This is a genomic window from Streptomyces sp. HUAS TT7 (assembly GCF_051550175.1).
GTDB lineage: Bacteria > Actinomycetota > Actinomycetes > Streptomycetales > Streptomycetaceae > Streptomyces.
Map to the genome: position 1 here is coordinate 344,834 of NZ_CP196176.1, position 56,945 is coordinate 401,778.

Annotated in this window: 51 protein-coding genes and 2 pseudogenes (1 of these 53 cut by a window edge); 32 read left to right on the plus strand and 21 right to left on the minus strand. The window is 69.8% G+C overall.

Features of this window, described 5'->3' with window-relative positions; all coding sequences use genetic code 11:
* The first annotated feature begins 1,353 nt into the window (after positions 1-1,353).
* The 11 genes from ACSHXC_RS41915 to ACSHXC_RS41965 all read left to right on the plus strand — a co-directional run bounded on the left by ACSHXC_RS41915 (position 1,354) and on the right by ACSHXC_RS41965 (position 11,792).
* Positions 1,354-1,851: a phage tail protein gene (locus ACSHXC_RS41915; RefSeq protein ID WP_438297505.1), complete on the plus strand. Its 498-nt coding sequence runs from the start codon at positions 1,354-1,356 to the stop codon at positions 1,849-1,851.
* 38 nt (positions 1,852-1,889) lie between these two features.
* The gene (locus ACSHXC_RS41920; RefSeq protein ID WP_438297506.1) at positions 1,890-2,372 is read left to right on the plus strand and encodes a CIS tube protein; all 483 of its coding nucleotides are present in this window, start codon (positions 1,890-1,892) and stop codon (positions 2,370-2,372) included.
* Positions 2,369-2,581, plus strand: a complete 213-nt coding sequence (locus ACSHXC_RS41925) for a LysM peptidoglycan-binding domain-containing protein (RefSeq protein ID WP_438297507.1) — start codon at positions 2,369-2,371, stop codon at positions 2,579-2,581. Before ACSHXC_RS41920 ends, ACSHXC_RS41925 begins: the two co-directional genes overlap by 4 nt.
* A 43-nt stretch (positions 2,582-2,624) precedes the next feature.
* Positions 2,625-4,427 (plus strand): VgrG-related protein, encoded by a 1,803-nt coding sequence (locus tag ACSHXC_RS41930; protein ID WP_438297509.1) that lies wholly within the window; start codon positions 2,625-2,627, stop codon positions 4,425-4,427.
* A 38-nt stretch (positions 4,428-4,465) separates the two neighbouring features.
* Positions 4,466-4,759 carry a PAAR domain-containing protein gene (locus tag ACSHXC_RS41935; RefSeq protein WP_438297510.1) on the plus strand — a complete coding sequence of 98 codons (294 nt, stop codon included), beginning with the start codon at positions 4,466-4,468 and terminating at the stop codon, positions 4,757-4,759.
* A 123-nt stretch (positions 4,760-4,882) separates the two neighbouring features.
* Positions 4,883-5,329: a GPW/gp25 family protein gene (locus tag ACSHXC_RS41940; RefSeq protein WP_438297512.1), complete on the plus strand. Its 447-nt coding sequence runs from the start codon at positions 4,883-4,885 to the stop codon at positions 5,327-5,329.
* Complete coding sequence (locus ACSHXC_RS41945; protein ID WP_438297513.1) at positions 5,316-7,274, plus strand: putative baseplate assembly protein; 1,959 nt, start codon at positions 5,316-5,318, stop codon at positions 7,272-7,274. The genes ACSHXC_RS41940 and ACSHXC_RS41945 overlap by 14 nt, the downstream gene beginning before the upstream one ends.
* A 53-nt stretch (positions 7,275-7,327) precedes the next feature.
* A complete protein-coding gene (locus tag ACSHXC_RS41950) occupies positions 7,328-7,948 on the plus strand; it encodes a hypothetical protein (RefSeq protein WP_438297514.1) in 621 nt (206 codons plus the stop codon).
* The gene (locus ACSHXC_RS41955; protein ID WP_438297515.1) at positions 7,948-9,795 is read left to right on the plus strand and encodes an NADase-type glycan-binding domain-containing protein; all 1,848 of its coding nucleotides are present in this window, start codon (positions 7,948-7,950) and stop codon (positions 9,793-9,795) included. The genes ACSHXC_RS41950 and ACSHXC_RS41955 overlap by 1 nt, the downstream gene beginning before the upstream one ends.
* Positions 9,792-11,138 carry a COG1470 family protein gene (locus tag ACSHXC_RS41960; RefSeq protein ID WP_438297516.1) on the plus strand — a complete coding sequence of 449 codons (1,347 nt, stop codon included), beginning with the start codon at positions 9,792-9,794 and terminating at the stop codon, positions 11,136-11,138. The genes ACSHXC_RS41955 and ACSHXC_RS41960 overlap by 4 nt, the downstream gene beginning before the upstream one ends.
* A gap of 3 nt (positions 11,139-11,141) precedes the next feature.
* Complete coding sequence (locus tag ACSHXC_RS41965; RefSeq protein ID WP_438297517.1) at positions 11,142-11,792, plus strand: DUF4255 domain-containing protein; 651 nt, start codon at positions 11,142-11,144, stop codon at positions 11,790-11,792.
* Between the two features lie 343 nt (positions 11,793-12,135).
* On the opposite strand, the gene ACSHXC_RS41970 is transcribed toward ACSHXC_RS41965, so the two are convergent.
* Together ACSHXC_RS41970 and ACSHXC_RS41975 are read right to left on the minus strand one after the other, a co-directional pair.
* On the minus strand, positions 12,136-14,031 hold the full coding sequence (locus tag ACSHXC_RS41970) for an ATP-binding protein (RefSeq protein ID WP_438297518.1): 1,896 nt from the start codon (positions 14,029-14,031) through the stop codon (positions 12,136-12,138).
* 192 nt (positions 14,032-14,223) lie between these two features.
* Positions 14,224-15,507: a choice-of-anchor A family protein gene (locus ACSHXC_RS41975; RefSeq protein ID WP_438297519.1), complete on the minus strand. Its 1,284-nt coding sequence runs from the start codon at positions 15,505-15,507 to the stop codon at positions 14,224-14,226.
* 436 nt (positions 15,508-15,943) lie between these two features.
* Between ACSHXC_RS41975 and ACSHXC_RS41980 the strand changes: the two genes are divergently transcribed.
* Entirely contained in the window at positions 15,944-16,654 is a 711-nt protein-coding gene (locus ACSHXC_RS41980; RefSeq protein ID WP_438297520.1) for a response regulator, read from the plus strand.
* A gap of 11 nt (positions 16,655-16,665) precedes the next feature.
* Here ACSHXC_RS41980 and ACSHXC_RS41985 read toward each other — a convergent pair whose 3' ends face one another.
* Positions 16,666-17,424 (minus strand): carbohydrate-binding protein, encoded by a 759-nt coding sequence (locus ACSHXC_RS41985; protein WP_438297521.1) that lies wholly within the window; start codon positions 17,422-17,424, stop codon positions 16,666-16,668.
* Positions 17,425-17,469: 45 nt separating this feature from the next.
* Entirely contained in the window at positions 17,470-18,186 is a 717-nt protein-coding gene (locus tag ACSHXC_RS41990) for a response regulator (protein ID WP_438297522.1), read from the minus strand.
* A gap of 197 nt (positions 18,187-18,383) precedes the next feature.
* Between ACSHXC_RS41990 and ACSHXC_RS41995 the strand changes: the two genes are divergently transcribed.
* From ACSHXC_RS41995 to ACSHXC_RS42005, 3 genes are all read left to right on the plus strand, one after another.
* On the plus strand, positions 18,384-18,578 hold the full coding sequence (locus ACSHXC_RS41995) for a hypothetical protein (RefSeq protein WP_438297523.1): 195 nt from the start codon (positions 18,384-18,386) through the stop codon (positions 18,576-18,578).
* A 105-nt stretch (positions 18,579-18,683) separates the two neighbouring features.
* Positions 18,684-19,838, plus strand: coding sequence for a sensor histidine kinase (locus tag ACSHXC_RS42000; RefSeq protein ID WP_438297524.1), 1,155 nt, complete (start codon positions 18,684-18,686; stop codon positions 19,836-19,838).
* Between the two features lie 82 nt (positions 19,839-19,920).
* On the plus strand, positions 19,921-20,481 hold the full coding sequence (locus ACSHXC_RS42005; protein ID WP_438297525.1) for a sigma-70 family RNA polymerase sigma factor: 561 nt from the start codon (positions 19,921-19,923) through the stop codon (positions 20,479-20,481).
* Here ACSHXC_RS42005 and ACSHXC_RS42010 read toward each other — a convergent pair.
* Positions 20,439-21,086, minus strand: a complete 648-nt coding sequence (locus ACSHXC_RS42010; protein ID WP_438297526.1) for a response regulator — start codon at positions 21,084-21,086, stop codon at positions 20,439-20,441. The two genes, ACSHXC_RS42005 and ACSHXC_RS42010, sit on opposite strands and share 43 nt — an antisense overlap.
* A gap of 109 nt (positions 21,087-21,195) precedes the next feature.
* Here ACSHXC_RS42010 and ACSHXC_RS42015 point away from each other — a divergent pair, with 109 nt between their 5' ends.
* The 9 genes from ACSHXC_RS42015 (at position 21,196) to ACSHXC_RS42055 (ending at position 30,019) form a co-directional block, all read left to right on the plus strand.
* Positions 21,196-21,846, plus strand: a complete 651-nt coding sequence (locus ACSHXC_RS42015) for a LuxR C-terminal-related transcriptional regulator (RefSeq protein WP_438297527.1) — start codon at positions 21,196-21,198, stop codon at positions 21,844-21,846.
* 213 nt (positions 21,847-22,059) lie between these two features.
* On the plus strand, positions 22,060-24,381 hold the full coding sequence (locus ACSHXC_RS42020) for an ATP-binding protein (protein ID WP_438297528.1): 2,322 nt from the start codon (positions 22,060-22,062) through the stop codon (positions 24,379-24,381).
* Positions 24,368-24,832 (plus strand): roadblock/LC7 domain-containing protein, encoded by a 465-nt coding sequence (locus tag ACSHXC_RS42025; RefSeq protein ID WP_438297529.1) that lies wholly within the window; start codon positions 24,368-24,370, stop codon positions 24,830-24,832. Before ACSHXC_RS42020 ends, ACSHXC_RS42025 begins: the two co-directional genes overlap by 14 nt.
* Positions 24,813-25,175 (plus strand): DUF742 domain-containing protein, encoded by a 363-nt coding sequence (locus ACSHXC_RS42030; protein ID WP_438297530.1) that lies wholly within the window; start codon positions 24,813-24,815, stop codon positions 25,173-25,175. Before ACSHXC_RS42025 ends, ACSHXC_RS42030 begins: the two co-directional genes overlap by 20 nt.
* Entirely contained in the window at positions 25,156-25,776 is a 621-nt protein-coding gene (locus ACSHXC_RS42035) for a GTP-binding protein (RefSeq protein WP_438297531.1), read from the plus strand. Before ACSHXC_RS42030 ends, ACSHXC_RS42035 begins: the two co-directional genes overlap by 20 nt.
* 14 nt (positions 25,777-25,790) lie before the next feature.
* Positions 25,791-26,219 (plus strand): roadblock/LC7 domain-containing protein, encoded by a 429-nt coding sequence (locus tag ACSHXC_RS42040; protein WP_438297532.1) that lies wholly within the window; start codon positions 25,791-25,793, stop codon positions 26,217-26,219.
* Between the two features lie 36 nt (positions 26,220-26,255).
* Positions 26,256-28,121 (plus strand): sensor histidine kinase, encoded by a 1,866-nt coding sequence (locus tag ACSHXC_RS42045; RefSeq protein ID WP_438297533.1) that lies wholly within the window; start codon positions 26,256-26,258, stop codon positions 28,119-28,121.
* Between the two features lie 3 nt (positions 28,122-28,124).
* The gene (locus ACSHXC_RS42050) at positions 28,125-29,330 is read left to right on the plus strand and encodes a sensor histidine kinase (RefSeq protein ID WP_438297535.1); all 1,206 of its coding nucleotides are present in this window, start codon (positions 28,125-28,127) and stop codon (positions 29,328-29,330) included.
* Positions 29,327-30,019 (plus strand): response regulator, encoded by a 693-nt coding sequence (locus ACSHXC_RS42055; protein ID WP_438297536.1) that lies wholly within the window; start codon positions 29,327-29,329, stop codon positions 30,017-30,019. Before ACSHXC_RS42050 ends, ACSHXC_RS42055 begins: the two co-directional genes overlap by 4 nt.
* On the opposite strand, the gene ACSHXC_RS42060 is transcribed toward ACSHXC_RS42055, so the two are convergent.
* Positions 30,016-31,467 carry a sensor histidine kinase gene (locus ACSHXC_RS42060; RefSeq protein WP_438297537.1) on the minus strand — a complete coding sequence of 484 codons (1,452 nt, stop codon included), beginning with the start codon at positions 31,465-31,467 and terminating at the stop codon, positions 30,016-30,018. The two genes, ACSHXC_RS42055 and ACSHXC_RS42060, sit on opposite strands and share 4 nt — an antisense overlap.
* Positions 31,464-32,195, minus strand: coding sequence for a response regulator transcription factor (locus tag ACSHXC_RS42065; protein ID WP_438297539.1), 732 nt, complete (start codon positions 32,193-32,195; stop codon positions 31,464-31,466). Before ACSHXC_RS42065 ends, ACSHXC_RS42060 begins: the two co-directional genes overlap by 4 nt.
* Before the next feature lie 142 nt (positions 32,196-32,337).
* Here ACSHXC_RS42065 and ACSHXC_RS42070 point away from each other — a divergent pair, with 142 nt between their 5' ends.
* Positions 32,338-32,907 (plus strand): hypothetical protein, encoded by a 570-nt coding sequence (locus ACSHXC_RS42070; RefSeq protein ID WP_438297540.1) that lies wholly within the window; start codon positions 32,338-32,340, stop codon positions 32,905-32,907.
* An 86-nt stretch (positions 32,908-32,993) separates the two neighbouring features.
* Here ACSHXC_RS42070 and ACSHXC_RS42075 read toward each other — a convergent pair whose 3' ends face one another.
* The 5 genes from ACSHXC_RS42075 to ACSHXC_RS42095 form a co-directional block, all read right to left on the minus strand.
* Positions 32,994-33,575: a DciA family protein gene (locus tag ACSHXC_RS42075; protein ID WP_438297541.1), complete on the minus strand. Its 582-nt coding sequence runs from the start codon at positions 33,573-33,575 to the stop codon at positions 32,994-32,996.
* Positions 33,572-34,930: a hypothetical protein gene (locus ACSHXC_RS42080; protein WP_438297542.1), complete on the minus strand. Its 1,359-nt coding sequence runs from the start codon at positions 34,928-34,930 to the stop codon at positions 33,572-33,574. The genes ACSHXC_RS42075 and ACSHXC_RS42080 overlap by 4 nt, the downstream gene beginning before the upstream one ends.
* 381 nt (positions 34,931-35,311) lie before the next feature.
* Positions 35,312-35,776: a hypothetical protein gene (locus ACSHXC_RS42085; RefSeq protein ID WP_438297543.1), complete on the minus strand. Its 465-nt coding sequence runs from the start codon at positions 35,774-35,776 to the stop codon at positions 35,312-35,314.
* Between the two features lie 302 nt (positions 35,777-36,078).
* Positions 36,079-36,828, minus strand: coding sequence for a hypothetical protein (locus tag ACSHXC_RS42090; RefSeq protein ID WP_438297544.1), 750 nt, complete (start codon positions 36,826-36,828; stop codon positions 36,079-36,081).
* Positions 36,821-37,711, minus strand: coding sequence for a ParA family protein (locus tag ACSHXC_RS42095; RefSeq protein WP_438297546.1), 891 nt, complete (start codon positions 37,709-37,711; stop codon positions 36,821-36,823). Before ACSHXC_RS42095 ends, ACSHXC_RS42090 begins: the two co-directional genes overlap by 8 nt.
* 492 nt (positions 37,712-38,203) lie before the next feature.
* Here ACSHXC_RS42095 and ACSHXC_RS42100 point away from each other — a divergent pair, with 492 nt between their 5' ends.
* Positions 38,204-38,479 carry a hypothetical protein gene (locus tag ACSHXC_RS42100; RefSeq protein ID WP_438297547.1) on the plus strand — a complete coding sequence of 92 codons (276 nt, stop codon included), beginning with the start codon at positions 38,204-38,206 and terminating at the stop codon, positions 38,477-38,479.
* 511 nt (positions 38,480-38,990) lie between these two features.
* Here ACSHXC_RS42100 and ACSHXC_RS42105 read toward each other — a convergent pair.
* On the minus strand, positions 38,991-39,221 hold the full coding sequence (locus tag ACSHXC_RS42105; RefSeq protein WP_438297548.1) for a hypothetical protein: 231 nt from the start codon (positions 39,219-39,221) through the stop codon (positions 38,991-38,993).
* A 623-nt stretch (positions 39,222-39,844) separates the two neighbouring features.
* On the opposite strand from ACSHXC_RS42105, the gene ACSHXC_RS42110 reads away from it, so the two are divergent.
* Both ACSHXC_RS42110 and ACSHXC_RS42115 read left to right on the plus strand, forming a co-directional pair.
* Positions 39,845-40,546: a hypothetical protein gene (locus ACSHXC_RS42110; protein WP_438297549.1), complete on the plus strand. Its 702-nt coding sequence runs from the start codon at positions 39,845-39,847 to the stop codon at positions 40,544-40,546.
* A gap of 1,045 nt (positions 40,547-41,591) precedes the next feature.
* Positions 41,592-42,887 (plus strand): GNAT family N-acetyltransferase, encoded by a 1,296-nt coding sequence (locus ACSHXC_RS42115; RefSeq protein WP_438297551.1) that lies wholly within the window; start codon positions 41,592-41,594, stop codon positions 42,885-42,887.
* A 686-nt stretch (positions 42,888-43,573) separates the two neighbouring features.
* Here the strand turns inward: ACSHXC_RS42115 and ACSHXC_RS42120 are convergent.
* The 5 genes from ACSHXC_RS42120 to ACSHXC_RS42140 form a co-directional block, all read right to left on the minus strand.
* Positions 43,574-45,313 carry a hypothetical protein gene (locus ACSHXC_RS42120; protein ID WP_438297553.1) on the minus strand — a complete coding sequence of 580 codons (1,740 nt, stop codon included), beginning with the start codon at positions 45,311-45,313 and terminating at the stop codon, positions 43,574-43,576.
* Between the two features lie 462 nt (positions 45,314-45,775).
* On the minus strand, positions 45,776-46,153 hold the full coding sequence (locus ACSHXC_RS42125; protein WP_438297555.1) for a hypothetical protein: 378 nt from the start codon (positions 46,151-46,153) through the stop codon (positions 45,776-45,778).
* Between the two features lie 448 nt (positions 46,154-46,601).
* Positions 46,602-47,606 (minus strand): hypothetical protein, encoded by a 1,005-nt coding sequence (locus ACSHXC_RS42130; protein ID WP_438297557.1) that lies wholly within the window; start codon positions 47,604-47,606, stop codon positions 46,602-46,604.
* Positions 47,603-48,451, minus strand: a complete 849-nt coding sequence (locus ACSHXC_RS42135) for a ParA family protein (protein ID WP_438297559.1) — start codon at positions 48,449-48,451, stop codon at positions 47,603-47,605. Before ACSHXC_RS42135 ends, ACSHXC_RS42130 begins: the two co-directional genes overlap by 4 nt.
* Positions 48,452-50,519: 2,068 nt before the next feature.
* Positions 50,520-50,729, minus strand: coding sequence for a hypothetical protein (locus ACSHXC_RS42140; protein WP_438297561.1), 210 nt, complete (start codon positions 50,727-50,729; stop codon positions 50,520-50,522).
* 318 nt (positions 50,730-51,047) lie between these two features.
* On the opposite strand from ACSHXC_RS42140, the gene ACSHXC_RS42145 reads away from it, so the two are divergent.
* Entirely contained in the window at positions 51,048-51,491 is a 444-nt protein-coding gene (locus ACSHXC_RS42145) for a nuclear transport factor 2 family protein (protein WP_438297562.1), read from the plus strand.
* A gap of 31 nt (positions 51,492-51,522) precedes the next feature.
* Here the strand turns inward: ACSHXC_RS42145 and ACSHXC_RS42150 are convergent.
* Positions 51,523-51,798, minus strand: a pseudogene (locus tag ACSHXC_RS42150) (transposase); the annotation flags it as partial.
* A 455-nt stretch (positions 51,799-52,253) separates the two neighbouring features.
* Between ACSHXC_RS42150 and ACSHXC_RS42155 the strand changes: the two are divergent.
* Positions 52,254-53,519, plus strand: a complete 1,266-nt coding sequence (locus ACSHXC_RS42155; protein WP_438297563.1) for an IS110 family transposase — start codon at positions 52,254-52,256, stop codon at positions 53,517-53,519.
* Here the strand turns inward: ACSHXC_RS42155 and ACSHXC_RS42160 are convergent.
* Both ACSHXC_RS42160 and ACSHXC_RS42165 read right to left on the minus strand, forming a co-directional pair.
* Positions 53,519-54,138, minus strand: a pseudogene (locus tag ACSHXC_RS42160) (IS5 family transposase); the annotation flags it as partial. The gene ACSHXC_RS42155 and the pseudogene ACSHXC_RS42160 overlap by 1 nt on opposite strands.
* Positions 54,139-54,623: 485 nt before the next feature.
* Positions 54,624-54,998 carry a hypothetical protein gene (locus tag ACSHXC_RS42165; RefSeq protein ID WP_438297565.1) on the minus strand — a complete coding sequence of 125 codons (375 nt, stop codon included), beginning with the start codon at positions 54,996-54,998 and terminating at the stop codon, positions 54,624-54,626.
* A 443-nt stretch (positions 54,999-55,441) separates the two neighbouring features.
* On the opposite strand from ACSHXC_RS42165, the gene ACSHXC_RS42170 reads away from it, so the two are divergent.
* Together ACSHXC_RS42170 and ACSHXC_RS42175 are read left to right on the plus strand one after the other, a co-directional pair.
* Positions 55,442-56,173, plus strand: a complete 732-nt coding sequence (locus ACSHXC_RS42170) for a ParA family protein (RefSeq protein ID WP_438297567.1) — start codon at positions 55,442-55,444, stop codon at positions 56,171-56,173.
* A gap of 110 nt (positions 56,174-56,283) precedes the next feature.
* A protein-coding gene (locus ACSHXC_RS42175; protein ID WP_438297569.1) for a ParB/RepB/Spo0J family partition protein crosses the window boundary here: on the plus strand, positions 56,284-56,945 show its 5' portion. Its footprint extends 283 nt past the window's final position; 662 of the gene's 945 nt are visible here — the first part of the coding sequence; the start codon lies at positions 56,284-56,286; the stop codon falls past the right edge of the window.

Consider the following 56,945-nt stretch of genomic DNA (forward strand, 5'->3'; position numbering starts at 1 on the left):
ATCGCCGGATCACGAGGCAGACCGTGCCAACCAGCACCGCATCGCTTCCACCGCCGAGGGCGCGGTGGACACCGTCGTTCCAGTTCCAGTTCCAGTTCCAGTTCCTGGGCAGCAGGCACGGCATGACGTGCCGAGCCCCGTGCACGGCCAGGACACCTCCCGCAAGAGCCGTTCCTCCTCCCCCGCCTTCCCGCTCCAACTCGGCGAGCCCACACCGCCGGTCATGCGGCCCACACGTCTGGTACGCCGCAGCCCTGAGCAGCAGCGAGACCGGAGCCAGAGCCACCACTCCGACACCGATGACCTCACTGCACCAGTCGGCGAGACCTGGGCGCCCGAGCCCGCCCTGCCCGGCGGGTCCAAGGTTCCGCCAACTCGCCCTGTTCGGCGGACTGTTGGAGAAAGTCGATCTGATGGTGCCGAGCCCCGTCCGGACCTTCTTCCGTTCGTCCCCGGAGCTCCGTCTGACGAACAGGTCCCTGTTCCGCGCACCGTGCGGAGCGACGTACGGAGTGCCGAGACCCGCCGGGTCGCCCCTCTGCATCTCGGTGCCGGCTTCGACAGCGGACCGGTCGGGGACTTCGTGGAGTTCTCCGCGAGCAGCCTCCCTCTGCGTCGCCAGGGCGTCACTCAACGCGCCGCAGCGCAAGCGAACGGTGCCGCTCAGCACCGGGAGGGCACCGGCCGCTCCGAGCGCCGGAACGCCGACGATGCTCAGCGGGATGCCGAGGAGGCACAGACGCATGCAGCCGTTGAGCACCCGGTTGCAGCCGGTTCTGCGCCGGGGCCCCGGCCCGGCCCGGAAGAGCCTCATCTGTGGACGGCCGCAGCGCCGAACGGTCGCCCCCACATCCGTTCGGTCCATGCCGAACCTGACCGCCACCCCGTCCCCTTCGCGCACCCTGGCATCTCTCCTACAGGCGTTTCCGGCGCAGGGCCCGCACGAAGCAAGACGCCGGCCGACGGTACCCAGCACCGTGTCGAGGCCGTCACCCCAGGCCGGGAGCCCTCCGCCACCGCGAACACAACCGTCATGAGGACAGCGAATCCGACGCCTGGCCCGGTGACGGTCACCACGTCCCCGCCCTCCTGGGGCACCGGCGTGCCGAGCGGTTTCGAGTCAACGCCGGTCACGAGGCCGGAGGCTCCCTCCTCCACTCGATCCCTCGCGTCGCTCGCTCCGGCTGTCCGGGCCGAAGGTGTCACGGCTTCGGTCACCGATGCGTTCGGCAACGGACATCCGGTCTTCCACCGGATCGTCGGACAAGCAGCGCAGGATCGCGCCGTCGACTCCCACGTCGCAAAGCACGACGTAGCACGACGATCGACAGATGAAGCCACCCCCACCCCCGAGTGGGGCATACCCATGGGATTTCTCTCGCCCGAAGCGGAGGCACAACGTTGAGCACAGAATCCCTGCCCCTACCCACCCATCGGTTCCAGTTGTCCTTTCACGGGCCGAGCGGAGAGATATGCGACGACTTCACCGGGTGCACAGGGCTCGCCATGTCCATGGAGGTCGACGAGGTCATCGAGGGAGGGCACAACACCTCACCCACCTACCTCAACACCCGCATCAAGTACACCCCTTTGACCGTGTCACGACTCGTGTCGAAGCACACGCTGCAGATGTGCAAGTGGGTCCAGGACAACTTGGCCAAGCCGGTTCCCAAACCGGGGTACGTCGCGATCCTCGGACCCAACAACCAGAAGGTGGCCTCGTGGGAACTCCTGGACCTGCGGCCGGTCGCCTGGCGGGGTCCGACCTTGAACACCTCTACCAGCACCTGCGCCATTGAAGAGATCGACTTCGTCCACGGTGGCTTCTACTTCGGCGATACGCCCAAGTAATCGCCGGGGACACGCCGAAGAAAGGAGGCGAGAAAGCAATGGAAAAGGTAGAGAAGGCGGTTCTCGAAATCTACAAGCCGCCGATCGGCGGCCAGAAGCAGCTCGGGAAGCCGGCCGAAGTGGTGAAGTTCCAGTTCAACCCGGCACAGCTCTCCCTGGTCAAGGAGACGTCCTGGGCGCGGCACACCACCCGCCTCGCACCGCAGGCTTCCGTACCCGAGTTCCTCGGCAGCCAGCCGACGGTGCTCACCCTGACCGTCGTCCTGGACGCCCTCAAGCCGGACGACGACTCCGTCGACACACGGGTGCGCACGCTGCTCAAGTGCTGTCGGCCGGAGGAGAAGAGCCTCGGCAACAACCAGTCGTCCCCGCCGTGGGTGATGTTCCGCTGGGGGCACTGCGAGGCAGCCCAGTTCCACTCGGTCGTACGACACCTCTCGGTCCGGTTCACTCGCTTCTCCAGCGGTGGCCATCCGCTGCGCGCGGTGTGCGACCTCACCCTGGAGGAGGTCGGCATATGAGTGCGCAGAGTCTGGGTCACCTGCCGGGGTCACCTTCGTCGCGCCAGTTCAGCGTGGTGGTGCGGGGAGATTCCCTCCAGTCCATCGCGGTGCGCAGCACGGGCCGTGCGGCCGACTGGCGGCTGATCGCCGAGCTCAACGACATCGACGACCCGTCGAAGGTACGGCCGGGCACGGTGCTGGTCCTGCCGAACGCCACAGACCGCTGAAGTCCATCTCCTCCACCGTCACCTCACGTAAGGACACGTACACATGACAGGGCGTCACACGGCCGGGCTGATCATCGAGGCCGCGGGCCGCCGGATGCCCGCGGACTGCGGCGCCGCCCTGGCATGGGCCGTCGTGCACGAGAGCGGGCGTACGTCGGCCACGGCCGAGGTCGGCATCCGGGACCCGCACAACGCGTCGCTGCTCGCCGAGTGGGGCGTCACCCTGGGCAGCACGCTCAAGCTGACCTCGGTGACCCCGGACGGCAAGCACGCCCTCTTCGAGGGTGAGGTCACCGACTGCGAGGCGCGGGCGAGTTCGGACGCGGGTGCCGCGAGCACGGTCGGCGGTGTGTTCACCGTCATCCGCGCCAAGGACCGCTCCCACCGGCTGCGCCGGGGCCACCGGGTCGCGTCGTATCCGAAGATGACGGCCGGGGACATCGTGCGCGAGGTGGCCAAGCAGGCCGGTGTCGAGACGGGGACGGTCGACGACGCGCGGCCGACATACGAGTTCCTCACCCAGCCCGCCATGTCGGACTGGGACTTCCTCTCCCACCTGGCCCGGGAGAACGGGCGGGACCTTTTCTTCCGGGACGGCAAGCTGCACTTCTGCAAGCCCGCCCGGGCCTCCAGCGCTCCGGCGAAGGGCATGTCGGCCCAGGGCAGCCCGTTCGCCCTGCAGTTCGGCGCGAACCTGCTGAAGGTCGGCTCGGTGGCGTCCCTCGACGACCAGGTGACCGGGGTCACCGTGCGGGGCTGGGACCCCGAGCGCAAGGAGCCGTTCGTCGCCATGGGCAACCCCGCCACGACGCGGCACAGCACCGCCTGGACCGCGCCGTCCGGTGCGGTTTCGGGGCCGTCGGTGCTGCTGGCCGGGCTGCCGCGCGGCACCCAGGGCGAGGCCGAGACGCTGGCGGCCAGCATGGCGCAGGAGATCGCGGCGGGCCTGCCACGGCTGCGCGCCGTGGTGCGCGGGGAGCCGCGGCTGCGGTTGCGCTCCGGGGTGTCGCTGACCGGGCTCGGCAAGCAGTTCGAGGGCCAGTACACGGTCACGTCCGTACGCCATGAGTACCACCCGGATTCGGGCTACCTGACGGAGCTGACGGTCAACGAGGGCGCGGACCGGACGGCTGTTGGGCGGCCCGGGGACGGCGAGGAAGGACTGCGGCGCTTCTACGGGCTGATGCCGGCCAAGGTCGTCAACATCAAGGACGACAAGAAGCAGGGCCGCGTCAAGGTCCAACTCCCTTGGCTGGACGGCAAGTACGAGAGCAACTGGGCGCGCACCGTACAGCTCGGCGGCAGTCGCGGCTACTCAGTGGTGGTGCCGGAGGTCGGTGACGAGGTGCTCGTCGGGTTCGAGCACGGCTGCCTGGACCGGCCCTATGTCCTGGGCGGGCTCTACAACGGCGTCGACAAGCTCGCCCCGCACAAGCTCGACCTGGTGGACGGCGGCAAGGGCCAGGCCAACCGGCGTTCCTTCGCCTCGAAGAAGGGGCACCGTCTGGAGCTGCTGGATGCCGGGGGTTCCGGCATGGGCGCCACGCTGATCACCGGTGACGGCAAGCTCCAGATCAAGATGGACCAGAACGACACGCTCATCACCGTGCAGAGCGACGGCAAGGTGAAGATCGCCGCCAAGAGCGGCATCACCGTGGACGCGGGCAACGCCCCTCTGGAGCTGAAGGGCCAGAGCGTCGACGTGAACGCCCAGCAGAACCTGAAGCTCTCCGGCATGCAGGTCGAGGTGTCCGGCACGAAGGTCGACGTCAGCGCGGACACCACGGCGAAGTTCTCCGGCACCGCCGTCGCCGAGATCTCCGGCGCCCTCGTGAAGATCAACTAATCCACGCCACCCACCCCCTCCGGGAAGGAGAGCGCGATATGCCTCCCGCCGCACGTATCGGCGACCCCACCATCCACGGCGCCGCCGCCGGCGTGGTGACCGGCCCGCCGATGGCCGCCACCGTCCTGATCGGCGGTCAGCCAACCGCCGTCGCCGGGTCGTTGGCCACCTGTGTGGGCCCCCTGCACATTCCACCGATTCCGCCCGTGCCGGTGGTGGCCGTCCGCAAGGTGCTCATCAACGGCATGCCGGCGGCCGCGATGGGCGACACCATCGCCTGCGGCGGCGGCATGATCGCGATGGGCTGCCCGACCGTCATGATCGGGAGCTGAGCGCCATGTCCGACCTCCTCCGCCACGAGCGGGAGCCGAGCACCTTGCCCAACCCCCTCCGCCGCCACCGGCGGGAACTGAGCGCCAGCCCCAACTCCCCTATTAAGAGCGGGAGTTGAGCACATGTCCGACTTCTTCATCGGCCGCGGCTGGTCCGCCCCGCTCGGCGTGAGCCCCTCCGGCGGCATCGCGATGACCGAAGGTGCCGCCGACGTCGAGCAGGCCATCCTGCTGGTTCTCGGTACCGAGCCCGGGGAGCGGCCGATGCGGCCGGAGTTCGGGTGCGCGATCCGAGACCGGGTCTTCGGCTCGTTCGACGCGGCGACCTGCGGAGCCATCGCGTACGAGGTGCGCCGATCCCTTGAGCGGTGGGAACCGCGGATCGTCGTGGACGACGTGACCGTGGTCCAGGCCGCCGGGCAGCAGGAGGTCCTCGACATCCAGATCGCCTACCAGCTGTCCGGCACCAACAGCCGCCGCAACCTTGTCTATCCGTTCTATGTGATACCCGCCCGCGACGGCGAGGGACCGCACCCCCAGCACACGAGGGACACCGATGTCGCTGCCTAGCCCCCATCTGGACGACCGCCGGTTCGAGGATCTCGTCGACGATGCCAAGCGGTTCATCCAGCGCCGCTGCCCGGAGTGGACCGACCACAACGTCTCCGACCCGGGTGTGGCGCTGATCGAGGCGTTCGCGCAGATGGTCGACCAGCTCTCCTACCGGGTCAACCGGATCCCGGAGAAGGTCCACCTGGAGTTCCTCGACCTCCTGGGCGTGCAGCTCACCGCCCCGCAGGCCGCGCGTACGGAGCTGACGTTCCGGCTCTCAGCTCCGCAGGAGGCCGATGTGGCGGTGCCCGCCGGCACGGAGGTCGCGACTCCCCGTTCGGGCAGCGCCCCCGCACGGATCTTCACCGTCAACCGGGAGCTGGCGATCGTGCCGACCACGCTGAGCCACATCGGCTCGGCGGCGGCCGGGCACGCGCCCGAGCTCGTCACCGAGCGCTTCCTGTCCGGCGAGCCGGTGACCTGCTTCGCCCAGCAACCCTCGCCCGGCGACGCCCTGTTCGTGGGTCTGTCGCAGGCCGCGTCGCGCTGCGCGGTGGCGCTGCGCGTGGAGTGCGCGATGGACGGTGTCGGCGTGGACCCCCGACGCCCGCCGCGGGTGTGGGAGGCCTGGTGCGGGGACGGCTGGGTGGAGTGCGAGGTCGGGAGCGACGGTACGGGCGGTCTGAACCGGCCCGGTGAGATCGTGCTGCACCTGCCCGACGGGCACGCCGCCTCGCTGATCGGGCGCCGCCGGGCGGGCTGGCTGCGCTGCCGGATCACCGAGGCGGGCCCGGGCCAGCCGCCGTACTCCTCATCGCCCAGGATCAGCGCCCTGGAGGCGTACACGACGGGCGGGACCACGACCGCACTGGAGGGCGAGACCATCCCGCACGACGAGATGGGCGTCTCGGACGGCACGCCCGGCCAGTCCTTCACCGTGCACCGCACTCCCGTCGTCGCCGGGTCGCTGCGCGCGGTGGCGGTGGAGACCAAGGCGGGCCGGCAAGTGTGGAAGGCGGTGCCGTCCTTCACCGAGTCCTCCCCCACCGACCGGCACATCACCGTGGACGAGGCCAGCGGCACCGTCCGGTTCGGCCCGTCGGTGCGCCAGCCGGACGGCGAGATGCGGCAGTACGGCGCGGTCCCCGAGATCGGCGCCAGGATCACCGCGGGCGCCTACCGGCGCGGCGGCGGCCGCGAGGGCAACGTGGCCGCGAACACCCTGACGGTGCTGCGCACCCCGCTCGCCCTGGTCTCGCGGGTCGACAACCGCACGCCCGCCACGGGCGGCGTGGACGCCGAGTCCGTGGACAGCGTGCGGCGCCGCGCCGGGCACTGGCTGCGCACCCAGGACCGTGCGGTGACCGCGAAGGACTACGAGTCGGTCGCGGCTGCGGCCTGCCGGGACGCCGGGCGCATCGAGTGCGTGGCGGAGCCCGACGACTCCGAACGAGCCGGTCTGGTACGGGTTCTGATCATCCCTCAGGTGCGGGACGTACGCGAGGAGGACAGCTGGCGCGAGCTGGTGCCCTCGGAGGCCATGCTCGCCTCGGCCGCCCGTGCGGTGGAGGCGGCCCGGCCCATGGGCGTGGTCGTATCGGTCAGCGGACCCGCCTACCAGGGCGTGACGGTGGTCGCCGAGATCGAGGCGGCCAAGGGCGCGGACCGCGCCGAGGTCAAGGAGCGGGTGCTGCGGGCACTGTACGAGTGCCTCAGCCCGCTGCCGTCCGGCCACGGCGAACACAACCGATCGGGCTGGCCGCTGGGGCGGGCCCTGCGCCTGAGCGACCTGTACGCGGTGGCCGCGCGCTGCGCCGATGTCGAGTCGGTGACCAAGCTGGAGATGTACCCCGCCGACATCGGCACCGGCGAGCGGCAGCCCGCGACCGACCGGATCGACGTCGGTCCCGCGACGCTGTTCCTCTCCTTCCGCCACCAGGTCGCCGTCAAGAGCGCGCGCTGAGCAGGCCCAGATGACGGACAGACGGACAGACGGACAGACGGATAGGACGAGAGATGGAATCACCGCCGCGGGCTATTGCGGCACCCCCGCTGGTGCCCGGCAGCCGGTCGCTGCGCGCCGTCCTGCCGGAGAGCTACCGGCAGGGTGACTTCGCCGACCGCTTCATCGCCGGGTTCGACGACGCCCTGGCGCCCCTGATCACCACGCTGGACTGCCTGGACGCGTACTTCAGCCCGCGCACCGCGCCCGAGCACTTCGTGACGTGGATGCTGAGCTGGCACAACACGGCGCTGCCCGCGTGCGTGGGGGCGACCGGGCGCCGCAACGCGCTGCTGCTCGGCCACCAGTTGCACGGTCTTCGCGGCACCGCGGCGGGCCTGGACCTCCTGGTGCGGTACGTGCTCGGCGGCCGCCTGGAGCTGACCGAGTCGGGCGGCACGCACTGCGCGGCCGGGCCCGACGACCCCACTCTCCGCGGGCCGGGTCCGGGAGGAGCGCGGGCCCGGGTGCGCGTCCTGCTGCCGTCCGGGACGGTCGCGAGCCGGCCGGGTGTCGTGGACGACCTGGAGGAACTGGTCGGGGAGTGGATCCCGGCGCACGTCCGCGCCGAGGTGACGATCGAGGACGACGAGGACCCGCTGCTCGTGCGGGGCTCGGCGGGGGGTGCGTACTGATGGGAACGGCTTCGTCCGGCCACCAGGGCTGGCATGTGCCGAACGAGCAGGACATGTGCCACGGCTGCGGAGTGGTGGCCTACCCGGGTGAGATGTTCTGCGTGTCGTGCGGGGCGTACCTGGGGTGGGACCGGACCGGGAGCAACCCGGTCGTGCCGTCGGGGACGGGGGCTGGTTCCGGTACCGGGGGCGCGGACTTCGGCCGGTCGGCGGGTGCGGGGGGTGCCGCGCGGGGCGATGGCTCGGGGTATGGAAGTGCGGACTCCGCGCGAACGTCAACTGCTGGCGGTACGGGGCACGTTGGCGGCTCCGGATCCGCCTACGGCGCCGGATCGTCATCGGCAGGCGGGTCCGGGTACGGCGGCGGGACTTCCCCGACGGGCGGATCCGCGTACGGCGCCACTGGTGCGGCGCCGGCCGGTGGGTCCGGGTACGGCGCTTCGGGCTCGGCGCGGGCCAATGAGCCGGGATACGGCAGCACCGGCGCGGCGCAGACGGCCGGATCGGGGTACGGCGACCTGGCGGGCGCCGAATACACGGGTGCGCGGGACTGGGACATCCGGGCCCTGTACCCGGAGGCACAGCAAGGCTCTTCAGGGCGTACGGGATACGCGGGTACGGGCGCCGGTGACGCGGGATCCGGGACCCTCGCCCCCGGCTCCACGGGGGCCGCGAGCAGCGGTACGGGACCCTGGACGCAAGCCCCCGCTTCCGGCGCCCCCGCGACGGGCTCCTGGGACCCTGTCGGAACCGGAGGCGCCAACACATCTCTCTCCAGCGGTAGTTGGGGAGGCGGCGATGGTCTGCCCGAAGGCCTCCGCGCCGAGCCCGTGCGGCCGCAGGGCCTCTCCTCGTACCCCGGCTCACCGGCCCCCGACCTCTACGCGGGACCCCCGACCGCCGAACCCCCCACACGCCGGCCGCAGTTCGCCACCCCGGGCGAGGCCGGTCTGTACGCGGCCGCCGACAGCCCTTACACCGCCCCTGTCCAGGCCGACCCGTCCGCCGCGCAGACCCAGCTGATCGACGGCGAAGTGGTGCTCTGGGCCACACTGCCCGAGGAGCCCGCCGGCCCTTCGCCCTCCGACGCGCCGACCCCGTCCGAGGGCATGCCGCACCTGCTCCTGTGCCCGGAGTGCCAAGCCCCCAACGCCGAGAACCGTACGTACTGCCACCCGTGCGGCGCCCTGCTGCGCCCGGAGCCCGAGCCGCCCGAGCTCACCCGCTGGGAGCAGTTCCGCGAGGACTATCTGGCACGGCCCAAGGTGTGGCACTGGGACCACCGCTGGTCCATGGCGCTGGCCGCGCTGCCCGTCTGCCTGGTGGCCGGGATGTCGATGGGTGGTGTGGCGGCGGCCGCCGAGCGCGCCGTTCCGCTGGTCAAGGACCGCTTCGCGACCCAGTACGCGGTCACCCCCACGTCCGTGTCCGCGACCAGTTCGGCCAAGGGATTCGACCCACAGTTCGCACACGACGGCGTCGACAACAAGGCCTGGGCTCCGCAGGGCACGGGAGACGCTGCGGTGGGCCAGGCCTGGACGGCCACGTTCCAGACCCCGTTCCGGCTGACCGCCCTGTCCCTCATCAACGGCGCCGCCAAGACGCCCGAGCAGTTCTTCGAGAGCGGCCGGCCCACGAAGATCACGGTGACGGCGAACACGACCGATCAGGGGCCGGTCGAGAAGCAGATCACGCTGGGCGGCCAGCCCGGCCCGCAGCGCTTCGACCTGGGCATCGACAACGTGGTCTCGGTGCAGGTCCGGATCGACGCGGTGGCACCCGGCCTGAAGCCGGACACGCCCGTGGCGATGGCCGAGATCCAGTTCTTCAGCCGGCAGACGTCATGACCGTACGCGCCGAACTCACCGTGCCCGACGAGGTGATCACTCCGGGCGACTCGCTCACCGCCCATCTGCGGGTCTGGAACGAGAGCCGGATCGTCGACGCCTACCGGCTCACCCTGATCGGGCCGCCCGCCGACTGGCCGAACACCGAGGCCGCCCTCGGCCAGCTGCCCGTCTACCCGGGCAACCACGAGAAGATCAACATCCCGCTCACGCTGCCCCGCCACAGCGATCTTCCGCCCGGCCCGCTGACGTTCGCGGTCCAGGTCGCCTCCGTCGAGGACCCTCTCGCGGTGGCGGTGCCCGAAGCGACGCTGAGCGTGGGCGAGTTCCACGACCTCGACATGAAGCCGGTGCGCCCCCGGGTGGGCGGCGCCCTGTGGAGCACCAATCTGATCCTCCTGGAGAACACCGGCAACGCCACTACGACCTTCCGGCTGCACCTGGCGCCGGAGGCGCCGGACGCCCCGCTGCGCACCAAGCTGCGCCGCACGCGCCTGGCTCTGGACGCCGGGGAGGAAGCGCGCGTCGGGCTCAGCGTCCGCGTGACCAGTCCGGTGCCGGTGGGCACCGCGGCCGACTGGAAGCTCGGCGTCCGGGGCGGCTGGGGCGACGAGGAGGAACGGACCGCCGAGTTCGTCCACCGCCAGCGCCCGATCCTGCCCAAGCGGGCCATGAAGGCTCTGATCGCGCTGACCGCCGTGGCGGTGGCGGCGGTGGCCCTGTGGCTCTCCCCGGTCGGCGGCAAGAAGCCGACGGTCAAGACCGAGTCCAACAAGGGCCCCTCGCAGGTGGAGGCGGTACAGCAGGCGGAGAAGAAGGCCGCGGACGAGAAGAAGAAGCAGGCCGACGACCAGAAGAAGCAGGAGGAGCAGGCGAAGAAGGAGAAGGACGAGGCGGGTGCGCCGAAGAAGAAGCCGCTCGACGCGGTGTCGCTGTCCACCGACTCCAAGGCCAAGAAGCTCACGGACGAGTACACGGTCCCGAAGGGCTACCGGCTCGTGCTGAAGGCGGTGCAGATCACTGCGACGGGCCCGGCAACCGGCTCCCTGGTCCTGAGGGCCGGCACCCAGCAACTGGTGACCACACCGGTGACGGCCCCTCAGAGTCCCTCGGCCATGCCTCCGTCCCTGAAGGCGGGCGAGAAGATCTCGCTGCTCCTGAACTGTCCGGCACCGGCCGGTGGCGGCGCCCCCTCCCCGTCGGTGCCTCCGGGCCCCCAGCCGACCGACTGCATGGCCACCGCCGCACTCACCGGCGACCTGATCCCCCTCACGGGACCGAACGCCGAGAAGGAGACCCCTCCTACCGGCGCCCCCGCCCCCAACCCTTCGTCCAGGAGCTGACCTGTGAGCATCGTCCAGCGTGTCGACGACACCCTTGAGAAGGAGCTGCGCCGGGGTCCTCTGCGCGGTGTGAACGCCCAGGTGGTCTTCGAGACGCCGAACTCGGACTGGGCCGCCCGGCGTTCGGGGCTGTGCGTCAACCTGTTCCTGCACAGTGTCGAGGAGGACGTCGCGCAGCGGCAGTCCGGCGATACCAGCGTCATCGACGAGAACGGCGTCGTGGTGGGCTACACCCCGCCCGCCCGCTACTTCAAGCTCGGTTACGCGCTCACCGTCTGGGGCCACTCCCCGCGGGACGAACACCTCTTGTTCGGCTCCTTGTTGGAGTGGTGTGTCGCCACCGAGCAGCTGACGCCGCAGTCGAGCACGCCGGCCGGCCCGCTGACGCTCAAGCTGCGCGAGACCCCCGAGGGTACGGAGCCCATGGCCATGAAGCTGTGGTCGGGCCTCGGCACCCCGGCCCGGCCGGTGCTCGACCTGCTGGTGACGATCCCGGTCGCCAAGCCGGGCACGAAGGTGGAGACGGAGCCCATCCGCAGCGTGACCCTGCGGGCCCGCAACATCGAGCCGCCCGCCCCGGAGGACAAGCCCTTCCGCCCGCCCCGCCCCCGCGGCACTGCCCGGCCCCGCCGCCGGGTGGAGGAGATCGCCTGACCTCCGGGCCGGGCGCGAGAAGTGAGAGTGACGGCCAGGGCGTTCGTCTGGTTCTACGGGACCGAGCCGGGCTGCGCGTACCTGGCTCAGGTGTTCCGGCTGGCCACGACGCGGGGCTGAAGCTTCCCCCGTGCGCCTGAGGCGATGGCGGCCCACAGGCTCCGCTCCCCCGATCCGACGACCCCTTCGTCCGGGAAGTGGACGGTCTGCTCGGCCCGGTTGAAGAACATTCCTTCGGCCGGGCCCTGGTGGAGTTCCTCGGGGCGACAGCACCGGTGCCCGGGCGCGGTACGCGGCGTCCGGCGAAGCCGCAGCGCGTGAGCCACCCGGCACCGCTGCGGGGTCAGTCGGCCGGTGCGAAGAACCGTCCCAGCTTTCCGTACTCCGTCTCGACTCCCTGCAGCAGGTCCGCGCGGCACAGCGGGCGTTCGGCTGCGGCCGCGGCGAACGCGGCGCTCTCCACGCACGCGCGGATGCTGCCGCCCGCGAGGTCGTAGCTCTCGGCGAGCGTGTCCAGGCACACGTCCTCGGGGGCCGCGGTGCCGAGCAGGGAGCGCCACAGGCGGGCGCGGACGTCGGGGCCGGGGCTTTCGAAGTGGACGACCTCGTCGAAGCGGCGGGTGAAGGCGGCGTCGATGTTGGAGCGGAGGTTGGTGGTCAGGACGGCCAGGCCGTTGAAGGCTTCCAGGCGTTGCAGGAGGTAGCCGCTCTGCATGTTGGCGTGGCGGTCGTTGGAGCTCTTGACCTCGCCGCGTTTGGAGAACATCGAGTCGGCCTCGTCGAACAGGACGACGGCGTCGAGCAGCTCGGCGGCGGAGAAGACCCGCTCCAGGTTCTTCTCGGTCTCGCCGATGTACTTGGACACGATGGAGGGGAGGCTGATGACGTAGAGGTCGAGGTCCAGTTCGCGGGCCACGGCCTCGGCGGCCATGGTCTTGCCGGTGCCGGACTCGCCGGCGAACAGGGCGGCGGTTCCCCGGCCGCGGCCGCCGCCTCTGCGCAGACCCCAGCTGCCGAACACCGTCTCGCGGTGGCGGACGCGGGCCACCAGCATGTCCAGACGCGTGCGGACCTTCGCCGGGAGCACCAGGTCCTGCCAGCCGACCTCGGGGACGATGTGCCGGGCCAGGCCGCCGAGTTCACCGGCGGCGCGCCGGCGGGCGGCTTCCCGTACGGTCCGCGGGGCGGGAGTGGTCGCGTGCAGGGCCGCGGCGCGGTGGATGCGTTCCACGGAGACCGAGGCCGCGGCGCCGAGCTGGTTGCCGGGGCGCCGGGCGCCGGTGGCGCGCAGGTCCGTCTCGACGGGCTGGGGCGTGTCCCATCCGTACGCCGCCCAGGCCTCGCTGCCGTAGAGGAGGAGGGGGATGGGTGCGTCGGCCAGCTGGGTCACCAGGCGTCGCAGCAGGTCTGCCTGTTCGGGTTCGGTGGCGGCGGGGGCCGCGAGGGGCAGCAGGACGGCCGCGCCGAGCAGCCGCGCCTCCAGCGTGGTCTCGGCGGCGAGCTGTTGTGGGGGCACTCCGCCGCTGGTGAGGGCGTCGGGGTCCAGGAGGAGGGGGGCGAGGCCGGTCGCGGCGAGCGCGGTGCGGCTCGCCGGGAGTGCCTCGCCGTGGATGCCCTGGCGCAGGTAGCGGATCTGGTGCGGGTCGGCGGCGAGCGCCGTGTCCAGGCCCTTGGCGTGCCGCGGGTCGGTGTCGTCGGGGTGCGGCGGCAGGAGGTGCAGCCAGCGGTGGGCGGCCCCGCACCGCTCGCGGCCGACCAGGAAGTCGAGGACGCGGTCGGGGACGTCGAGCACCCGTTCCGGGAAGGACATCTCGCGGTTCTGGCAGGTCACCAGGCCGGTGTCGAACAGTGGCGAGCCCTGGCGCAGCAGGCCGTCGGCGATGGCGTCCGGTACGGGGATGCCCTGCACGGAGAGGGCCACCGAGACAGAGGGGCGCGAGGTGGGCAGCCCGCTCAGGAACTGGAAGGCGGCGCCGCAGACCGGCTTGAGCTCGGGCAGCAGGCAGGTGATGAGCAGGTCGGTCTCCCGCTGGGAGAGGCGGAACTCGCCGACCAGGTGGGCGAGTCGGTCGCCCTCGGTCCTGCGCAGCGCCAGCTGCTCGTCGCCGGGCCAGGTGTGGCTCTCGGTGGGCGGCTCCGCGGCGCCCTCCGACAGGCCGCCTTCCTCGCGCTCCGTGTAGAGGCGGCGCAGCCGTTCTTCGGCCACTTCGAGTCGTTCCTCGAACAGGCTTCGGCTCATCGGTCTGAGAGGTCCTTCGCGGGGGTGGGGCAGAGGGGCGGCGGTGCTTCCCGGCCGACCCTAGGAGGCGGGCGTGCCCGGGGGCTGTCCGCCCGGGTGGACTCGTACCGGTAAAAGGTTGATCGTTCGGGCCCGCGCGCCGGCCGGGGTGCCGCGAGGTGCCGTCGGCGCGCGGCGCTGCCCGTCGTCGTGTCAGCGGCGGGAGGCGCGGCGGCGGATGACCGCGTAGCCCGTGCAGGCGGCGCCGATGAGGAGGGTGGCGACGGCGCCCGTCGCGAACAGCGGGTCTACGCCGCCGCCGGTCAGGGCGAGGCGTCCCGTCTCGTCGGTGGCGGGCGTGGGCTGGGGAGAGGCGGACGGCGTGGGGGTGGGCGAGGCCGACGCGGACGGCTTCTTGCCGCTGGTCCCGGAGGACTTCGGGGTGGCGAGCGGGGGCAGCGCGGTCTCGGTGGGTGCGGGGTGGGCCGCGGGCGGCAGCGGCCTCGACGGCGACTCGCCGGCGGGGAGGCAGCCGGAGAAGGCCATCTGGTGGGTCTCCGCGCCGGGTACCGAGCTCAGCTTCTTGGCGATGACGGCGCCGTTGACATGGCCGGGCCCGGTCTTGGCGTTGCCGAGTTGCACAGCCGCGTCGGGAGCGAGGATCGTGCCGGGCCACGAGGCGCTGTTCTTGAGCAGCGAGGTGGCCTGCGGGAAGTTCCACAGCAGTTTCGACCGGAGGGTCTTGAAGGCGGCCGATCCCGCGGCGTAGTCGTCGAGGACGAACTTCTTGCTCGCCGGGTCCCATATCTCGACCCCGCTCAGCGAGGCGGCCGCCATGTCGTACGAGCCGCCGAGCACGTTGACCAGGGTGGTGGATCCTGCGGGGACCTTGAGCGAGATGCGGTCGGCCTGCTGGAGGTCGGCTGCGTCGATGGTGAAGACATTGCGCTGTGCGTCGGTGCCGGTGAGGAGCAGGGCCTTGTTGTTGGCGGGTCGGGTGGCCGTGGCGTTGGCCTTCAGGGCCGCCCAGGCCGTCGAGTTTGCGCGCAACGTGGCGAATTCGCGCTTGAAGTCCACGGGTGCGGTGCCCTCGGTGTGCGGGCCGTCGATGGCGAAGCTGCCCGGGCGGTTCGTCCGGCGCAGCTCTCCGTAGACGCCCGAGCCCTTGGCCATGACGACCTGATTGGCACTCAGGGTGCCGCCGACGACCAGGGAGTTGTGGTTGGGGAGTGCGCCGAGATCGGCGCCGCTGAGCTTGGCTCCGACCGTGAAGCCCTGGCCCGTGGCGCTGTCGCCGAAGTGCGCGTCGCCTCCGACGGCCACGGCACCCTCGGAGTCGGAGTACCGCGTGGCGTCGCCCTCGACGAACTCGGCGTACTTCCCGGCGGTCCCGAGCGGGTTCGTGCCGCACTGCGGCGCCGCCGTTGCCGAGGTGGCGGGCGCCAGGACGAGGGAAGCGACCACGCCGACGGTGGCGAGGGCTGCGGACGTGCGCATGCGAGATCTCCTGGTGAAACAGGGTGAGTTGGGCGGCAGGGAGCTGACCGGGACCGACTCTCCATCAGGCATGACACAGCGTCAATTGCCGCTATTTCACAGCAAAATAGACATTCGCTAATTAACCTCCTTAAGGCCACCTAAAGCGTGAGACAGGTCACGCGGAGAGCCGCACGACGGAACGGCCGCACCGCGCAGCCACGTTGGGGTTCGACCGGTCCCGGCGGGGGCCACCTGGGGCGGAGATGGTTGCAACATGAGAGGGTTTACCCACTCATACGGCTGTTCGTCGGGCCTGTCCGGGTACGGCAGGCGGTACCACCGACGTGCGTCCCACCGGAAGGATGTCCATGCTCTGCCTCCTCGCCCGCGGGCCGGCTCCGACGAACCCGGCTCCGGTGCGCGATCCCCGTCGGCCAGCAGGCCAGTTGAACCCATGAGGCGCGAAGAGGATTTCCCCACGGACACCGACACCCGCGTCCTGGTCGTCGACGACCAGGCGATCGCCCGCTCCGGGCTCCTCTCCCTGGTCGACTCCGTGCCCGGCTTCACCGTCGCGGCCGTGGCCGAGGACGGGCCCCAAGCGGTGGCGCAGGCGCGGGAACACGACGTGGACCTGGTCCTGATGGACCTCTGCATGCCGCACATCGACGGGGTCGAGACGACGCGCCGGCTGACCCGGCTGAGCCGGCCGCCCCGCGTCATCGTGCTGACCGCGTTCGCCGTCGACGACCAGGCGCTGGCCGCCCTGGAAGCGGGGGCCAGCGGCTTCTTGACCAAGGACGTCAGGCCGGCGGGGCTCCAGGGCGCGATGGAGAGCGTGATGCGCGGCGTCAGCCCGGTGTCGGCCGAGGTGCTGAGCCTCATCATGAAGAGGGCGTCGCACGGGACGGCCCGGGGCCGCGTGCACCGCGCCGAACTGCTCGGGCGGCTCACCGAGCAGGAGCGGTGCGTGCTGATGCTGATCGGGTCCGGCATGAGCAACGTACAGATCGCCGGGACGATCTATCTGTCCGTCTCCGGCGTCAAGGCCCACGTCTCGCGCATCCTGCGGAAGCTGGGCCTGCACAACCGCACCCAGGCGGCGGTGCTGGCGTATGAACTCAATCTGGTGGACGGGCAGTTCGGGCCCCACGCCCAGATCTGACGGCGGACCGGCTAACGCAGCCGCTGCCAGAGGGCCTCGGACTCGATGTAACTGGGATCGCCGTGGCCGACGTAGGCCTGCCGGCACCGGTAGACCACGCCGTTGTACGTCACCCGGTCCCCCACCCCGTAGGAGTCGCCCGCCTGCCAGACCGGCAGCGAACGGCCGTCCGAATGCGAGGGGGACGGCGAGGTCGGGTGGGAGGACGTGGACGCCGCGTGCGAGGTGGAGGGGTCCGCCCCCGTGCTCGGGGTGTGCTGTCCGTCGGCTCCCGGGGCGGACGGCGTGGTGCGGAAGGTGTCGGAGGCGCTCGGGTGTCCCGGTGTCGGGCCTTTCGGCGACGAGGCGTTGGGCGAGACCTGCGCGCCGGCCGACCGGGCCTGTTCCTCGGCGGTGGACGGCGTCGTGGAGGGGACCGTGTCGGGGGCTCCCGCGCCGTGTCCGGACGAGCCCATCAGGGCGGCGAGGTTGTCGGGGCCGCCTCCCCCGAAGGCGAGCATGCCCGCGCCCGCCAGCGCCAGGACCCCCGCGGCACCCGCGGATATGCGCCGACGCGCGCTGCGTGACCGTCGGCGCCTGCTGTGCAGTTGCGCCGGGTCGAAGACCATCGTCTCGTCGGCGCCGTGCGGTTGCACCCCGTCCAACGCCATCGTCGCGTCACCGCTGTGCGGTTGCACCGCGTCCAGCTCCGTCGTCGCGTCGTCGGAGGCCGTCTCGCCACGGGGTCGCTCGCACTGGCCCCCGGCGGACGGCGACTGCTGCCCGGCCACCCTCGATCACCGTCTCATGTCATGAAGTACAGGTATATGCCCAAGTTATGCGGCGACGGCGACCTGGCGGGCCAGGCCCGTCTCGTTGGCCACGAGCGCGGCCTGGGTGCGGTTTTCGAGGTGCAGCTTGCCGAGCAGCCGGGACACGTAGGTCTTCACGCTCGCGCGGGAGAGGTGGAGTTCCTCGGCGATGCGGGCGTTCTCGAAGCCGCAGCCGAGCAGTTGCAGGACGTGGCGCTCGCTGTCGTTGAGCAGGCCGACCCGGGGGTGGGCGCGGGTGAACCGGGTGCGGGAGCCGGTGGGCTTGTCCATGAGGCCGCCGAAGAGCTCCGGCGCGATCGCGCAGCCGTCCGCGAGCACGTGGCCGAGGACGGAGTCGAGCAGGGCCGCGTCCAGGTCCTTGGTGACGAACCCGCGGGCCCCGGCGTCCAGCGCCTCCGCCAGTCCCTCGTGCCCGGCGTCGCCGGTCAGCAGGACCACCTTGGGGGGCCGGCGAAGCAGACCGCCCAGGCGCTCGGCACGGAACCCCACGGACCGCGCCAACGACAGGTCCATGACGACGAGTTCGGGCTCGGCGCTCCGCAGGAGCTTCGTCACTTCCAGGGCGCTCGATGCCTCGGCCACCACGTCGTAGCCGAGACCTTCCAGAAGACGGCACAGCCGGGTACGGAATACCTGATCACCGTCGGCAACGAGCACGGTGCTCGGAAGCTGCTGCCTTTCGCCCGCCGGAGCGCTGTGAAGTTCCGCTGTCGAGTTCATGTGGACAAGTGTGGCGCATCCAGGCTTAGGCATGCTCTAACGACTTCTTAAAAACTCTTAATCCGCGTTATCGACGCAGAATCCGACACACACCGTGCCCGCGTGGTCACTGTTTCTCCGAGTGGTATTCCGGCACGCGGAAGACGGTATGGTTTCGCCAACTGTCAGAACCCACAGACCGACAGAAGGCCGACGCCATGAACAATTTCGAAGGTCGTGCGGGCCGCTGGTGGCCTGCTCCCCATTCCGCGCCGAGCGATACGCCGGTCTATGACGCCGTAGTGGCGGATCTCGGTTACCCGGAGATGGACGTCATCGTTCCCGGCCGGCTCGACGTGACATGGGAACAGCATCTCGGATACCTGCCTGCTCAGGATTCCCTGGATAGTTGAACCGCGCTCGGGACTTTGGCACCGAATTGTGCGGGACCAATGGAAGTTGATAACCGGGACGTTCGTCCCCCGGTGCGCCAATGTCCTCGTGTTCTACTTCTGCGAATGTCTCGACAACTCGAAACGACCTGGGCGCCCGAGCGCCTGTGGACGGCCGCCGCGTGCGGTGCGGCCCTGTGGGCCGTCTGGGACTCGGAGGCGTACGCCTTCAACGGCCTGGTCCTTTCGGGCAGACCAGCGTTGGCCGGTGCCGTGGGCGCGGCCGCGAGCCTGGTCCTGCTGTGGCATGCGCGGAGGCCCGTCCTTGTGGCCTCCCTCGCCGCGGTCGGCCACCTGCTGGCCTATGTGCCGGGCGCGCTGGGCCTGGCCATGTTCGCCACGGGTACGCGGGTGCCCGACCGCCGCGGTCTTGTGGTGCCGGTGGCCGCGGGGACGGCGCTGGCCCTGGTGGGCATCCGGGGCGGCACCCCCGCTCCGGGACTGCGGGAGAACTCGGTCGCGCTGGCTCTCGCCCTCGGTCCGCTGCTCGCCGGGTACGCGATCGGCCGGCACCACGAGCGTTCCGCCGCGGACCGCCGCCGGATGGGCGAGTTGGAGCGCGAGCGGGCGCTGTGGGCCGAGCGGGCCACCGCCCAGGAGCGGTCGCGGATCGCCCGGGACATGCACGACACCCTGGCCCACCGCTTGAGCGGCATCGTCCTGACCGCCAACGCGCTGCTGTCCTCTCCGGCCGCCTTGCCGGGCGCCTCGTCGCGGGCCGTCGAGCGGATCCGCAGCGACGGCCGAAAGGCGCTGGAGGAACTCCGCGAGACCCTCGGCCTGCTGGAACCCGGCGGCTGCGCCGGCCGGGCCACCGCTCCCGCGGACCGCATCGTGACCCTGGTCGAGGAGGTGCGCCGCGACGGCACCCGCGCGGAACTCCACGTCGACGGCCACCCCGAAGTGCTCCCGGAGCCGGTCCAGCTGACCGCCTATCGGGTCGTGCAGGAGTCCTTGACGAACGTGGCCCGGTACGCGCCCGGTGCCGCGATAGCGGTGACCCTGTGCTGCAATCCGGACGGGCTGCGCGTGGAGGTGACGGACACGGGCGCCCGGCGTCCCGTGGAGGCGGTGCTGCCCTCGGGCGGGAGCGGGCTCGCCGGGCTCGCCCAGCGGGTCGCCCAGCTGGGCGGTGCCTTCACGGCCGAGCCGCGCGGCGAGGGCTTCACCGTGCGGGCGCTCCTGCCCCACGCCTCCGCGCGGGCAGTCGAAGAAGGTTGATTGCCCTATGTCCGGCCGTCCACGGCCGGACGTCCTCCGGACGACGCCCCGGCGGCGGGGAGTGCGCCAGCCTGGGGGCACGATGGATGACCCGACAGGACACCGGCCCGTCCCCTACCCGGACTTCGAAGGCTACGTGCGCGCCCGCCGCGAGGTGCTGCTGCGCCGCGCGGAACGCCTGGTGCCCAACCCCCAGGACGCCCAGGACCTGTTGCAGCTGGCGCTGCTGCGCACGTTCCACCAGTGGGACCGCATCCGCAACAAGACCAACCCGGACGCCTACGTCCACCAGGTCCTCGACAGCGTACGGATCGACCACTGGCGCGGCGGAGGGTTCCGGGACGTGCCGACCGCCGACCTCCAGGACGGTGCGGTGCCCGACTTCGCTCCCGGTCACGCGGAGCACGAGGCGCTGCGCGCGCTGGTGGCCGGGCTGCCGCAACGACGCCGTCAGGTCGTGTTCATGCGCTACTGGCTCGGCATGAGCGCGGCCGAGATCGCCGCCGCGCTGGGCATCGGCCCCGCAACCGTCCGCAGCACCCTCTTCCAGACTCTGCTGCGGCTGCGCGCCGGGCTGGAGCGCGGCGAGGGCGCGGCGCCTCAGTCGGCGAGTCCCACCCGGTTGACGAACCGGGCCAGTTGAACGCGGTTCGCCAGGTCCAGTTTGGTGAGGGCGTGGGTGACGTGGTTCTTCACGGCCGCCTCGGTCAGGCCCAGCTCGCGGCCGATGGCGGCGTTGGTCAGGCCGGTGGCCAGCAGCCGCAGGACGGCGCGCTCCCGGTCGGTCAGGGCGGCGAGGCGTTCGAGTTCCTGCGGTGAGGGACGGTCGGCCCGGCGGAGCGAGCCGACCAGATGGCCCGCGACCTCGGGGTGCAGCACCGCGTGCCCGGCGTGGGCGGCCCGGACGGCCTCCAGCAGGTCCTCGACCGACAGGTCCTTGAGCAGGAAGCCGGACACTCCGCCGGTGAGGGCCTCGCGCACCAGGGCGCCGTCGTGGAAGGCGGTCAGGATCAGCACCCGGGGCGGTTCGGGCAGGGCCAGCAGGCGGGTGGCGAGCGAGAGGCCGCTCTCGTCCGGCAGCCCCAGGTCGACCAGGGCCACGTGCGGGCGGGTGCGGAGCACCGCCTCCATCCCTGACGCTGCGTCAGGGGCGGTGGCGGTCACCTCGATGTCCCCGCCGGAGGAGACGATCTGCCGCAGTCCGGTCCTGGCGATGACGTTGTCCTCGACAATCACTACCTTGATCATTAGCTGGCGGCTCCCCATCACCCGGTCGACATACCATCAACCTATGCCACCATCTGGTCCGATTCGTCCCACCCTTCCCTGTCCGCCCCCTCCCGTCGGAGCAGCGGGGATGATTACGGTCCTGCCGGTCAGCGGCGACCGGCACATGCGCCGGGTCCTGAGGGAACACCTGCTGGGGGGCCGGGGGATCAACACCGTCGAGGAGGCGTGGGACGCCACCACCGCGCGCGAGCGCGTCCGCGTCCTGCTCCCCGACGCCGTCGTTGTCCACGCCGGCCCCGGGGCCGAAGGGCTGGCCATCGCCCAGGAGATCGGGCACGAGCCGCATTCCCCTCGGATCCTTCTCGTCGGCTCACCGGAGGACCGGCTCGCGGAAGCGGCCATTTGCACCGGAGCCTCGGGACTTCTGTCCGTGAATTCCCTGCACAAAGACCTGGTTCGCGCGGTACGGGCTGTCGTGGCGGGCCATGCGTTCTTCTCCAGCGAAATGACGAGGGACGTCGTCGAACTCGCCTCACGCCGGGTGTGGACACAACGCGTTCCCGCTCAGAGAAAGGCACTCGACGCCTTGACGGACCGTCAGCACGAGGTACTCGAACTCCTCGCCACCGGCATGTCCAATGCCGAGATCGCCGAATCACTGGGGCTCCGCCCCGGGACGGTCAAAACGCATGTGAGCCAGGTGCTCGCACGTCTCGGGGCGCAGAATCGCGTCGAGGCGGCCCGCATTGTCTTCGGGCCCTGCCCCGCCGCACGATAAGGGGCGGCACGGGGCCATGGGATCAACTTTCGGCCGATGGGGGTAGCCCATTGGTCAAGTGAGTCGCCATCAGAACGTACATAGGCTGGGACGGCCCTATTCCACTTCCTCGGAAACCAGGTCTCCCCCGTGAAAAAAGGTGCTCCTGCGCCGAGCCCCCGGCACGAGCAGATACCGGGAGCGGGCGGCACCCCCCTGCCCTGGCGTAGGCGTGTGCTCGCCGACCTCCGGGTGCCCACCCGCATGCTGATCGTGGTCCTCGTACCGCTGCTCGCCGCCCTCGGCTTCGCCGGCATGCGCGTCAAGGAGGCCCTGGACACCGCCGACCAGCACCGCGAGACGGCGCAGATCGCCCAGACCAGCCGCACCGGGACCTCCCTGATCCGGGCGCTGGCCCAGGAGCGCGACCTGGCGGTCGACCCGAAGGCCCGCGAGCGGCTCCACCCCTCCGACGGCACCGGGCGCGCCGAAACCGAGGCCAAGGCCAAGCAGTTCCTGGACGAGCTGAAGCAACTGCCCGCCAGCTCCGGCATGGAGCGCCAGTACCAGGTCACCAGCGCCGGACTCGACGCCCTCAAGGACATCCGCAAACTGGCGGACTCCCACAGCGCCCCCAGCGACGTCGAGAACCAGTACGGCGGTGTGATCGTGTCGATCGCCAGTCTGTACAACCAGGTCGGCGGGCTGGGCGAGCAGGCCCGGGGCGCGGGCTGGACGCTGTACACCCTGGCTCTCTATGACGTCATGGTCACGAGCCAGCGTTCGGTGCTGTCCTCCGCGCCTTCCGGCAACCTCACCACGGGGGCACAGGGCAACGTCCTCGCCTCCCAGCTCGTACGCGACATCACCGGCCGGGAGTTCGGGCTCTACGCCGAGCCGACCGAGGCTGCCGCCTTCAAGCAGATCGTCGACGCCGCGCCCTCCACCGCCGTGACCGGCGAAATCGGCAAGCTGAGCACCTCCACCGGCCAGGTCAACCTCAGCAAGGTGCTGCCGAAGAGCTGGTACCAGGACCTCACCCGCGTCAGCACCCAACTGGACCAGCTCCAGGACCGGGTGGAGGACCGCATCCTGGCCAGCGCGCACGACCAGGAGGAGCAGGCCCACCAGAAGGCCGTCATCTCCATCGTCCTGTCGGTACTGGCCCTGCTGATCGCCACGGTCCTGGTCATGGCGACCTCCCGGCACCTGGTGCGCGGCCTGTCCTGGCTGCGCCGCTCGGCGGTGAAGGTGGCCGACATCCACCTCCCCGACGTGACCCGCCACCTCTCGCAGGGCAGCGAGCTGCCGCGCGCGCTGGAGGGCAGGGTGCTCGCTCCACGCAGCCGGGACGAGATCGGCGACGTGGCGCGCGCCTTCGACCGGGTCTACCTGGAGGCCGTACGCCTGGCACGCCAGCAGGCCGGCATGCGCGAGGAGGTCAACCTCCTCTTCCAGAACCTCTCCCGGCGCAACCAGTCCCTCGTCCAGCGCCAACTGGCCGTCATCACCGAGCTGGAGAGCCGCGAGCCGGAACCGGACGCGCTCTCCCACCTGTTCCACCTCGACCACCTCTCCACCCAGATCCGCCGCAACAGCGAGAACCTGCTGGTGCTTGCCGGGGCGGAGATCTCGGCCGAGCGGCGCGAGACCACGGACCTGCTCGCGCTGGTGCGGACCGCGGCCTCCGAGATCGAGGACTACCGGCGGGTCACCTACCACGCGCTGCCCCCGGTCGGCGTCGTGGGCTACGCCGCCGACGACCTCGTCCACCTGGTCGCCGAACTCCTCGACAACGCGGCCTCGTTCTCCAGCCCGGACACCTGGGTCGTGGTGAGCGGCCGACGGATGCCCGACGGCCGCGCCCTCCTGGAGATCCGCGACGCGGGCATCGGGATGGGCCCCGAGCAACTGGCCCAGGCCGAACAGACCCTGCGCCAGGCCGCCGGGTTCCGGTCCCACCTCAGCGAGTCCATGGGGCTCTACGTCGTGGGGGCGCTGGCCCGCAAGCACCAGGTGGCCGTCCGGCTGTACGAGAACACGCCGACCGGCCTGGTGGCCTCGCTGATCCTGCCGCAGTCCATGCTGGCCCAGCCGGCCCCGGCCCCGGTCCCGGCGCAGCCGGCCCAGCCGTCGGCCCCGTCGGCGGCACAGCCCGTCCGGTACGGGCAGGCCCGCAGGATGATGGGCGCCCGAGTTCAGGAGAGCGCGCCCGCGGCCGTGGCCGCCCAGGACCCGACGACCGTGTCGATGCAGGCCGTCAGCCCTTCGGCCGGGAACGAGTCCGTACCACGGCAGTCGGGTGCGGCGCAGGAGTCCGTACCCCGGCAGGGCGGCCCGGCTCAGGAGTCCACGCAGGCCGGTCTGCCGGTGCGTCAGCGGCGGGCCCGCGTCGGCAGCATCACCGCGCCCGGCCCGGCCGGCGGTGACTCCGCCGCCCTTCCCGATCCCGCCGAGATCCGGCGGCGCATGAGCGGCCTGACCGACGGGATCGCCCAGGCGCAGCCCCAGCCGCCGCAGGAGCCCGCCCAGGAGGAGTCCCGTGTACGCGATTGAGCCGTCCCCCGCACCGCGTTCCCTGACCCAGGGCACCGACAAGGTGCGCGAGTTCCAGTGGGTACTGCAGAAATTCCAGACCGACCTGCCGGGCGTCTTCGACGTCGCGCTGGTCTCGGCGGACGGGGTGCTGCTCGCCCGGGCCTCGGACGCCAAGGCACCGGCGCCCGGACTCGTGTCGCCGATCACCAGCGGCCTCGCGGCCCTGGGGTACGCGGCGGCGGAGCTCCACGATTCGGGTGCGGTGCACCGCACCGTCCTGGAGATGCAGCACTCGATCCTGGTCGTGGTGACCGTCTCCGACGGGTCGCTCCTGGCGGTCGCCGCCGACACCGGTACCGACCGGGCGGTCCTCGGCTACCAGATGACCCGGCTGGTGCGGCGCGTGGGCCACGTCCTCACCCCCGAACTGCGGTCCACGTTGAGGGATCATGCCGCAGCAGCCGACTGAGCCGTCCAGACCCGGTCCCCCGCCGCTGGCTCCCCGCCCGTACACCATCACGGCGGGGCGGACGGTGACCGGCCTGGAACTCCCCCTGGAGGCCCTGGTCGTGACCGAGCGGCGGGGCCCGCTCGGCGCGGGGCAGCCCGAGCACGAGCTGATCCTGGCGCTGTGCACCGAGGCCGCCTCGATCGCCGAGGTGTCCGCGCATCTGCGGGTGCCCGTGGGCGTCGCGCGGATCCTCGTCGCGGACCTGTCCGCCGTCGGCCTCGTCTCGGTTGTGGAGCCCATCGGCGACCGGCCGACCACCGCACTGTTGGAAAGGGTCCTCAGTGGACTTCACAGCCTCTAAGCAGCCGCCCTCCGCTCAGGAGATGTCCTCGGCCAAGATCGTCGTGGCCGGTGGTTTCGGCGTCGGCAAGACCACCCTGATCGGCAGCGTCTCGGAGATCCCCCCACTGCGGACGGAAGCGGTCATGACCGTCGCCTCCGAGGGCATCGACAGCCTCAGCCACGTCCCGTCCAAGCAGACCACCACGGTGGCGATGGACTTCGGCCGGCTGACCCTGGAGGAGTCCCTCGTCCTGTACCTGTTCGGGACACCGGGGCAGGACCGGTTCTGGTTCATGTGGGACGACGTGGTGTGCGGGTCGATCGGCGCCGTCGTCCTCGCGGACAGCCGGCGCCTCGCCGACTCCTTCCCGGCGGTCGACTACTTCGAGGCGTGCGGCGTCCCGTTCGTCGTCGCGCTCAACGGCTTCGACGGCCGTCAGCCCTTCGCCCCCGACGAGGTCCGCAAAGCCCTCCGACTCGGCGAGGACGTACCGGTGGTGCAGACCGACGCGAGGCAGCGCTCCGCCGTCCAGGACGTACTGATCCGGATGGTCGAGCACGCCCTGGAGCGGCGGCTCGCCACGGCGGCCGTCCCACGGGCCACGACCGCGGTCCTTTGAAAACGGAGAGAGAAATGCAGACAGCCGGGAACCAGGCCCTGGACATCCAGAACGTCATCCACGACTCCTGGGAGACGACCCCCGGGGTCAGGTGCGCCGTGCTCCTGTCGGCCGGCGGCCTCGTCCTGTGCTCGGACCCGTCCACCGACACCGCCGACGCCGAGCGGCTCGCCGCGCTGTCCTCCAGCCTGGTCTCGCTCACCAAGGCGGCCGCCCAGGCGTACGGGAGCGGCTGGGTGGGAGCCGTCATGATCAACATGCAGCGGCACCACCTCTGCATGGCGCCCGTCGACGCGCAGACGAGCCTCGTCATGGTGTCCGACGCCGACACCGACACCGGTCAGGTCATGTACGCCGCCTCTCTGCTGGCCGCCGAGATCGCCGTGCTCCTGGACAGCGCCACCCGAGAGCACCTCGGCCGGTTCTTTCTTCAGCCCGGCTGAGCAGACGCATGCCCACCGAGCACGACTTGGGATCAGATGAGTAGACACTGGCTGCGCCACCGGCGGCTGGGCATGCAGGTGGCGGCGGTACTCGCACTGCCCGTGTCCCTGGCCGTCGCCCTGGCCGCCCTCCAGATCCAGGACGCGGCCGCCGTCTGTGCCCGGCGGGTCACCGCCGAGCGGCAGGCCCTGCTCTCGGTGACGGCGGCCTCCCTCGCCCGCGACCTCCAGAACGAACGCGACGCCCTGTCCGTGGCGTCGGGCCGGGCCGACGCCGACGTCACCCAGCGCCGCCGGCTCACCGACACCGCACTGGCCGACTTCCGTACGGCCGCAGGCCACAACCAGGGGGACCCGGGGATCGCGGGGCGGCTCACACAGGCCCGGGAGGCCCTGGAGCAGCTGCCCGCGGCCCGCGCGGGCGAGATGACCAAACGGTCCGCGCTGCTGCCCTCGATCGCGGCCTACGCCCGCATCGTCACCGCCCTCGACGCGCTGGTGCCGTCCGGTGGCCCCGGCGCACGCACCGCGGACGCCACCTGGGCCCCGTACACCCTCGCCGCCGGCACCGCCGCCCTCTCCGCGCAGCGCGCGCTCATCAACTCCCCCGTCGCCAAAGGCAAGTTCACGAACGACGAGGTGTCCTTCCTCGCCCAGCAGGAGGGCCTGCGCCGGTTCATGGCGCGGGAACACGAGGCCGCATCCCAACCCGGCGACCCCGCCGCCAAGGACGGCGTCGACACCTCCTGCCTGACCGAGCCGCTCGGCAAGGCCCTCGCCGGCGAGCACCCTGCCCCCGCGCCCTGGGTCGCGTGCAGCACACGCGTCCTCGACCAGATGCACACGGCCGAGGACGCCCTCCTCAAGCAGACCCTGCGATTCGCCGCGACCGCCCGCGACGAGGCCCGCCAGGCGCTGATCCGGCACGCCGTCGCGATCGCCGCCGTGCTCCTCGCCTCCGCCGCCGTCGCCGCCCTCACCGCCCGCCGCCTGATCCGCCGGCTGCACCGGCTGCGCCGGGCGGCCCTCAAGGCCCAGAACGAACTGCCCTCCTTCGTCCGGCGGATGGCCCGCGCCCAGCATCCCCAGCACCTCGCCTTCGACGTGACACCGGTCGACCTCGGCCACCGGGACGAAGTCGGGGACCTGACCCGGGCGTTCGACGCGGTCGTCAAGGAAGCCGTCGACCAGACCGCACAGCAGGCGGTGCTGCGCGCCGCCGTGCGCGCCAAGCTCGCCGCCATGTCGCGGCGCAGCCACCTCCTGGTGCACCAGCAGCTCGACCTGCTCTCCCAGCTCCAGATGGCCGAACAGGATCCGGCCGTGCTCGGCTCGCTGTTCCGGCTCGACCACCTCGCCACCCGGATGCGCCGCCACGGCGAGACCACCCTCGTCCTGGCGGGCGAGGACCCCGGGCGCCGCCACCGCGAGGACGCCCCGCTCATCGACGTCCTGCGGGCCGCGGCGGCAGAGGTCGAGGACTACACCCGCGCCGTCGTACGTCCGGACGTGCCCGGCGTGTACCTCAGGGCCGGAACCGTCCACGGCATCACGCACATGATGGCCGAACTGATCGAGAACGCCACGAAGTTCTCCCCCGCCGACCGGTCCGTCCGCCTCTCGGCGGAGGCGACCGGCGCCGGAGGTGTGGTCGTGCGCGTCAGCGACGACGGCATCGGCATCGGCCCCGAGCAGCTCGACGCGCTCAACGTGCGCCTGCAGAGCGAACTGCCCGTGGACTGGGTGCAGTCCGAGTCCACCGGTCTGTACGCCGTCAACTGCCTGGCCTCGCTGCACGGCGCGAGCGTGTACCTCGACTCGACCGAGCAGGGCACCACCGTCGCCGTCGCCCTCCCCGCGGCCCTGCTGGTGCCCGCGCCGACGCACCCGCGCCCGGAGTGAACCATGCCGGCCCACGTCTGCACACTCATCCGTCGGCGGCTGCGCTCCCTGCTGCGCTGCGACGCCCCCTCGCCCCGGCGGCTGCACCTCCTGGACGCCGCCCTCGCCCTGCTCGTCGGCGCCGCCAGCTGCCTGGCCCTGGCGACGGTGCACCGCACGGGGCTCGTCCACAGCTATCCGCTCAGCTGCCTGTGCGCGCTGGTCGCGGCCGCGAGCCTGATGTGGCGGCGCACCCGCCCCGGCCTCTGCGTCCTCGTCGCGTTCGCCGCGACCCTGTGCTCGGACGAGGGGACGGCGCTGACCGCCGCGACCTATGCGGTGGGCCGCTACGGCACGCGCCGGCGGGCGTCCCTCGTGGGCGGCGCCGCGCTGGCCTGGCTGAGCACCCGGTGGCTGACCGGCGAACTGATCGACAGCGCACCGTGGCGGATCTACTTCACCGGTCTCGCCTACGTCCTGCCCGCCGTGTGCGGCCACTTCGTGCGGCGCCGACGGGCGTTCGAGGAGCACCTGAGCGCACGTATCGCCCGCGCGGAGGCCGCCACCGACCACGCCGCCCGCTTCGCCCTCACCGAGAAGGGGACGCTGCTCGCCCACGAGATCCACGACAACGTCGGCCACCACACCACGTACCTGGTGCTGCGCGCCGGAGCCGCAGGACGGCGCGCGGGCCTGCCCGCCGAGGTGGCCAAGGACTTCGAGGAACTCCAGGAAGGGGCGCTCACCGTCATGCGCGGGCTGCGCGACGTCATCGACGCGCTGCGCGCCCCCGGCGAAGCCGACCACCGCCTGCGCCATCCCGACTGCCACGACTTCCTGGCCGGTCTGACCCGGAACATGCGGGCGATCGGCATGGACGCCACGTACACCGTCACCGGCACACCCCGGGACTGCGGAACACCCGGCGACGACCTGCTGTACCGGGCGGGCCGCGAGGCGCTCACCAACGCGGCCAAGTACGCGCCCGGCGCGCCGCTCCACATCGGCCTGGCCTTCACCTCCGACACCGTGTCCCTCACCGTCCGCAACGGCCCCAGCCCGCACCGGCCCGTCGCCCTCGACTCCGGAGGGCTCGGCCTGGTCGGACTGCGCGGGGCCGTCACCGCGGCCGGCGGCCACTTCCATGCCGGACGGCTGCCGGACGGCGGCTTCCGCGTCCGGGCCGTCCTGCCGATCCCGCACTCCGAGGAAAAGGAACCCGCACCGTGACCATTCGAGTGATCATCGTCGACGACCAGGCCATCATCCGGTCGGGCCTGCGGATGATGATGGAAGCCTCCGAGGAGTTCGAGGTGGTGGGCGAGGCCGCCGACGGCGCGGACGCCATCATCCAGGCGAAGCTGCACCAGCCCGACATCGCGCTCATGGACCTGCGCATGCCGAACATGGACGGCGTCTGCGCCACCCGCAAACTGGTCCAACTCCCCAACCCGCCGCACGTCCTGGTCCTCAGCACCTACAGCAGCGACAACCACGTCCTGGAGGCCCTCGACGCCGGCGCCAGCGGCTTCCTCCTCAAGGACCTGCGCTGCGAGGAACTGCTGTCCGCGATGCGCGTCATCGCCTCCGGGGGCCGCGTCTTCGCCCCGGAACTCCTGCGCAACCTGGTCCGCCAGGCGACCCTGCGCACCCCGGTGCACGTCAACGGCATCGACGCCCGGGTGGCCGCCCTCAGCGACAGCGAGCGCAAGGTGCTGCGCCTGATCGGCATGGGCATGTCCAACGGCCAGATAGCCAAGGAACTGCACCTGGCCGGCGCGAGCGTGAAGACGTACGTATCCAGGACGCTGGCGAAACTGGGCCTCAACAACCGCACCCAGGCCGCGGTGGTCGCGTACACGATCGGGCTGGTGAACAACCCGGCGGACGGCCCGGACGAGGCGGCGGGCACGGCTTAGTGCGGCGCGCGGTGCTTGTGGCGCCGGTCGGTGCGGGCCCTGCCCGCGCGGGTGAAGCGGCCGGGGCGCCGCTGGATGCCCCGCCTCCGGTGCGGTCGGCCGTCCCGGTGGTGAGGGGTCCGGCTCATCCTGAGGCCGATCTCGGCGCCGCCGAGGACGGACCGGCCGACCGTCACGTCGCCTCCGGTGGACTGGGCCAGGCGGCGCACGATGTCGAGTCCGAGCCCGGTCGAGCCGTGCCGCGTCCCGTCGTTGCCACGACGCAGCGCCGCGTCGGGGTCGGCGATGCCCTCGCCCGCGTCCGAGACCAGGACGATGACCGTGTCGTCGCTCTGGTGCACGTCCACCGCGAAGGCCGTGCCCAGCGGGGTGTGCCGGAAGATGTTGCCGAGCATCGCGTCGAGGGCGGCGGTCAGTTCGGTGCGCGGCACCGGGAGGTGCACCGGGGTCTCGACGCCGGACAGCCGCGTCTGCCGGCCCTCGTCCTCGGCCAGGGCCGACCAGAACACCATGCGTTCGCGCAGGACTTCCGCCGCGTCGCAGCCGCTGCTCTCGCCCGCCGGGCCACGGGTGTTCGGGCGCTGTTCGCGGGCCGTGCGGATGATGGTGTCCACCTCGCGCTCCAGTTGTTCGACCGCCGCGCGGGTCTGCTCGACCGCCGCCCGGGACTCGGCGCTGCGCCCCTCGTCCAGGGACGCCGCGTTGAGGCGCAGCACCGTCAGCGGGGTCCGCAGCCGGTGGGAGAGGTCGGCCGCCAGCTCCCGCTCGGCGGCCAGCAGGTGCACCACCTGGTCGGCCATCGCGTTGAACGCGCTGGCCACCGACCGGAGTTCGGCCGGCCCCGCCTCGGTCACCCGGGTGTCCAGCTGGCCCTGGCCCAGGTCGTGTGCGGCCCGTGCGAGGTGCTCGGCGGGCCGCACCGTGCGCACGCCCAGCCGGTCGGCGACCGCCACCGAACCGATCACCAGGGCGGTCGCGATGCCGGCCAGGACCAGCCAGGCCGTCCCGACGCCCCGGGTGACCTCGGCCGCCGGCACGAACACCTCCACCAGCGCCAGCCGGCCGGTGCTCAGCGCCGTGGGCTGGAGCATGGCCCATCCGCCCGGAACCTCGACCCTGGACAGCTTGCCCCGGGTCACGGCGGCCGCCACCTCCTCGGGCCGCGCCCGGCCGGTCCCCAGGTCCCAGCCCCCGTCGCCCGGACCGCGCGGCACGTGTACGGCCAGCCGACCCCGCTCCCCCGCCTCGGTGGAGGCGATGGCTTTCTCCAACTGCCGCCGGTCCGTGGTGATGGAGAGCACCGGGCCGATGGTGGCGGCCTGGCGTTCGGCGTCGGTGAAGGCCCGGTCACGGGCCATCTGCTGGACGGCGGCGCCCAGCGGCACGGCGAACGCCGCCACCACCATCACCGTCACCGCCAGACAGATGCGTACGAGGGCCCATCTCATGCGCTGAGGGCGGTCGTGGCAGCGGGGCCGGCCGCGCCCGGGGGCTCCAGCTTGATGCCGACGCCCCGGACGGTGTGCAGATAGCGCGGCTGGGCCGCCGTCTCGCCGAGCTTGCGGCGCAGCCACGACAGGTGGACGTCGATGGTCTGGTCGTCGCCGTACGACTGCTGCCACACCTCGGCGAGCAGATCACGGCGGGAGACGACGAGACCCGGCCGTTGGGCGAGGAAGGTCAGCAGATCGAATTCGCGGCGGCTGAGCTCCAGCGGCCGCTCGCCCAGGGTCGCCCGGCGGCGCAACGGGTCGATGCACAGGTCGTGCACGCGGACAAGGCCGGCGTCCTCCTGTTCCCGGCCGAGCGGGCCCCGGCCCGTTCTGCGGAGCACCGCGGCCAGCCGTGCGGAGAGCTGCTCCACCGAGAACGGCTTGGTCAGGTAGTCGTCGGCGCCGTTGTTGAGGAGCCGTACGATCTCGGCCTCGTCATCACGCGCGGTGGCGATGATCACGGGTATGTCGGTCATGCCGCGCATCATCTTCAGGACCTCGGACCCGTCGAGATCGGGAAGGCCCAAATCGAGAATGACGACATCCAGGCATTGCGAGGAGACTTCTCGCAGGGCTTCCAGTGCCGTTCCGACACTGCGCACCGTGTGCTGCGCGTCGGTGAGATGCCGAATGAGCGCCGAGCGTACCGAGGCGTCGTCTTCGACTACGAGCACATTCGCCATGCCGAGGAGTCTAGGCCATACTTTTCGACTGCCCTGTCCGGAAGTTGAATGGGGCGCGACGGCCGAGCCGATTGTTCATTTCTCAATCTCCGTTCCGGGATCTGCTTTTGCCCGCGCAATGTGCCGTCGATAACCTGGGAGAATGCAACGAGGGCTCATACGCGGATCGGTCTGGCTGGCAGCCACGGTTGCGGCGGTGGCCACGTCGTGGTGGGGGGTGCGCGGCGTGATGTCCCTGACGCAGGATTCCCCGAAGGCCCTGCTCGTCACCGAGGACCGGGCCGCCTCCGCACCTGCCTCACCGGCCGCGAACCCGTCGCCCCCCGCCGGCCGCTCGCCCTCCCCGCATCCGAGCGGCACGCCGTCCTCGCCCACCGGGCACTCCTCCGCTGTCAGTTCCTCCAACGGGCCGACGAGCCCGCCCTCGCGGCCCGGTTCCAACGGAGCGACCCACTCCACCGGCACCGGCGCGTCCACGCCGAGCCGGCACGGCAACGTCACGACCGTCTCGGTCGCCGGGGGCAGCGTGGACCTCGACATGGGTGAGTCGTCGGCCTCGGTGGTGTCCGCGACGCCCGCCTCCGGCTGGGTCAAGGAAGTCTCGAAGCAGCAGTGGCTGGTCCGGGTCGACTTCACCAACACGACGACCGGCAGGACGAGTTGGGTGATCTGCTCCTGGTACGAGCATCCGCCGCTGGTGGAGAAGTCGTAGGGGGAGCCGGGCGTTCCGGGTGCTGGCTGCCGGGTTCGCCGCAGACCGGGTGGCCGGTCGAGCGCCTCGCCGGGGGCACGAGGTGCTCACCCCCGTTCATCCCTCGCAGGTCTGCTCGCGCGGAGGGCGGCCAGAGCCCGCCGATAGCCGGGCGACGGCTCCGCCGGGCGGGGTTCGCCATCCGCACGCACCCCTGCGGCCGGTGCGGCGGACCCCGGCGCCAGTATCCGTATCGACACCACGACCGCCGCCCGGTCCAGCGCCGCGTTGATCCTGCGGATCAGCTGATCGGTAGTCAGCCGGAGCTGCACGGCGTAGGCCTGTGAGTCGGGCAGCACATCGAGTCGGCCGTCCTCGATCGTGAAACCCACGGCCGTGACGTGCCGGGCCAACTCCCCGGCCGCGCAGGGCCACCGGTCCAGTACGTCCCGTTCGGGCAGGCCGGTGCTCCAGGCCCGCTCGCTGATCACGGCGGTGACGACCGCGCCCAGTACGTGCGGATCACGCCCACCCTCCCGCCCCGGTGTCCGGGCCCGGGGCACGACCCGGCCCCCCGGCTCCGCCAGCGCGGCCGACCGGCGCGCCGCCTCAAGCACCAGGCGGGCCAGATCCCCACCGCCGTACGGACCGGCACCCGCCCCGCCGGCAGGCCCGTGCGTCCCGCTCATCGCGCACCGGCCCCTCGACCCCCGAACGCCATGCGGGAGGTACCGGCCGCGAGCCGGAGCACGCGGCTCACCAGTGCGCTGCCGTACACCTCTTCCGCCGTCGCACGCCCCAGGTCGTCGACGGCGGAGCGGACCAACGTGGTCTCCCCCCGCAGGAATTCACCCCGGGCGGCCTCCCGCAGCACCTCGCGATCGGCAGCCGACAACGATGTCCAGGCCGCAGTGTCGTCCGAGCCCGAAGATGCCCCCACCGTCTCCCCCGGCGGCAACGACGTACCCGGCCGCCCGAGGGCGGCGGCGACCTGTCGCCGCACAGCCGCGCTGCGCGGGCCGCTCGGCGCGGCGCTCCACTGGCGGTGACGTCGCCGGGCGGCGGTGCGCGAGTCACGCCACTGCTCCACTGCCGCACTGCGCTTGGCCGGGGTGTCCAGGACCCGTTCCGCGCCGTCGAGGAGGGCCGCGAGCAGCCCCGAGGGCCGCCGTGCGTCGGTCACGCCGCCGCGCAGGTGCAGCCAGGCCCGTACTTCGACGGCGGTCCATCCCGCGTCGGCCACGTGTCGCACCAGCCAGGCGATCCGCGGTGCCTGACACCGGCCGAGCCAGTCGACTTCACGGATCAGTTCCCCGGCCAGCTGATGACGGCGGCCGATCTTGTTGAGCCGTGCCGGAAGGCGAGCGCGTCGCTGACGGGATCGAGGGGTTCTTGATCCGCCGGCGAGCTTGCTCTCAGGGGGCAGGAAAGAACCATCCGCACCCGGAAGACTGTGGGTATTAACCACCATTGGGGTGCAATCCGGACGTCGAGCGACAGCGGTCCTGCGCCTGGGTGAACGCGCTTTGGCGGTCCGGCGGCGGGCTCCTGCGGCGGCGAGACGGGCGAGGGCGGCCATCCGGGCACGGCCCTGCTCAGCGATGCCCACGGCCCGGCGCCCGGCACCCTCGCCCAGCGTCCGGATGCCGAGCGCCAGGTCGAAGCCGCGCGGTATGACCCGGGCGAACTCGCTGGCCAGCGCGCCTTCGGTACGGACCCTGGTGCCGCGCCGTACGTAGGCCAGGAGACCGGCCTGGCGGAGCATCTGGAGGTGGTACTGGACGGTCCGCTCGCTCATGCCCAGCCGTCGCTGCAGATGGGAGATGCCGGGACGGCAGGGCGATAGGGAGATGAGTTCGCGCGCGATGCGGATGGTGGTCGCCCCGAACGAGGGGCCGTGCGAGCGTCGCGGCCGGTACCGGCCGTCCTCGGCGACCCAGTGGACGGCCTGCATCCAGGAGTAGCCGTCCGACGCGACGCGACCCGTGGTCGTGGAGAGCCACTGCCCCGCTTCGGGCACCCAGAGGGTCGTCGGGGTGTTCACCGGCCTGCTCCACCGGTGCGAGGTGTTGCGATGTCGGCTGGACCGAACTGGAAAAAGGCATGCCTGTGGTGCAAGATGACGGGAGCCTTCTGCGATATCGAGGGCATGGCAAAGCTCTCGTGGAACTCCACGAGTCCTCGGCCAGGAATCGGGAAACCGAACCGTCCGAGGCCGGCACGACCGGTCGGACGATCCCTTCAGAGGGCCTGCGAAACCCTCCGGAGTCAACGGGACACCGCCCGGAGTGACTGCGAATCACCCCCGGGCCTGCCCTCTGGCGGCCCAGCCGCCCGGTGGCCTATGTCATCTCGGACCTCTTTCGAAGAGGCGGAGGGCCGGCATAGGCCATTTGTCTGCGCTCTCGTACGCGCCGGGCACGGCTCACCTCTTGGACCTGGGGTGCGGGCCACGGCGCCGACGGGCGGCCATGGCTTCGGGCAGTTCCGAGATCCAGAGGCCGACCGGGATGCGGAAGGCGGCCCGTCGGCTGAGGTACTTGAGGTCGAACGCCGCCCGCTCGTCGGGCGTCGTGATGAGGTGCACGGAATCCTCCAGGACCCACAGGGCCGTCTCCGGAGTCGTAGCCGGGTCGGACACCGCGAGCCGGGCCGCTTCGACCGCCGACTGCTGCCACAGTTCGAGGTCCTGGCGCGCGCTGCGCGGACGGCGCACCCCGGGCCAGACGATCTGCGACACGAAGGCGTAGACGCGCAGCGCGACGACGTCCTCCTCGAAATGGGGCTCGCTCAGCACTCCTTGGTCCCTGGCTTTCCAGGCCCAGGACTCGCTGAGTCCGGCCGCGACAGCGACAGCACTGGCGCTGAGCTTCTCACTGGACAAGGACACAGGGATCTCCGGCACGTTTCTTCGGGTCGTCGCGGCCACCATATTAGCCCAGCAACACATTCCATTCTCGCGTCACTAGAGCATGACAGACGCATCCGCAGGTTCCCCGCCGGGCAACTCCTTGAATTTACGAGAAGAAAACAGAATCCGAGGCAACCGGATCCCTAGTGTCACAACCATAAATAGGTGGCCACATCCATTGTTTGACGGATTGATGGTTCTGTCGTTTGTTGCAGCGAAATACCGGTCGCGATATCCATCGTTGCAGCTCGCCAGATATGCGGAGCCGGTGTGACGGGATGTCACCGGGGAGGGGGCACCGGCCGGGTGAGGGGACCGTGCGCATCGAGGACGTCGAGGAAGACCTGGATCCCGGCGGAGACCACCTGGGTTCCCCGCCGGCCGTAGTCGGCCTCCTGCAGCACCACCTTCAGGCCGGAGGCCAGCGCGTAGGCCGTCTCCCCCACCCTGTAGGTCGAGGGCTGGGTCTTCTCGGCGTCCCACAGCTGCCGTGCGCCGAAGTCCTCGGCCAAGGCGATGAGTTCGGACACCTGCTGCGGCATGTGCCGCAGCGCCGCGTCGACGTAGTGGCCGATCGCCAGGTTCGCGTTGCCGGTGTGGCGCCGGTCCGCGTTCACCCGGTGCTTGAGGCGGGCCAGCACGTCGGGGGCGATGCGGAAGCCGTGCGCCTTCCACCGCGCGGACGACAACTTGGCGTCGGCGAAGCTCTCATGCACCGCGGCATGCGACCACGCCACCGCCGCCGCGCCGGGGCCGGCCGCGTCCTGCGCGCGCTCGTCACGACGTACGCCCGGAGGTGCGGGGCTCACGGCGACGTCGCGCGGCACCTCGCCGGGAGCAGCATCGCGCGCCACCGCGCCTGGTGCGGCCGGGCCCCTCGTCTGGCCGCCGGAGCCGAGGAACGAGCGGCTGGCCACCTCGTCGGCGCCCGCCAGAAGCTCCTGGACCAGCGAGGCGTCGGCCAGCTGGAAGTGGGCCGGTGTGCGGCGCTTGGCGCGCCGGGCGTCCGGAGCGGGCCGTTCCTCAGACACCCAGCATCTCCGTTTCGATCCGCTCGGGTGTCTCCCAGTCCTCCTGCGGCTGCCGCATCCGGACCAGCACCTGGTTCATCAGCTCGCCGTACATCCGCCCGGGCGCGTGGCTGGCAAAGCGGACAACGGCCGGGATGCCGAAGGCGAACGAGTCGCTGATGCGGTTGTCCAGACGTATGTCGGTCCGGAAGGGTGCGAGGTCCGCGTCGAGCATCCCGTTGCGTATGTTCACCTCCTGCACCCGCCACTTGGACGGGGGGTTCGACCGGTTGACGATCGCGCCGAGGTACCGGGGCTCGCACTCTCCGCCGGTGCGGTCCTTGACGTACCGCACCGTGCCGCGCGTCGCGGCCGCTCCCTTGAGGGAGGGGTACTCGGGCATGCACACGGTCAGCACGAAGTCGGCCGCCGCGAGCGCGGTCGCGGACATCGAGGAGACGGCGGGCGGTGTGTCGATGAGTACGAAGTCGAACTCCGAGGCGGTCTCAAGCAGCATCCGCCGCAGCACCGGGGTGGCCTGGTAGCCCCTCTTGTGGATCAGGTCCTGGGCGGCGGTCATCGTGGATTCCTCGCACGCCAGCAGGTGGAGGGAGCCCGATCCTTCGAAGCCGGCGACCAGTTCGGTGCGGTCGAACCAGATGGACGCCAGGTCCATCCGCATCCCCTGCAGCCTGCCCTGGATGGCCCAGCCCAACGAGCGCGCCAGCTGGTCCTCGCTGGAGAGGTTGAGCCCGAGGGCGGTGCCCGCCTGTGCCTGCGGGTCGAGATCCACGACCAGCACACGCTGCCCCGCCAGAGCCAGCGCCGTACCGAGGTTGATGGTGGAGCTGGTCTTGCCGACGCCCCCCTTCTGCGTCGCAACAGCAATGATCTTCACAAGCACCCTCAAGTGTGTGACGCCCACCCCCTGTGCCCTCGTGTCACGAGAGCACTCCCGGAGCAACGCATGCCGGTCCGCACCTTCGAATCCCGTAGTCCGGCGGCAGCGGTGGCACCGAACACCCGTTGTTCTTCGAGTGATGCGGGAATGTCAGGCAGGACAGTAACAACAGGCCACCTGGCGCAACACGACCGTCCACCTCCTCACCGATCACACAAAGTTGCTGGTCAGGTGGGTGAAAGGGGAAGGAAACAGAGCCGAACGACGACACTCACCGCGACGATCGCTTACGAATATCGTCCCTAGGGTGGACAGGAAGGACACCGGAGGGGGGACCTTCGGTCCTTGCAGTCGCGCATGCGGGACCTGCGGCCCGCGATGCGATGGTCTCAGGACCTGCCGGCGCGGGACCAATGGCCGCTGCCTCCGGGCACGGCCCGGGGACACACTGTCCACACCCGACCCACGCTCTCGCACGCGCCCGGAGGACGGACAGTGTCTACACGCCGCACCGCGCCACCGACCGCCTCGCGCCCGGAGCCCGGCGACGACGTCCCCCGCTACCGGACCATCGCGGCGGCCATCCAGCGGCTGCGCGGCCCGGTGCCGCCCCCCGTCGAGATCGCCCGGCTGTACGGCGTCCCCCTGCCCACCGCCCAGTTCGCCCTGCGCGCCCTGCACACCCGTGAGTGCGCCGCGTCGCGCCGGGCGGCGGAAGGCGACACCACCACGGCAGACCCCCGCAACGCGCGGGCACCGCACGGGAACTGATGCCTGGTCAGACTTCGTGCTGAGGACCGGTCGGCCGGGCCGGCCACACAGCAGAAGGTCACACATTCCCGGGGCCAATGTCCCGTTTCCCCTCTTGTCGGTGGTGGCGGGCTTGTGTCGGCGCCAAGACTCGTTCAAGATCATTTAGCGGCCGCCGTTGTATCAGGTCCCCCGCCTTCCCCAGCGGCGGCCGCTTCCGCGCTCACCCGTTGTTCTGGCTGGCGGCCCAGACCGTGAGGGTCAGCAGCACCAGGAGCACCGTCATCTGCCGCGCATAGCTGGGGCGCCGATGGCAGGGCCGACTGGACTGCCGAGGTGCGCGATGACGCGTTCGGCGGCGGGCGTGGGTGGCCATGACTCCTTCTGCACGGTTCTCCGCAGGGCTCTGTGCCTGGTGTCCGCGTGGGTTTCGCGTGGTTCCGCGTGGGTTTCCGCATCGGTCGACGGGCCGCGGCACGTGCCCGTACCTACGCGGCATCGGTGCTCCGGCCCCGCGGGCTGCCGACGGCGGTCACCGCATGGGAAACCGGTGGCTCTCGTCGCTCACGAGCCACGAGATCACGCGGCGTTCCGGCACGGCCATGGCCCGGGCGGTGTCGGGAATCGAGGCACCCGACATGAGCAGGCTCCGGGCCTGCTGGGCCCTTTGCGCCTCGACGGAGGTGAGGACCGGACGCCTGGGCTCAGCGGTGAAGGAGTCCGGAGCCGCGTCCTCTTCCCCCCGGTACAACCACCGCCGCACGACGTGCTCATCACACCCCACGATCAGTGCGCACACCTTGATACTGCAACCCGCCGCAATGAGTTGCAGAATGCGCGTCCTGACCTTGGGTGAAATACGGACGAGAACTGGTTCCACGCGGCTCTCTCCTCCGGCTGCGCCGTCTTCCCACACCGCGCCCGCGCCTTACGCTGCCCAGACAGCAGCGAGCAATGCAGCTGCGGCCAACGCGAGTGGAACTCAATGAAGTTCTGCATCGGGATCACCCTATTCCCGAGCCTCGGCGGAACCAAATCAACTTCCGGAGACCGCAACGATCCGAATGGTAATCCGGGCCGGGAGAAAGACTCGCCGAGTCGGCCGGACAGACGCGACCAAGCCGACCGGCCGGGAGGCGAACAGAGGCCGATACAACTCCTCGCGCCCTCGATCCCGAGCCCACAAGGGAACACTCCGTCAGTATCCCGTGGTCAAGTGCGATTCAGGCCAAAACGTGGACTCGGCCATCATGTTGATCACGGGACTTTGGGCCCTGCCCGACGACTTGTCCTCCTCCTAGGCTCAAGCAAGCAAGGCCTTATGAATTGTTTATGGGCCGGAGTTTATGGGCTGCGGTTTTTGAGCCCGGATCGAGGAGCACTCTCATGCGCGTCACCGACAAACCACGCATCCCCGCCGCACGCGGACTCGCACTCGGAATTGCCACCACCTTCGCCATGGTCTCGCCCGCGGCGGCGGACAGCGGTCCTGCCGCATTAGCGGGCGGCACCACCGTCTCCCCCGCCGGACACCGCTTCTCCGCCTCGGCGCAGGGCGACGTCGTCTTCGACGCGGGCCCGGTGACGGTCACCTGCGCCCGTTCCGCGACGGTGCCGACCACCGGAAAGCTGAACCAGGTGCCGGCCAAGCCGGGCAACTCCAGCCCCGACGGGTCCGTCGTCATGAACATCAACCCGCCGACCTTCGAGTCGTGCACCACCAACGCGCCCGGCCTCAAGGCGAGCATCACGACCAACGCCGAACACGGCAGTTGGCAGGTCGCGCTGCAGAACGGCGCCCCGGCGCGTCTGATCATCCCGGCCCAGGGCTTCGTCCTCAAGACGAGCGGGCTGCTGAACTGCAACGTCACGGCTGCCCCCGGCGCGGCAGCGAGCGCGGAGGCCACCTGGTCCAACGGCGCGCCCTCGTCCCTGGGTTTCAGCGGCGCGAACATCCCGGTGAAGATCGAGGGCGGCTTCTTCTGCCCGACGTCGATCACCTCCGCGACCATCACCGCCACGTACAAGGTCACCGACACGACGGACCCGGCACGCTCCATCACGGTTTCCGCCCTTCAGCAGCGCTGACGGCTGCGGCCCGGGGGGGGCGGGGTGAAGGTGGCGCCGGACAGAGCCGCGCTGCACCTTCACCCCGCCCCCGGCCATCTCCGCATTGAGGAACGGCGTTCGTGCCGACATCCGAAGACCGGCGTTCTCACGTGGCGGCCGCGCCCGCTACTCCTTGCCCAGGAGAACGTGAGGACCGCGACGGCCGCGAATCCTGCTGCGTGGGACAGGCGTACGCAGCGGGCCGATGGCCCAGACCTCGCCATGTGGATGACCCAGTATGCGGATGCGGGCAGCGGCCGAGCCGACGACCACCGCCCTCCGATCGCGCACGCGGAGCAGTCGCCTCAACAATGAGGCCCCCGCGTTGTGATCAGCGCCGCGGAGGCCTCATGACGAGGGCGTGTCGTCTCGGGCAGCCCTCGCGTATGGAGTTGTACGGCACCGGTGAGGGTTGAGTGCCGCTGAGGGAGGCGTCCAAGCGGCCCTCATAGGACGAGAGTATCCATGGACGGTGACCAGGACACCCGCCATTGGACCTGTTCACAAGGACTGATGGCCTTTTTCGTCGTCCCGTCCCGCCCCTCCTCCTTCAAGCCCCTGCCACGGCTCCAAGTCCGCGGAAAAACCCGGTCGAAGAGCCGAGGCCGGAATCCCACCACAGGGAGCGGTGCTTACCCTCCCTTCTCCTCGTGGAAAATTCGGCAGAAGAGGCGGGGAGAGGAGACTCTTTTTCATTCCATGCACTGACCCTCCCCACACTGCCCCCGCGCCCGACTGGCCGACCTTTTCTCGCCACCCGATCCACCAATCACGGCGACTCCGACCGGACCGGCGGAGATCCCGTCAAGCGGTGGCCTTCAAGCCAAAGAATTCACCGCCCCCACCCAGTACGCCGGAGGCAAGGACCGTTATCGGAAGGGCATTCGAAGGCTGTTGCCGCCAACGAAGCGATGCGTTCGCAGCGTTAAGGACGTGGCGTGAAGTGGCCGGCACCCCTGGAGTGATCCGTTCCGCGTTGCTACAGATGGGCACGTCCCATCGGAGAACAGAAAGGTGCCCACCCATGTCGACGACCTCGACCGAACTCACCGCACGCGGACTTCCCCCGCCCGCCTGGGAAGTCCAGGCGCTGCCGAGCACGCAATGGCAAGAGTTCTACGCCGCCGTACTCGACGCGTTCCACGAGAACGAACCCGAAGAGGCGACGGCCCTGTGGCACAGTCTCGCGGAGCCCCAGCGGTGCCTGGTGGTCCGCGACGCAGGAGCCATCGTGGGCACCGCAGCGAGCTTCTCCTTCCGGATGGCTGTCCCGGGCCGTCACCTCGTGGAGACCGCCGGGGTGAGCATGGTCAGCGTCCAGCCCACCCACCGACGTCGCGGTGTGCTCTCGTCGCTGATGCGCCATCAGCTCGATTCGCTCCAGAGCCAAGGCGAGCCGCTGGCCGTCCTGACCGCCTCGGAAGCCCCCATCTACGGCCGCTTCGGGTACGGTGTCGCCGCCCGCCAGCTGTCGTTGGACATCCAGTCGCACCGCGTCTCACTCACCCCGCCAGTTGCCGACGGCGTAACCCTCACCATCGAGGCACCGGACAAAGCCCTGGCCGCCTGCGAGGAGTTGTACGCACGTCAAGTCCCCCACCGCCCGGGGATGCTGGTCCGGGCGGCCGGATGGGAACGGCTCCCGCTGCTCGATTCCCCCGGCCGGGACTCGGCCGCGTACCCCCTCAAGTGTGTCGTGGCGCGCGTGGACGGCGAGATCGCGGGATACGCCCGCTACACCGTCGCCATCGACTGGTCACCGCAGAACACCGCCCAGGGCAGCGTGCGGGTACGAGACATCGAGGCGGCCGAGCCGCGCGTGTACGCGGCGCTGTGGCGCTTCCTCCTGGAGACCGACCTCACTTCGCGCGTCATCGCCCCCAACCGTCCGGTCGACGACGCCCTCCTCCACATGGTCTCGGACGTACGCCACTGCGCGCCGACGGTGCTGGACAGCCTGTACGTGCGCGTCGTCGACGCACCCGTCGCCCTGGCCGCCCGGAGCTACGCCACCCCCTTCGACCTCGTTCTGGAGCTGGAGGACGCACAAGCCCCGTGGAACCGGGGACGCTGGCGGCTGACAGGGGGCCAGGCCGGGGCTGTGTGCACCCGCACCGACGCCATGCCCGACCTCTCCCTGGACGCCGCCACCCTCGGCGCGGCTTACCTCGGCGGCACCACACTGACGGAACTCGCCGCGGCCGGCCGGGTCGGCGCACACCGGCCGGAAGCGCTCGCTACCGCGACCGCCGCGTTCACGTCACCGGTGGCGCCATGGCTCCCCCACAGCTTCTGCCGATCCCTGCTGCCACGCCTGTGACGCCCACGCGGTGACCCGACTGGCATGACAGTTGCGGCACTTGAGTGACGTAGGTTTCCCGTACGCGCCACAGGGGGGAGCGGCCGTGTCGCCTTTACGAGGCGGCCGCTCCCGTCGGCGTCGGCCAGTGCGCCTCCGGCCGCCCGCCGTTGTGCGGTGGGTACGCGCAGGATGACCCGAGGGGCGCCCCCCGGTGTAGCGATGAAGGCGACGGCTCGCTATTCGGCCAAGCTCTGGCCGTACCAGGCCGCGGCCTGCACTCTGCAGCTGGAGGTGGTGGGTCGGTCCTGGCAGCGACGACGGCCGGGGCTTGGACGTCTTCTCCGGCGGCCACCAGCCGTACGGAGGAGACGTGTTGGGCGGTCGGCATGTTCTTGGTGAGGATTCCCCTAGCCCTCCCCCCCCCCCCACTTCGCGGGCCAGGGCCACATCGGTGCGATCCGCCGTGTCGATGAGGACGGCGAGTGGGACGGCCTTCTCCATGGGGCCCAGGGTGTTGCGCCAGTCGTCGGATGTGTCCAGCACGATCATGTCCGGCCGGTCACTTTGCTACTGCGCGGCCTGTGTCTCGGCTCGGCTAGGACTTCGGGGAGGTACCCGTACCCCTGGCCTTCGCTGTGCTCTCCGGGGCAGCGCCGCTCGTCGGGCCGATGATGGCAACCACCACGTACGCGGTGGCTCTTGGTTCACGATGCAGCTCTGTCGCCGTGGCACCGCTCATTCTGCTGAGCCACGAGCTCGCGCCAGCCCAAACGGCGTCCCGGTTGGGTAACTGGCGCCGCATACGGGTCGGCACTGACGGCATCGTCGGCGGGCGATGCCGTCTGTCGTTGCCAGCACCCGCGGCACTGGCCGTCGATCACGATGCGTACGTGTTGCGGAATGGCGGTACGGCAGCTGCGGCAGATCCGCTCACCGCGCGTCCGCGGCGTACCAGGCAACTGCCCCGGGGACGCGCCCTCGGGTACGCAGCCGGGGCAGGCACCGTTACGGCCGAGGTGCTGCCCGTGGTCAGGACACAGGCCTTGCTCGATACGCCGCTCCCTCTGCCGGGCGGCGAACCGGTCGGCGACGACTTCCTCGCACACCGGGCACTGGCGGCCGGTCGACCACAGCGTCCCGGCCTCACAGTCCAGGTGCCCACAACCCCAGCGGGGCAGTGCGACTCCGAGCAGCCACCGGCCCGGGTCGCGGATGTCGGAGGGAAAGACCATGGCGAAGCGGGCAGTCAGCCGGTGATGCAGCCGCTCCGGCTCAATCCCGGCCGCCAACTGCCGCGCGACCTCCCGGGCGATCTGCCGCTCCAGGAACGGATTGTTCACCCGGGCCAGCAACCAGTGCACCGGCTTCAGGATCGCGTAGATCCGCGAACTCATGGAGAGCTGCGGACCCGTGTACGGCACATGGGCGGGCCCTCCACTGCGGCTGGACCTTTCACTGTTCCTGGTCGAAGGGACGGGCTGGTTCTTCTCATCCGCGCGCAGCGCGAGACCACCAGAGGCTCGCGTATGCGCTGTCGCCGCGGCAGGGCTTTCCACAGCTACTACCGGTACCTCGCCTACGGCGGATGAGAAGAGCGCGCGTTCGTCTTCGGGTGAGTCAGTCCTAGGTGATTCCTCATTCGCGAGGGATCCCTCACCAACCTCCAGACCCGACCCCTCACCAACCAACGGACACGCCGAGCCCTCCACTTGATCCTCGACAGACTCCGGGGAGTGATCCTGATGCCGCTCGGCGGGAGCCTTGGAGGTGGGCGCATCGAGAGTTGACGCGGCTGTGGGTGCGATGTGATGAGCGACGAACCGGTGCCGGCCCTGCACACCCGCGCGCCGCTGCACCGTGACCCACTGCGCCGCCTCCAACTCGTCGACGACTCCCCCGGCCGCCGCCGCCGTCAGGGGCTGGCCGGCCCGCCTGCCCGAGTGGTGCCGCAAGTGCCCGGCGAGCTCCCCCTCAGTGAGCGCGATGCCCATCTGCTGCGCGTACGCGATCACCGCGTACGCCCGCAGCTGTCGCGGCGTCAGATCCTCAGAGGCCGCCACCGGTAGCCACACGAACGCCTCGACCCGCGACACCGGCCGGGTGCGGCGCACCGCCGACAAGCCACGCCCCCCCGGCAGCGTCCGGCGCACGGACACCAGCTCGACCACCCCGTCCGGCGCGGGCCGCGACAACAGCGTCAATCCGCGCTCCACCGACGCCTTGGACAAGCCGACGTACGCGGCGATTGTCGCCGCCTTCGCCTCGCACCCCTCGGGCCGCGCGCCGAGGGCCTTCACCTTTACGTACACCGACAACGCCACATCCGCGTAGAACGGTGACGACACCAGGCGCATCGGCACCTTCACCCGCTGGGTCCGTACGGGTGCGTCGTTCATGCCGGCGTCGGCGGAGTTGGGTACGGCGGCTGCCGTGGAGGCGCTCATCGGGCGCTCGCTGAGGGGGCGCAGGCGCTGGTGCGCGCGGGATTGTGCGGCAAATCATCTTCGCGTGCTACCCGAAAAGGGATGGAACGGGCGTAGCCAGGCTGGAAAAGGGCACAGCGGTCCTGCACAATGTCTCCTGTCTTGGTCTCCTTTGGTGGAGGTCTCCTGTCGTGGATCGCGTCATGGATCGCCAAGACGGCATGACGAAGCCCCCCAAAGGTGCTTCGTGGTTCTGCTGGGAACCGAGTACGAGCGTCCGAAGCGGCTGCTAACCGCGGAGGACAACCCCTTGGGGCGGAAAGTGGAAACCCGTCCCGTGTCTGTGGGGCGCTCAGCATGAGGTGCGCTAACACCTCATGGACTGGGCGTCCCAGCGGCTGGTGGGCCCTGCGAAGGGCAGCCGCCTCGTCTAGCTAGCCGTTGTGGCCTCCTGGGTATCGGATGGGTTGCTCAGCCGCGCAACTATGCTGCGGTGGGCTTGTCCTGAGCGCGCTGGGACGGCAGTTCGTTGAACCATCTGCCGAGCGGCGCGTAGTAGAAGGGCTCGTCCGCGAGCCGGAACAGGGCCTGGCAGTACTCCCCCGGACCCGTGGCCAGCGTGCAGCCGGTCTGGTGGATGAAGAGGCCGGTGTCGGACGTGACTTCGTCCGGGAGGGCGGCCCGCGCCGTCTCGATCGTTATTGACTCCCAGACGCGCAGACCTTGGTTGGTGTTCGCGGGGCGCCGCTCTTCGGGCCAGACCAGCCTTTTGAGCGCTCCGTAGAGGCGCACCAGGACGATGTCGCTCTCCACGGTGTGATTGGGGTCGATGACGCCTTCTTCGGCGGCGTCGCGAGCCACTTTGGGAAGTACTCCCGCTTCAGCGGCAAGGCCCCGGAGTGACCAGCTGCCCCGTGCGTGTGCCATTCCTCGGTCCTCTCGTGTTGTCCCGCTCACTCTAGCCCCTGAAGTCCCGTCATGTGGCATTGGCAGCACCACTCGTGCGTGTCGCCCTCGAACGTATTTTCTGGCGACTCCTCTTCATAGCCCCTTCAAATACAGGGATTTGGCGTTGCGGAGAGGGGCCAGCGAAGGCGTGTGGGTGGGAGTGATAGGTGCGATGGGGAACGATCGTGAGCTTGTCAGCACCATCGAGTGGGCCAGTGAGGTGATAGATAGAGGAGAGAGAGGGGGGCTGCACGACCGTACGCACGAGTGAGTGCATGAAAGTGTGTGAAAAAGTGTGCACAGGAAGGGAAAAAGCCCGGACAGCCGCCTCAGCAGCGGTGTCCGGGCTGTGTTGTGGGACTCAGCGCTCGAGAGGGCCTTCCTCGTCCAGCCGGTCGAGGAAGTTGTCCGTCGCGGCCGACATCAGATCTATGACGATGCCGTGGCGCTCCTTGCGCAGCGTCCGCTTCAACGACTTCATGAACTCGGCCACTTCGGGGCTGACGCCGAACTGTGCGCTGCGCCCCGGAGGGTGCTCGCCCGCCCATCGCCGCACCAGCCACTCGTTGGCGACCTTGGTCTGCTCAGCGGGGTCGACAGGCAGCAACCGCATGGCCGCGTCCACATAGTGCCCCGGGTTGAGGCGCCCTCGCCCGGACGTCTCGGCATCGTGGTCCGCCCGGTCCTTCAGCCGTGCCAGCAGGTCCGGAAGCATCCGTCCCGACCACGTCTGCCAGTTCCGTGCGGTGCGCTGGGAGATGAAGCTGTCGAGCAGGGCATCCTGACAGGGCGTCGGCTTCTTCGGCGCACGCTTGGGCTTCGTGCTCTCGATGGGAGGCGCCGCGGACAGCGGCGAGAACGCCGCGCTGTCGTTGACGCGGCGGCCCACCACCGGCTTCAACGCCGAGCCCACAGTGCTGCGTTCCGGTGACGTTGCAGGGGTGCTTGCCTCGGCGGGACGCGGGGTCTGAGCCTCCGCCGACTCCCCTCCCCCAGCGGCTTCCTCCTGCTCCTCCTGCTCCTCTGGCTCGCTCTCGACGAGCGGCTGCGTTACCGCGGCGTCGTGTGGAGAATCCGCCGACTCTTCCACCGGCGCAGCGGACTCGACTTCCGGGGAAGGCGCCTTGACGGCCTTGGCCCGGGAGGAGACGCGCGTCGGCACGGCGGGGGCAGGTGCCTGGGCGGGTACGGAGTGTGCCTCCTCCGGCACCGGCTTGACTGCCGCCGCCGCTGACGGCGTCTGGTGTCGGGACGCTTCGGCTTCGGCGTCGCCGAGGAAGCCGCCCTCGTCCGCGTCGTTCCCGACGTGCTGGATCGCGTCGAAGTTGAAGTTGCGCGAACGTCCGCGCTTGGGGCGTGCGCTCATGTGGTCATGGCCTTGATCCGGTCGATCACCTCGAAGGTGAGGTCCTCGTACCAGCGGCTGGCGGCGTACGAAGGCTCGTCGATCACAATCGGCCTGCTGATGCCGTAGGAGGCGGAGATCTGCGGGCTGGTGCGGATCTCGCTGTCGAACCGGGCCAGCTTGGACTGTTCCAGGTACTCGTTGACCGCGTCGGCTTCTTCGGTCCGCTTGGAAGGCGGCTGGGCCTCGTTGAGTACGGTGCCGAGGAAGACGGGCTGGCAGGCGCCGTTGGTCCGCTCGGGAACTTTCAGGGTGTTGTTGCGAACGACGCGCGCGCCGTCGGCCGTAGCAAGGCGGGGGTTGCAGATGGCGACCACATAGTCGGCTGCGGCAAGCGCCACCGCGGACAGGGCGTCGGCGGACGGCGGGGTGTCGACGAGGACGAAGTCGAAGTCGTCCTGCACCGTCAGCAGGAGCTGGCGAAGGATGGAGGTGGCTTCCCAGCCGCGCTTGGCGACCTCGGCCCTTGCCCGGTCCGTCACGCCCATCACGGACCCGATGACCTGGAGGGTGCCGGGGTTCTCGAACTCCTTGAGCAGCACACTGCGGTCGATCATGCGGCTGGCCAGATCGGGCATGGCGTCCAGATCGCCGGCGTCCTGGGCATCGATGTAGTCCAGCAGTGCGGATCCGATGTCCTGAGGCTTGCGGGCGAACGCGCCGAGGGAGACTCCGAGCTGGCCCTGGAGCTCCAGGTCGATGTGGAGGACCCGTGCGCCGCCGCTGGCCAGCGACGCTCCAAGGTTGACGGTGGTAGTGGTCTTGCCCACCCCGCCCTTTTGGCTCGCGACGACGATTACCTTCATTTCGGCCTTTCGCTGGCCACCAGTCCGGTCTCGGTCGGTCGTTTTGGGCGGTGAGGCCCGAATCCGCCCTGATGGTACCGAGTGCCGGATCTTGCAGTGGAACTGACAGAGTCACAGATACGCTGCACAGATTAACAGTTTGGGGCTGATGTTCTCGAAGTTTCCTGGGAGCTGAGCGTGTCGGCCGACGAATGACGGGGGCTTCCCCGGTCCTGACAGTAGCGACAGTCAGTGAACGACCCAGTATCAGCGGTGATTTATCGAATCGTTCCGGTTTGCCTCAGAGTGATCCGAGACGTCGAAGGGGTGAGTGCATGCCGACTGGGAGCGGGTGCGCTCTGCGGCTGGGAAGCACCGCCGACGCGTGCAGGGGCGAGGCGGTGGGACTGACGGGTGAACCAGTGCGGACCCGTCCCAGGGCGATCCGCTGGTGTGTGGCATCAGCCGTGCGGCTGCAGCGCGTTCGTGCATGGGCGTCCGGCTGACGTGTAGGGCGCAGGAGTGGTTGGGGGTGCCGAGGCATGCGAGGGCGTACGGATGCGTGCTGCGGCGCATGGGCGATGGAGCGTGAGCGCTGACGCAGGAGGAGCCGGTGGAGCGTTCGGCGGACCGTGTGAATCGTGGCGTGGGTGCAGGGGCGAGCGGAGTGGAGAGGGCGGGCAGGTACGCAGGTTCCAGCGACCGGCAGATGGAGCGGGCGCACTGATGGAAGGGGGAACGTTCGGCCTGCGGAGGGAGGGAGTGTGCGAGTGCGTGCCAAAGCGGATGGGTGGGCGGTGGCGTGGTCGTAAGAGCGGCTGAGAGGTAGGCCGAAGAGTAGATGGCTGGCAAGTGCGAGGGGGAGTGCGGATGGATGAAAGCCGGAGCGAGGGCATGGAAGTCCGACTGCACGTACGTCTGTTGAGTAGCGGGTTGGACCGCAAGGAGGAGGGGGTGAACGTCAGCATGGTGGTGAGTACGAGAGAAAGGAAGTCGGCAAGGGAGAGGTATAGAGGGATGGTAGGAAAGGTCGCACGAAGGGGTGCACGAAAGGGAGCGAGAGGGATTGTAAGTCCGCAAGCAACAAGGCAAGGAAGAAGGAGGGGATGCAGTAGGGGTAGAGCATGAGCACGCGAGCACTAGAGAGTGAAAGTTGGAGTGCATGGAAGTGTGTGAACAAGTGAAACATCTGTGATTCGTCAAGCGGCCAGGCCTACTCGCTCTTGCCCTGAAAGTTGGGAGTGGGTCGGCTTGTAGGCGCTGTACGCGCGCGTCATGAAAGAAAATGCCTGGTCAACCGCCATTGAGTGCAAGAACGCATGAAAGTATGTGAACTAGTTCTCTTCGCTGTACCCATTAGCCGGAACGGAGAGACCTGAGTCAGGGGGACTCTCTGTCCGACCCTTCCGTTTACGAGATCCCGTCATCCGGCAAGTTGGCGAGGTCGCGAACGAGGTAGTGGGCGGTTGCTCCAAACTCACGGGCACTCGGCCAGCGGCCCGCGGCCTGCGCGTCGTGCCACTGAAATAGTGCGTCAGTGAGTTCATAAAGCATCTGCCCCGGTGGCACGACCAAGGCGATGCGAACCCGCCAGGCTCCTGTCTCTTCGACGGAGCCATCACCTTTATGTGGCTGTCCGATGCCTTGCGCGTGTGAGTGCGAGGCAGGCGTGGAGAGACACGACACCCTACGGGGGAGTGGTGCGGGTTGGGACCATGGGACAGCGGCCAGCTATCTGGACGGACGCGTGGAAGCATGAGCCGGTGATGGCGGTGTTGCATCCCGCGGGCAAGGGGGAAGCGCGCGGCCGGCAACCGCATTGCGCGTCGCCGACGCTCCATCGTCGGTGGAGTGGGATACCGAGCAGTCGTGCAGGGCGGGTCGCTGCACAGTTTCGCTACCACGTACGGCACATGAGGCAGCGTGGCGTGGTCGGTGGGGAGCTGGTCGAAAGTGCACGCCGAAACCAGCGGGCCCCCAGCATCTGAAGGTCGCCTGGTCGGGAACGCGCCGGCGGAGGGTGGGCTATGGCGTGATGAGGCGCGCGGATTCGTCCGGGGTGGCTGGGATGATGAGGTCTCCTCCGCTGCTACGAGCGGCGCACCACCGTCGTCGACGCCTTCTTCGACCTCGCCGACACGATCATCACCGTGCGCAGCCTGATCCCGGCGAAGTACTCGGCCTCGACATAGGCGACGGGCCCTGCAAGGGACCACTGGGCAAGCAACACCAGTCCGGCTACCGAGCCCGGAGCCGTCCCGATCACCGCCAGGCGGCACTTGGCTGCCCTCGTGGCCACCGTCGGCCTCCCCCACCCCGACGAAGACGGCGCGCCCGCGACCTGGGCGGTCTGACAGCCGAAGGCCTGCCTCCCGCGATCTGCGGGGGCCGGGCCTTCTTGCGTTTCGGGGCGGCTGAGTGATGCCCACGCGAAGCGGCTCCCGCTGCTCGGGTTTCGCTCCGAGCAGCGGGAGCCGCCTCTTAGGGCGCGTATCGGAAGTCGATCTTGGTGATGGGCTTGCCTTACTTCAGAGGTAATCGTCTCGGCGTGCCTGCACGGGCAGGATTGGCGATCTCTCCGCGTCGGAGGACGCGGACCAGGACGGAGAGGTCAGTTATGTCCATAGCCGCACCTACGAACACGCGCATTGTGGTTGAGGAGTTGCTGCGCAGAATCGGTGAGAGCGACCCCGAGCGCATCGCCGAGTTGTATGCCGAGCAGGGCGATTGGAAGCTCGCCTGGCCGGAGGCCGAACACGGCCGTACTGCCACGCCGTGGATCCGTCACCGGTCCACCCGGGCCGACGCGGCCGCCCACTATCGCGAGCTTGCCGAGTACCACGTGCCGGAGTACGTGGCGACTGAGGTCGAGCGCATCCTCATCGACGGAAACGACGCGGTCGTGCTCGGCGAGATCCGTCAGACCGCCCGGCCCACCGGACGTGCGTATCACGCGCGGTTCGCTCTGCATCTCACCGTCGAAGACGGCCTTGTCACCCGGCACCATGTCTACGAGGACAGCCTCGCCGTCGCCCAGGCATTCGAGGCGGAGAATCGGTGAAGGGCCACCAGGCCAGTCGCGAAAATGCCGGTCACAGCCACTCGTTGATGGCCGCGATGAGGACCGTGGCCTCGTAGCTGACCGCGAGCTTGTGTTATCTCGTGGCCACGGCCCGGTGTCTCTTGAGCCGGTTGATGCCGCACTCGACCGCGTGCCGCTCTCAGTAATCGATCTTGTCGAACTTCGGCGGACGGCCGCCGCGGGAGCCGCGCTTCTTGCGGTTGAGGGCCTGGTCGGTCTTGTCTGGGATGGTGCAGCGGATGCCCCGTTTACGCAGGTAGGCGCGGTTCTTTCGGGAGGCGTATGCCTAATGGGACCCGAAGGTCGGTACTGAGCCCAGTTCTTGGGTGATGGTCTCGCCGTCCTTCGGGGCGCGGGGCGAGCCTTTGAGTATGCCCGGACCTTCGAGTCCTATTGACAAGACGAGGTCGCTTCCGCGCCCAGCAGTGTTCGTTCAAGGTGAGGCAGAGGAGTATCGGCAAGCGTGCCCGAGTGGTACCGCTGGTGACGGTTGAGAGCACGTTCCGTCACTGTGCTCATGGCCCGTCTGCAACGCGATTGACTATTCGCAGTCCGAGCTGGCCTCGTGGATCACCTCTCACCATTGCCGGAGCCTTAGCTCTGAAGCAGACCGAGGGCCGCACGGCTTGCTGGGGTTGCGAACGGCTGGTGGGATGACGTGCCTTGAGCACTTCCATTAGGGAGCACGCGCACCCTGCACAGGCTTGAGACTAGAAACGAGCCACGGCAGAGGAGAGGTACATGGAGGTCACTACGTTACCGGCGCCCGTCTTCTGCGGGGTGGACTGGGCCGAAGATCACCACGACATCGCGCTGGTCGATGCCGGTGGGAAACAACTCGCCAAGCTGCGGATCAATGATGATGCAGAGGGATTTGCTCAGTTGATTGCTCGGCTGGGCGAGCACGGCGACCGCGCTGACACCCTGATACCCGTTGCGATCGAGACGTCCCGTGGACTTCTCGTCGCGTGCCTGCGGGCCACCGGTCGCCCCGTTTACGCGATCAACCCGCTGGCGGTTGCCCGCTACCGGGATCGTCACTCTGTGGCCCGGAGGAAGTCCGACGCCATCGACGCCGCGGTGTTGGCGAACATCCTGCGGACCGACATGGCTGCTCATCGGCCGTTGCCTGCGGACTCCGAGCTCGTGCAGGCCATCGCGGTGCTTGCCCGAGCACAACAGGATGCCGTCTGGGCTCGCGGTCAGGCCAGCAACAAGCTCCGCTCCCAGCTGCACGAGTTCTACCCGGCCATCCTGAACGCGTTCGCCACACACAAGCACGGCCTATGCGCACGGGAAGCCCGGAGTATCCTTGCCGCAGCCCCGACACCGACCATCGCCGCAACACTCACGCGGCGTCGGTTGCAGTCATTACTCAAGAAGGCCGGCCGAGTACGCGGCATCGAGGCTGAAGCCGACAGGCTCCATAAAGTGTTCCAGCGTGACTATCTCCACCAGCTTCCGCAGGTGGAAGCAGCTTTTGGTCAGCAGACGTCTGCTCTGCTGAGACAGCTCAACACCGCTTGTCTCAACGCGGATCAGCTTGAGAAATCTACGGCTGCCGCATTTGAAGAACACCCTGATGCACCGGTCATCCGTAGCTTTCCAGGTCTCGGATCCTTAACCGGTGCCCGCGTCCTGGCGGAGATAGGCGATGACCGAGCCCGATTTGCGAGCGCCGACTCGCTCAAGGCATACGCCGGAAGTGCCCCAGTCACTCGGGCAAGTGGTAAGAGCCGCACGGTCATGAGCCGGAGGATAAAGAATCAGAGGCTGGCGGCCGCTGGCTACGTGTGGGCCTTCGTCTCGCTCACCAAGTCAGCAGGCGCCAGGGCCCATTACGACCACCGCAGGGAAGTCGGCGACCGGCACGTCGCGGCACAACGCAATCTCTTCAACCGCTTCATGGGCATGCTCTTCTACTGCCTCCAGCACGGCCAGCTCTACGACGAGCTCAAGGCATTCCCGATCCAGCCGCAGGACGAATGTTCCGCCGCTGCGGCTTGACTCTTATCCGCGTGGGATGTCTTGTCGGCGCGGACCCGGTTGGGCCGGGTCCGCGGCTGGCCGGAACCCATTCGGGCGACGCGGATCTTGTTCAGGACAGGCTCGAACTGCGGGGAGTCGCCGCGCTGTCCGGCGGTGATCACAACCGACATGGGCTTCTGGCCTTGCTCGACGGCCAGGTGGAGCTTGGTGGTCAGGCCGCCACGCGAGCGTCCGAGACCGTGGTCGTCCGGCTCGGTGTCGACGCCGCCGGGCGGTTCGACCTGCAGGTCCCCTTTTTCCTCGCTCCGGCGGCATGCTGGTGAGCCGGCAGACGGTGGAGTCGACGTTCACCTTCCAGGTGATCAAGCTCGTCGCGTCTGCCTGGGCCTGGAGCTGGGTGACGACCCGCTGCCCAGGTGCCGTCCCGCCGCCAGCGCCGGAACAGCTCATAGACCCGGCTCCACGGTCCATACCTTGCTGGCACATCACGCCACGGTGCACCCGTCCGAGTCCGCCACCGTATGCCGTCCATCAGCTGCTGCCGGGTCCTTACCGGCGGGCGGCCCTGCTTGATGCCCTTGGGCAACAACTGCTGCAGCCGGGCCCACTGGCTGTTCGTCAGGTCACCACGCCACACGAGGCGTGATCGTTTCACGAGCAAGATCTGCTTTCGCAACAGGCCGCAGGCACGAGATGCTCCAGAGCGGGCACCACTCCCCGTACCGAGTCGTAGGGATTTACTTTGTCGGCCGCTGTCAACGCGGGCCCTGCCCGCCTGATCTCGGCGAGGACTGCATCACGCAGTTCCCGCCGACGGCTGGCTCCAGGACCGGCACCTGGGGAATCCGATCGTGACGGACGCTCATGATCTGACGCAGCCAGCCACGCTGAGGCCGAAGTCGACCCAGATGTCTTGTCGGTTTTGGGTCATGGTGTCGCTGCCCGCCAGTTCGGGGTGGCCTTCGGAAGCGGGAACGAGGTGAAGCCCATGTACCCGGGCGCATGTGGACTGCGTATCAGCACGATTCTCACCTTCGTCCCGGCCTCGTCCCACTTGCCCTTCGGGCCCGCAGCACTGGAACCCTCCAGCCGTTCCGACCGAACCAGTCCCGACACGGCGGGTCACCAGATGAGGATGCCGCCGTCCATGCTCTGCGCCCGTTTGGCTGCGTCCTCGATGTTGGCCAACCGGCGGGACAGCACGTGCCGGTGTTCTGCCAGGGTCCGTGACCGCACGGTGCGGGTGACGATGTCTTCCAGGTGTTCCCGCAGTAGCGTGCACTCCCGAAGGAACGCCGGGACCTCGCTGGGCTCGACCTTCAGATCGGCGCCGGCCAGCTGGGGAAAGAACCGTGCGCCCAGCGAGCCGACCACGTCCGAACCCCACGTCGTACGCCAACGCTCGAAGCCAGCCAGGTCGGAGGCTCCGTCCGGGACGTCCAGTATCCGCAGCTCGCCGTCCGTACCGACCACGAAGACATCCACCGACAGGCTCATCCGTGCAGTGGAACACGAGGGCCAGGCAGCGGTCCACGCGATTCAACGCCCGGCTGGCACGGTGAAGCCCGACCCCTCTGGGGAGTTTCTAGGGGTACGGGCCTTCTTGCGTTTCAGGGCCTACTTGGGCACAACGTCAAAACGGCGTTTTGAACCCACAGGCCGAGTGGGAGGCACCTGCCCGTCAGCTGGCATGGCGTCAGGCGGCCCTGAGACAGCAGACGGATGCCGCCAGGAGGGACAACTCACTGCCGTCGACCCCGCTGCGCACCGTTTGGCACACCGCTTTGGCACACCGCTCCAAAACGCCGTTTTGAAGCCGCGCTCTACGACGCGCCTTGCTCGTGGCACCCCGTCTGCCACTGGCATGACATGCTGTCACGGTCCGCTAGTACCGGCCCTTCAGGGTCGGGAAGCATACGGAACCAATGGAGTAGCAGCACATGGCACGCATCACTGCGTTCATCAACCGCAAGGGCGGCGTCGGCAAGTCGACGCTGACCGTCAATACAGCGGCCACCACCGCGGAAGTCCTCGGCGAGTCCCCCGCAGATGACCCGGACTACGTGGTCGCGGTCTCCAGCGACCCCCAGGGCTCGGCGACCTGGTGGGCGGAACGGGTCGGCAACGACCTTCCGTTCTCGTTCGTCCAGACCAAGACGCGCAAGGATCTGGGCTTCTTCCCTGAACTGAAGAAGTCCAAGAAGATCAAGCACGCGTTCATCGACACCCCGGGCTGGATGGACCTCCCCGAAGACGAACTTGAGCAGGCCGGCGACCCGTTCGGTACGAGCGCCGCCGCCGACGCCATGAGGGCAGTCCTCGACGTTGCCGATGACATCATCGTGCCCATCGAACCCGAGCCGCTCGGTTTCATTCCGACGCGCGACACGATCGAGCAGGTCGTCAAACCGCTCGGAAAGCCGTACTGGGTGGTCGTGAACAACTGGGACCCCCGCGACGGGACTGCCGACCGCGACGACACCCAGGCGTATGTCCTCGGCAACGGATGGAACCTCGCCAAGACCGTGATCCGCCACTACAAGATCCACACCCGGGCGGCGGTCGAAGGGCTCGTCGTCACGCGCTACAAGAAGAACCGGGTCGCCATGGAAGCCCGCGAGGACTTCTACAAGCTGGCTCTGGAGATCGGCGCAGGAAAGAAGGGGCGCTGATGAGCACCAAGAGGACCAGCTTCACCGCCCTGCTGGGCAACGACGCACCCGATTCCCCGGCTTCGGGCGAGAGGGACGGGAAGCCGTCGGCTCCGCCCACCACGGTGCTGATGCACACCATCACCGGAAACCCGGAGAACCCTCGCCAGCCCGAGGACTACACCGACGAGGATCCCGAGTTCGCCGAACTCAAGGACACGCTGCGGCAGGTCGGGCAGCTTCAACCAGTGGCTGTCGTCTCACACGGAGTCTTCGTCCGTCTGAAGCCCGAGTTCGCGAAGTCGGTCGACGGCGCTGACTGGATCGTCGTCGGAGGCAACCGACGCCTGGCCGCCGCCCGCCAGCTCGGCTGGACACGCATCGACATCCGCGTGCAGGACCGCCTCGGTGACGACGACGGCAAGCTCGATGAAGCCGTCATCATCGAGAACATCCACCGCAAGAAGATCGACCCGATCAAGGAAGCCGAGTTCCTGCACCGCATGGTGAAGAAGCACGGCAGCCAGGACGCGGTGGCCCAGAGAATCGGCAAGACGCAGATGTACGTCTCGCACCGCTTGGCTCTCCTCAAGCTGGATGCCGAGGTGAAGAACGAGCTGGAAGCCGGCACGGTCAAGCCGGCTCAGGTGCGGGGCCTGGCGTCCAAGCCTCCCGAGGAGCAGCGCGCCCACGTCGATGAGATCAAGCGCAAGGCCGCGACGCCGAAGCCCAGGAAGCGGCGGGTTCAAAACGGCGTTTTGAACCCCGAGCTGCGCACGCCGTCCGACCCGCA

Coding starts and splice junctions, on each gene's coding strand:
- ACSHXC_RS41995 (WP_438297523.1), top strand. CDS start 18,384: ATGAACAATTTCGAAGGTCGTGCGGGCCGCTGGTGGCCTGCTCCCCAT.
- ACSHXC_RS41945 (WP_438297513.1), top strand. CDS start 5,316: ATGTCGCTGCCTAGCCCCCATCTGGACGACCGCCGGTTCGAGGATCTC.
- ACSHXC_RS42060 (WP_438297537.1), bottom strand. CDS start 31,467: ATGAGATGGGCCCTCGTACGCATCTGTCTGGCGGTGACGGTGATGGTG.
- ACSHXC_RS42170 (WP_438297567.1), top strand. CDS start 55,442: ATGGCACGCATCACTGCGTTCATCAACCGCAAGGGCGGCGTCGGCAAG.
- ACSHXC_RS42130 (WP_438297557.1), bottom strand. CDS start 47,606: ATGAGCGCACGCCCCAAGCGCGGACGTTCGCGCAACTTCAACTTCGAC.
- ACSHXC_RS42015 (WP_438297527.1), top strand. CDS start 21,196: ATGATTACGGTCCTGCCGGTCAGCGGCGACCGGCACATGCGCCGGGTC.
- ACSHXC_RS42050 (WP_438297535.1), top strand. CDS start 28,125: ATGCCGGCCCACGTCTGCACACTCATCCGTCGGCGGCTGCGCTCCCTG.
- ACSHXC_RS42000 (WP_438297524.1), top strand. CDS start 18,684: ATGTCTCGACAACTCGAAACGACCTGGGCGCCCGAGCGCCTGTGGACG.
- ACSHXC_RS42075 (WP_438297541.1), bottom strand. CDS start 33,575: ATGAGCGGGACGCACGGGCCTGCCGGCGGGGCGGGTGCCGGTCCGTAC.
- ACSHXC_RS42110 (WP_438297549.1), top strand. CDS start 39,845: ATGCGCGTCACCGACAAACCACGCATCCCCGCCGCACGCGGACTCGCA.
- ACSHXC_RS41975 (WP_438297519.1), bottom strand. CDS start 15,507: ATGCGCACGTCCGCAGCCCTCGCCACCGTCGGCGTGGTCGCTTCCCTC.
- ACSHXC_RS41950 (WP_438297514.1), top strand. CDS start 7,328: ATGGAATCACCGCCGCGGGCTATTGCGGCACCCCCGCTGGTGCCCGGC.
- ACSHXC_RS41930 (WP_438297509.1), top strand. CDS start 2,625: ATGACAGGGCGTCACACGGCCGGGCTGATCATCGAGGCCGCGGGCCGC.
- ACSHXC_RS42070 (WP_438297540.1), top strand. CDS start 32,338: ATGCAACGAGGGCTCATACGCGGATCGGTCTGGCTGGCAGCCACGGTT.
- ACSHXC_RS42030 (WP_438297530.1), top strand. CDS start 24,813: ATGCCGCAGCAGCCGACTGAGCCGTCCAGACCCGGTCCCCCGCCGCTG.
- ACSHXC_RS41940 (WP_438297512.1), top strand. CDS start 4,883: ATGTCCGACTTCTTCATCGGCCGCGGCTGGTCCGCCCCGCTCGGCGTG.
- ACSHXC_RS42120 (WP_438297553.1), bottom strand. CDS start 45,313: ATGAGCGCCTCCACGGCAGCCGCCGTACCCAACTCCGCCGACGCCGGC.
- ACSHXC_RS41970 (WP_438297518.1), bottom strand. CDS start 14,031: ATGAGCCGAAGCCTGTTCGAGGAACGACTCGAAGTGGCCGAAGAACGG.
- ACSHXC_RS42115 (WP_438297551.1), top strand. CDS start 41,592: ATGTCGACGACCTCGACCGAACTCACCGCACGCGGACTTCCCCCGCCC.
- ACSHXC_RS42045 (WP_438297533.1), top strand. CDS start 26,256: ATGAGTAGACACTGGCTGCGCCACCGGCGGCTGGGCATGCAGGTGGCG.
- ACSHXC_RS42135 (WP_438297559.1), bottom strand. CDS start 48,451: ATGAAGGTAATCGTCGTCGCGAGCCAAAAGGGCGGGGTGGGCAAGACC.
- ACSHXC_RS42005 (WP_438297525.1), top strand. CDS start 19,921: ATGGATGACCCGACAGGACACCGGCCCGTCCCCTACCCGGACTTCGAA.
- ACSHXC_RS41960 (WP_438297516.1), top strand. CDS start 9,792: ATGACCGTACGCGCCGAACTCACCGTGCCCGACGAGGTGATCACTCCG.
- ACSHXC_RS41935 (WP_438297510.1), top strand. CDS start 4,466: ATGCCTCCCGCCGCACGTATCGGCGACCCCACCATCCACGGCGCCGCC.
- ACSHXC_RS42040 (WP_438297532.1), top strand. CDS start 25,791: ATGCAGACAGCCGGGAACCAGGCCCTGGACATCCAGAACGTCATCCAC.
- ACSHXC_RS41980 (WP_438297520.1), top strand. CDS start 15,944: ATGAGGCGCGAAGAGGATTTCCCCACGGACACCGACACCCGCGTCCTG.
- ACSHXC_RS41955 (WP_438297515.1), top strand. CDS start 7,948: ATGGGAACGGCTTCGTCCGGCCACCAGGGCTGGCATGTGCCGAACGAG.
- ACSHXC_RS42155 (WP_438297563.1), top strand. CDS start 52,254: ATGGAGGTCACTACGTTACCGGCGCCCGTCTTCTGCGGGGTGGACTGG.
- ACSHXC_RS42065 (WP_438297539.1), bottom strand. CDS start 32,195: ATGGCGAATGTGCTCGTAGTCGAAGACGACGCCTCGGTACGCTCGGCG.
- ACSHXC_RS41990 (WP_438297522.1), bottom strand. CDS start 18,186: ATGAACTCGACAGCGGAACTTCACAGCGCTCCGGCGGGCGAAAGGCAG.
- ACSHXC_RS42145 (WP_438297562.1), top strand. CDS start 51,048: ATGTCCATAGCCGCACCTACGAACACGCGCATTGTGGTTGAGGAGTTG.
- ACSHXC_RS42165 (WP_438297565.1), bottom strand. CDS start 54,998: ATGAGCCTGTCGGTGGATGTCTTCGTGGTCGGTACGGACGGCGAGCTG.
- ACSHXC_RS41920 (WP_438297506.1), top strand. CDS start 1,890: ATGGAAAAGGTAGAGAAGGCGGTTCTCGAAATCTACAAGCCGCCGATC.
- ACSHXC_RS41925 (WP_438297507.1), top strand. CDS start 2,369: ATGAGTGCGCAGAGTCTGGGTCACCTGCCGGGGTCACCTTCGTCGCGC.
- ACSHXC_RS42010 (WP_438297526.1), bottom strand. CDS start 21,086: ATGATCAAGGTAGTGATTGTCGAGGACAACGTCATCGCCAGGACCGGA.